58 protein-coding genes and 1 pseudogene (2 of these 59 cut by a window edge) are annotated in these 55,361 nt (G+C 58.0%); 28 read left to right on the top strand and 31 right to left on the bottom strand.

The window, feature by feature from the left end; genetic code table 11:
- Nucleotides 1-60, bottom strand: the beginning of a protein-coding gene (locus ACR0DL_RS00545) for a type III secretion system chaperone family protein (RefSeq protein ID WP_170347858.1). 441 nt of this gene lie to the left of the window's left edge; only the first 60 of its 501 coding nucleotides appear in the window; its start codon is at nucleotides 58-60; its stop codon lies beyond the left edge, outside the window.
- A 314-nt stretch (nucleotides 61-374) separates the two neighbouring features.
- The gene (locus ACR0DL_RS00540; RefSeq protein ID WP_037308471.1) at nucleotides 375-623 is read right to left on the bottom strand and encodes an accessory factor UbiK family protein; all 249 of its coding nucleotides are present in this window, start codon (nucleotides 621-623) and stop codon (nucleotides 375-377) included.
- 97 nt (nucleotides 624-720) lie between these two features.
- On the opposite strand from ACR0DL_RS00540, the gene lgt reads away from it, so the two are divergent.
- The 4 genes from lgt (at nucleotide 721) to ACR0DL_RS00520 (ending at nucleotide 4,941) form a co-directional block, all read left to right on the top strand.
- Complete coding sequence (lgt, locus tag ACR0DL_RS00535) at nucleotides 721-1,608, top strand: prolipoprotein diacylglyceryl transferase (RefSeq protein ID WP_480687096.1); 888 nt, start codon at nucleotides 721-723, stop codon at nucleotides 1,606-1,608.
- Nucleotides 1,605-2,672, top strand: a complete 1,068-nt coding sequence (locus tag ACR0DL_RS00530; protein ID WP_480687094.1) for a class I SAM-dependent methyltransferase — start codon at nucleotides 1,605-1,607, stop codon at nucleotides 2,670-2,672. The genes lgt and ACR0DL_RS00530 overlap by 4 nt, the downstream gene beginning before the upstream one ends.
- Complete coding sequence (pgeF, locus tag ACR0DL_RS00525; RefSeq protein ID WP_480687092.1) at nucleotides 2,669-3,427, top strand: peptidoglycan editing factor PgeF; 759 nt, start codon at nucleotides 2,669-2,671, stop codon at nucleotides 3,425-3,427. The genes ACR0DL_RS00530 and pgeF overlap by 4 nt, the downstream gene beginning before the upstream one ends.
- A gap of 731 nt (nucleotides 3,428-4,158) precedes the next feature.
- Nucleotides 4,159-4,941, top strand: coding sequence for a Hint domain-containing protein (locus ACR0DL_RS00520; protein WP_170374265.1), 783 nt, complete (start codon nucleotides 4,159-4,161; stop codon nucleotides 4,939-4,941).
- A gap of 116 nt (nucleotides 4,942-5,057) precedes the next feature.
- Here ACR0DL_RS00520 and ACR0DL_RS00515 read toward each other — a convergent pair whose 3' ends face one another.
- On the bottom strand, nucleotides 5,058-5,558 hold the full coding sequence (locus ACR0DL_RS00515) for an Lrp/AsnC family transcriptional regulator (protein WP_170374263.1): 501 nt from the start codon (nucleotides 5,556-5,558) through the stop codon (nucleotides 5,058-5,060).
- Nucleotides 5,559-5,784: 226 nt separating this feature from the next.
- Between ACR0DL_RS00515 and trxB the strand changes: the two genes are divergently transcribed.
- From trxB to ACR0DL_RS00490, 5 genes are all read left to right on the top strand, one after another.
- Entirely contained in the window at nucleotides 5,785-6,726 is a 942-nt protein-coding gene (gene trxB, locus ACR0DL_RS00510) for a thioredoxin-disulfide reductase (protein WP_480687090.1), read from the top strand.
- A gap of 65 nt (nucleotides 6,727-6,791) precedes the next feature.
- A complete protein-coding gene (locus ACR0DL_RS00505; RefSeq protein WP_480687088.1) occupies nucleotides 6,792-7,190 on the top strand; it encodes an RES family NAD+ phosphorylase in 399 nt (132 codons plus the stop codon).
- A gap of 69 nt (nucleotides 7,191-7,259) precedes the next feature.
- Nucleotides 7,260-8,930, top strand: a complete 1,671-nt coding sequence (locus ACR0DL_RS00500) for an adenylate/guanylate cyclase domain-containing protein (protein WP_480687086.1) — start codon at nucleotides 7,260-7,262, stop codon at nucleotides 8,928-8,930.
- Nucleotides 8,931-9,146: 216 nt separating this feature from the next.
- Nucleotides 9,147-10,865, top strand: coding sequence for a bifunctional sulfate adenylyltransferase/adenylylsulfate kinase (locus ACR0DL_RS00495; protein ID WP_480687084.1), 1,719 nt, complete (start codon nucleotides 9,147-9,149; stop codon nucleotides 10,863-10,865).
- Between the two features lie 119 nt (nucleotides 10,866-10,984).
- The gene (locus ACR0DL_RS00490) at nucleotides 10,985-11,833 is read left to right on the top strand and encodes a hypothetical protein (protein ID WP_480687082.1); all 849 of its coding nucleotides are present in this window, start codon (nucleotides 10,985-10,987) and stop codon (nucleotides 11,831-11,833) included.
- Here ACR0DL_RS00490 and ACR0DL_RS00485 read toward each other — a convergent pair.
- The 4 genes from ACR0DL_RS00485 to ACR0DL_RS00470 form a co-directional block, all read right to left on the bottom strand.
- Nucleotides 11,830-12,705, bottom strand: a complete 876-nt coding sequence (locus ACR0DL_RS00485) for a hypothetical protein (RefSeq protein WP_480687080.1) — start codon at nucleotides 12,703-12,705, stop codon at nucleotides 11,830-11,832. The genes ACR0DL_RS00490 and ACR0DL_RS00485 overlap by 4 nt on opposite strands.
- Nucleotides 12,702-13,589: a PhzF family phenazine biosynthesis protein gene (locus ACR0DL_RS00480; protein WP_170347846.1), complete on the bottom strand. Its 888-nt coding sequence runs from the start codon at nucleotides 13,587-13,589 to the stop codon at nucleotides 12,702-12,704. The genes ACR0DL_RS00485 and ACR0DL_RS00480 overlap by 4 nt, the downstream gene beginning before the upstream one ends.
- Before the next feature lie 109 nt (nucleotides 13,590-13,698).
- A complete protein-coding gene (locus tag ACR0DL_RS00475) occupies nucleotides 13,699-13,923 on the bottom strand; it encodes a DUF1150 family protein (RefSeq protein ID WP_170347845.1) in 225 nt (74 codons plus the stop codon).
- A gap of 5 nt (nucleotides 13,924-13,928) precedes the next feature.
- Nucleotides 13,929-14,342 carry an Hsp20 family protein gene (locus tag ACR0DL_RS00470; RefSeq protein ID WP_170347844.1) on the bottom strand — a complete coding sequence of 138 codons (414 nt, stop codon included), beginning with the start codon at nucleotides 14,340-14,342 and terminating at the stop codon, nucleotides 13,929-13,931.
- Between the two features lie 164 nt (nucleotides 14,343-14,506).
- On the opposite strand from ACR0DL_RS00470, the gene ACR0DL_RS00465 reads away from it, so the two are divergent.
- Nucleotides 14,507-14,731 carry a YdcH family protein gene (locus ACR0DL_RS00465; protein WP_058280035.1) on the top strand — a complete coding sequence of 75 codons (225 nt, stop codon included), beginning with the start codon at nucleotides 14,507-14,509 and terminating at the stop codon, nucleotides 14,729-14,731.
- 91 nt (nucleotides 14,732-14,822) lie between these two features.
- On the opposite strand, the gene ACR0DL_RS00460 is transcribed toward ACR0DL_RS00465, so the two are convergent.
- Nucleotides 14,823-16,208, bottom strand: a complete 1,386-nt coding sequence (locus ACR0DL_RS00460; RefSeq protein ID WP_480687078.1) for an FAD-binding oxidoreductase — start codon at nucleotides 16,206-16,208, stop codon at nucleotides 14,823-14,825.
- 161 nt (nucleotides 16,209-16,369) lie between these two features.
- Between ACR0DL_RS00460 and purE the strand changes: the two genes are divergently transcribed.
- Nucleotides 16,370-16,858 carry a 5-(carboxyamino)imidazole ribonucleotide mutase gene (gene purE, locus ACR0DL_RS00455; RefSeq protein ID WP_170347842.1) on the top strand — a complete coding sequence of 163 codons (489 nt, stop codon included), beginning with the start codon at nucleotides 16,370-16,372 and terminating at the stop codon, nucleotides 16,856-16,858.
- A complete protein-coding gene (locus tag ACR0DL_RS00450; protein WP_480687076.1) occupies nucleotides 16,851-17,918 on the top strand; it encodes a 5-(carboxyamino)imidazole ribonucleotide synthase in 1,068 nt (355 codons plus the stop codon). Before purE ends, ACR0DL_RS00450 begins: the two co-directional genes overlap by 8 nt.
- A gap of 1 nt (nucleotide 17,919) precedes the next feature.
- Here the strand turns inward: ACR0DL_RS00450 and ACR0DL_RS00445 are convergent, their stop codons facing one another.
- The 6 genes from ACR0DL_RS00445 to ACR0DL_RS00420 all read right to left on the bottom strand — a co-directional run bounded on the left by ACR0DL_RS00445 (nucleotide 17,920) and on the right by ACR0DL_RS00420 (nucleotide 23,722).
- The gene (locus tag ACR0DL_RS00445) at nucleotides 17,920-19,071 is read right to left on the bottom strand and encodes an alpha-D-ribose 1-methylphosphonate 5-triphosphate diphosphatase (protein ID WP_170408978.1); all 1,152 of its coding nucleotides are present in this window, start codon (nucleotides 19,069-19,071) and stop codon (nucleotides 17,920-17,922) included.
- On the bottom strand, nucleotides 19,068-19,841 hold the full coding sequence (locus ACR0DL_RS00440) for an alpha/beta fold hydrolase (protein ID WP_170374245.1): 774 nt from the start codon (nucleotides 19,839-19,841) through the stop codon (nucleotides 19,068-19,070). Before ACR0DL_RS00440 ends, ACR0DL_RS00445 begins: the two co-directional genes overlap by 4 nt.
- A gap of 38 nt (nucleotides 19,842-19,879) precedes the next feature.
- Nucleotides 19,880-20,722 (bottom strand): DMT family transporter, encoded by an 843-nt coding sequence (locus tag ACR0DL_RS00435; RefSeq protein WP_480687074.1) that lies wholly within the window; start codon nucleotides 20,720-20,722, stop codon nucleotides 19,880-19,882.
- A 189-nt stretch (nucleotides 20,723-20,911) separates the two neighbouring features.
- Nucleotides 20,912-22,555 (bottom strand): chaperonin GroEL, encoded by a 1,644-nt coding sequence (groL, locus tag ACR0DL_RS00430; protein ID WP_170347837.1) that lies wholly within the window; start codon nucleotides 22,553-22,555, stop codon nucleotides 20,912-20,914.
- A gap of 53 nt (nucleotides 22,556-22,608) precedes the next feature.
- Entirely contained in the window at nucleotides 22,609-22,896 is a 288-nt protein-coding gene (gene groES, locus ACR0DL_RS00425) for a co-chaperone GroES (protein WP_170347836.1), read from the bottom strand.
- 151 nt (nucleotides 22,897-23,047) lie between these two features.
- Nucleotides 23,048-23,722 (bottom strand): DUF2161 domain-containing phosphodiesterase, encoded by a 675-nt coding sequence (locus ACR0DL_RS00420; protein WP_170360541.1) that lies wholly within the window; start codon nucleotides 23,720-23,722, stop codon nucleotides 23,048-23,050.
- A 124-nt stretch (nucleotides 23,723-23,846) separates the two neighbouring features.
- On the opposite strand from ACR0DL_RS00420, the gene ACR0DL_RS00415 reads away from it, so the two are divergent.
- From ACR0DL_RS00415 to ACR0DL_RS00375, 9 genes and pseudogenes are all read left to right on the top strand, one after another.
- Nucleotides 23,847-24,827 (top strand): TraB/GumN family protein, encoded by a 981-nt coding sequence (locus ACR0DL_RS00415; RefSeq protein ID WP_480687072.1) that lies wholly within the window; start codon nucleotides 23,847-23,849, stop codon nucleotides 24,825-24,827.
- A gap of 109 nt (nucleotides 24,828-24,936) precedes the next feature.
- Nucleotides 24,937-25,857 (top strand): manganese-dependent inorganic pyrophosphatase, encoded by a 921-nt coding sequence (locus tag ACR0DL_RS00410; RefSeq protein ID WP_366551345.1) that lies wholly within the window; start codon nucleotides 24,937-24,939, stop codon nucleotides 25,855-25,857.
- Between the two features lie 127 nt (nucleotides 25,858-25,984).
- Nucleotides 25,985-27,061 (top strand): DUF389 domain-containing protein, encoded by a 1,077-nt coding sequence (locus tag ACR0DL_RS00405; RefSeq protein ID WP_170547942.1) that lies wholly within the window; start codon nucleotides 25,985-25,987, stop codon nucleotides 27,059-27,061.
- Between the two features lie 106 nt (nucleotides 27,062-27,167).
- Nucleotides 27,168-28,043, top strand: coding sequence for a TIGR01459 family HAD-type hydrolase (locus tag ACR0DL_RS00400; protein ID WP_170347831.1), 876 nt, complete (start codon nucleotides 27,168-27,170; stop codon nucleotides 28,041-28,043).
- A gap of 100 nt (nucleotides 28,044-28,143) precedes the next feature.
- Nucleotides 28,144-28,587: a MaoC family dehydratase gene (locus ACR0DL_RS00395; protein WP_058275996.1), complete on the top strand. Its 444-nt coding sequence runs from the start codon at nucleotides 28,144-28,146 to the stop codon at nucleotides 28,585-28,587.
- A gap of 128 nt (nucleotides 28,588-28,715) precedes the next feature.
- Nucleotides 28,716-29,407: pseudogene (locus tag ACR0DL_RS00390) on the top strand (Stf0 family sulfotransferase).
- 51 nt (nucleotides 29,408-29,458) lie between these two features.
- Nucleotides 29,459-30,391 (top strand): bifunctional riboflavin kinase/FAD synthetase, encoded by a 933-nt coding sequence (locus ACR0DL_RS00385; protein ID WP_480687069.1) that lies wholly within the window; start codon nucleotides 29,459-29,461, stop codon nucleotides 30,389-30,391.
- Nucleotides 30,388-30,861, top strand: coding sequence for a YcgN family cysteine cluster protein (locus ACR0DL_RS00380; RefSeq protein WP_170547940.1), 474 nt, complete (start codon nucleotides 30,388-30,390; stop codon nucleotides 30,859-30,861). Before ACR0DL_RS00385 ends, ACR0DL_RS00380 begins: the two co-directional genes overlap by 4 nt.
- Complete coding sequence (locus tag ACR0DL_RS00375) at nucleotides 30,861-31,895, top strand: threonine aldolase family protein (protein ID WP_480687067.1); 1,035 nt, start codon at nucleotides 30,861-30,863, stop codon at nucleotides 31,893-31,895. The genes ACR0DL_RS00380 and ACR0DL_RS00375 overlap by 1 nt, the downstream gene beginning before the upstream one ends.
- A 12-nt stretch (nucleotides 31,896-31,907) precedes the next feature.
- On the opposite strand, the gene ACR0DL_RS00370 is transcribed toward ACR0DL_RS00375, so the two are convergent.
- Nucleotides 31,908-32,510, bottom strand: coding sequence for a DsbA family protein (locus ACR0DL_RS00370; protein ID WP_480687065.1), 603 nt, complete (start codon nucleotides 32,508-32,510; stop codon nucleotides 31,908-31,910).
- A 108-nt stretch (nucleotides 32,511-32,618) separates the two neighbouring features.
- Here ACR0DL_RS00370 and ACR0DL_RS00365 point away from each other — a divergent pair, with 108 nt between their 5' ends.
- From ACR0DL_RS00365 to ACR0DL_RS00355, 3 genes are all read left to right on the top strand, one after another.
- On the top strand, nucleotides 32,619-33,638 hold the full coding sequence (locus tag ACR0DL_RS00365) for a ribose-phosphate pyrophosphokinase (protein ID WP_170347825.1): 1,020 nt from the start codon (nucleotides 32,619-32,621) through the stop codon (nucleotides 33,636-33,638).
- Nucleotides 33,639-33,741: 103 nt separating this feature from the next.
- The gene (rpiB, locus tag ACR0DL_RS00360; RefSeq protein ID WP_480687063.1) at nucleotides 33,742-34,191 is read left to right on the top strand and encodes a ribose 5-phosphate isomerase B; all 450 of its coding nucleotides are present in this window, start codon (nucleotides 33,742-33,744) and stop codon (nucleotides 34,189-34,191) included.
- A 301-nt stretch (nucleotides 34,192-34,492) separates the two neighbouring features.
- Nucleotides 34,493-34,885, top strand: coding sequence for a hypothetical protein (locus ACR0DL_RS00355; protein ID WP_480687061.1), 393 nt, complete (start codon nucleotides 34,493-34,495; stop codon nucleotides 34,883-34,885).
- A gap of 351 nt (nucleotides 34,886-35,236) precedes the next feature.
- Here the strand turns inward: ACR0DL_RS00355 and ACR0DL_RS00350 are convergent, their stop codons facing one another.
- From ACR0DL_RS00350 to ACR0DL_RS00320, 7 genes are all read right to left on the bottom strand, one after another.
- Nucleotides 35,237-35,587, bottom strand: coding sequence for an H-type lectin domain-containing protein (locus ACR0DL_RS00350; RefSeq protein ID WP_480687059.1), 351 nt, complete (start codon nucleotides 35,585-35,587; stop codon nucleotides 35,237-35,239).
- A 117-nt stretch (nucleotides 35,588-35,704) separates the two neighbouring features.
- A complete protein-coding gene (locus ACR0DL_RS00345; protein WP_058280015.1) occupies nucleotides 35,705-36,115 on the bottom strand; it encodes a F0F1 ATP synthase subunit epsilon in 411 nt (136 codons plus the stop codon).
- A 12-nt stretch (nucleotides 36,116-36,127) separates the two neighbouring features.
- On the bottom strand, nucleotides 36,128-37,552 hold the full coding sequence (gene atpD, locus ACR0DL_RS00340) for a F0F1 ATP synthase subunit beta (RefSeq protein ID WP_170347820.1): 1,425 nt from the start codon (nucleotides 37,550-37,552) through the stop codon (nucleotides 36,128-36,130).
- 19 nt (nucleotides 37,553-37,571) lie between these two features.
- On the bottom strand, nucleotides 37,572-38,447 hold the full coding sequence (locus ACR0DL_RS00335) for a F0F1 ATP synthase subunit gamma (RefSeq protein ID WP_058280013.1): 876 nt from the start codon (nucleotides 38,445-38,447) through the stop codon (nucleotides 37,572-37,574).
- A 15-nt stretch (nucleotides 38,448-38,462) separates the two neighbouring features.
- On the bottom strand, nucleotides 38,463-40,001 hold the full coding sequence (atpA, locus tag ACR0DL_RS00330) for a F0F1 ATP synthase subunit alpha (RefSeq protein WP_170347819.1): 1,539 nt from the start codon (nucleotides 39,999-40,001) through the stop codon (nucleotides 38,463-38,465).
- Nucleotides 40,002-40,562, bottom strand: coding sequence for a F0F1 ATP synthase subunit delta (locus ACR0DL_RS00325; protein WP_170347818.1), 561 nt, complete (start codon nucleotides 40,560-40,562; stop codon nucleotides 40,002-40,004).
- Between the two features lie 311 nt (nucleotides 40,563-40,873).
- On the bottom strand, nucleotides 40,874-41,608 hold the full coding sequence (locus tag ACR0DL_RS00320) for a class I SAM-dependent methyltransferase (protein WP_170347817.1): 735 nt from the start codon (nucleotides 41,606-41,608) through the stop codon (nucleotides 40,874-40,876).
- Nucleotides 41,609-41,669: 61 nt separating this feature from the next.
- Here ACR0DL_RS00320 and gloB point away from each other — a divergent pair, with 61 nt between their 5' ends.
- Complete coding sequence (gloB, locus tag ACR0DL_RS00315) at nucleotides 41,670-42,437, top strand: hydroxyacylglutathione hydrolase (protein WP_480687057.1); 768 nt, start codon at nucleotides 41,670-41,672, stop codon at nucleotides 42,435-42,437.
- Nucleotides 42,438-42,603: 166 nt separating this feature from the next.
- Nucleotides 42,604-44,928 carry an ATP-dependent Clp protease ATP-binding subunit ClpA gene (clpA, locus tag ACR0DL_RS00310; protein ID WP_170347815.1) on the top strand — a complete coding sequence of 775 codons (2,325 nt, stop codon included), beginning with the start codon at nucleotides 42,604-42,606 and terminating at the stop codon, nucleotides 44,926-44,928.
- A gap of 52 nt (nucleotides 44,929-44,980) precedes the next feature.
- Here clpA and ACR0DL_RS00305 read toward each other — a convergent pair whose 3' ends face one another.
- The 4 genes from ACR0DL_RS00305 to ACR0DL_RS00290 all read right to left on the bottom strand — a co-directional run bounded on the left by ACR0DL_RS00305 (nucleotide 44,981) and on the right by ACR0DL_RS00290 (nucleotide 49,161).
- Complete coding sequence (locus ACR0DL_RS00305) at nucleotides 44,981-45,511, bottom strand: phosphotransferase (protein WP_170408963.1); 531 nt, start codon at nucleotides 45,509-45,511, stop codon at nucleotides 44,981-44,983.
- A gap of 230 nt (nucleotides 45,512-45,741) precedes the next feature.
- Nucleotides 45,742-47,379 (bottom strand): peptidoglycan -binding protein, encoded by a 1,638-nt coding sequence (locus ACR0DL_RS00300; RefSeq protein WP_170395376.1) that lies wholly within the window; start codon nucleotides 47,377-47,379, stop codon nucleotides 45,742-45,744.
- Between the two features lie 3 nt (nucleotides 47,380-47,382).
- Nucleotides 47,383-48,561, bottom strand: coding sequence for a biopolymer transporter ExbB (locus ACR0DL_RS00295; RefSeq protein ID WP_170347812.1), 1,179 nt, complete (start codon nucleotides 48,559-48,561; stop codon nucleotides 47,383-47,385).
- Nucleotides 48,562-48,630: 69 nt separating this feature from the next.
- Nucleotides 48,631-49,161, bottom strand: a complete 531-nt coding sequence (locus tag ACR0DL_RS00290; RefSeq protein ID WP_170547935.1) for a gamma-glutamylcyclotransferase — start codon at nucleotides 49,159-49,161, stop codon at nucleotides 48,631-48,633.
- A gap of 67 nt (nucleotides 49,162-49,228) precedes the next feature.
- On the opposite strand from ACR0DL_RS00290, the gene ACR0DL_RS00285 reads away from it, so the two are divergent.
- Entirely contained in the window at nucleotides 49,229-50,230 is a 1,002-nt protein-coding gene (locus tag ACR0DL_RS00285) for a DUF2125 domain-containing protein (protein WP_170547934.1), read from the top strand.
- Here ACR0DL_RS00285 and ACR0DL_RS00280 read toward each other — a convergent pair.
- From ACR0DL_RS00280 to ACR0DL_RS00265, 4 genes are all read right to left on the bottom strand, one after another.
- Nucleotides 50,227-51,057, bottom strand: coding sequence for an extensin-like domain-containing protein (locus ACR0DL_RS00280; protein ID WP_170360565.1), 831 nt, complete (start codon nucleotides 51,055-51,057; stop codon nucleotides 50,227-50,229). The two genes, ACR0DL_RS00285 and ACR0DL_RS00280, sit on opposite strands and share 4 nt — an antisense overlap.
- Nucleotides 51,054-51,974, bottom strand: a complete 921-nt coding sequence (locus ACR0DL_RS00275) for a prephenate/arogenate dehydrogenase family protein (protein WP_480687053.1) — start codon at nucleotides 51,972-51,974, stop codon at nucleotides 51,054-51,056. The genes ACR0DL_RS00280 and ACR0DL_RS00275 overlap by 4 nt, the downstream gene beginning before the upstream one ends.
- On the bottom strand, nucleotides 51,971-53,056 hold the full coding sequence (gene hisC / locus ACR0DL_RS00270) for a histidinol-phosphate transaminase (protein WP_480687051.1): 1,086 nt from the start codon (nucleotides 53,054-53,056) through the stop codon (nucleotides 51,971-51,973). The genes ACR0DL_RS00275 and hisC overlap by 4 nt, the downstream gene beginning before the upstream one ends.
- A 65-nt stretch (nucleotides 53,057-53,121) precedes the next feature.
- Nucleotides 53,122-54,537 carry an aminotransferase class V-fold PLP-dependent enzyme gene (locus ACR0DL_RS00265; RefSeq protein WP_480687049.1) on the bottom strand — a complete coding sequence of 472 codons (1,416 nt, stop codon included), beginning with the start codon at nucleotides 54,535-54,537 and terminating at the stop codon, nucleotides 53,122-53,124.
- Between the two features lie 102 nt (nucleotides 54,538-54,639).
- Here ACR0DL_RS00265 and ACR0DL_RS00260 point away from each other — a divergent pair, with 102 nt between their 5' ends.
- Nucleotides 54,640-55,101, top strand: coding sequence for an Lrp/AsnC family transcriptional regulator (locus ACR0DL_RS00260; RefSeq protein ID WP_170347805.1), 462 nt, complete (start codon nucleotides 54,640-54,642; stop codon nucleotides 55,099-55,101).
- Between the two features lie 124 nt (nucleotides 55,102-55,225).
- Here the strand turns inward: ACR0DL_RS00260 and rpsD are convergent, their stop codons facing one another.
- A protein-coding gene (gene rpsD, locus ACR0DL_RS00255; RefSeq protein WP_170347804.1) for a 30S ribosomal protein S4 crosses the window boundary here: on the bottom strand, nucleotides 55,226-55,361 show its 3' portion. It continues 485 nt past the right edge of the window; only the last 136 of its 621 coding nucleotides appear in the window; the start codon falls outside the window, past its right edge — the gene reads right to left on this strand; it ends in the stop codon at nucleotides 55,226-55,228.

Below are 55,361 nucleotides of genomic sequence, written 5' to 3'. Positions count from 1 at the left end.
ATGTTCAACAATATCGATCGGATGAAGGTCTTCTTCGAGAAACTGCTCGGAAAGGGCCATAATGCCACCTCACTAATCTCTAGCCTCTTAGGGGCTGGCAGCGCCCCAATGCTAGTTGCTTACTCTACAAGCCGGGGCCAACCCCGTCTGCCTGTACTAAATATGGTGCGATGCGAGATGGGTTCTGGCAACCCTATTTATTGGGGATAACAGCAATAAGTTGTGGACAGTCGGCAACGGCGATCAAAATATTGGCACGAATTGTAGCTTTGTCTTGATTAATCTCAGCAGGGCGGCATGATGCACAACACCGCACAACCCAAGTTCGGATTGCGCGGCGGATAGCTTTAGCCAAAAATCAGATTGTTGGGGCGTTACTTGTCCAGCTTTGCCTCAAGCGCGGCTATGCGGGATTCCAGCGCTGCGTTTTCTTCACGCGCTTTTTGGGCCATCGCGCGAACGGCGTCGAATTCTTCGCGTGTGACGAAATCGCGGTCGGCCAGCCAGCGGTCGATCATCGACTTCATCGCATTCTCAGCCTCTTCCCGTGCGCCCTGGGCCACGCCCATGGCGTTGGTCATCAGTTGGGAAACATCATCGAGGATCTTGTTGCGGGTTTGCATGGCTCTACTCCGAAATCGCGGTTGGTCTCTATATGGGGAATGATTACTCCGGGCTCAAGGTTGACTTGCCCTGCAAACCCCGGGCAATGAGACGCACATGCAGGCTGTTCTGAATTTCCCCGATCTGTCGCCCGAGTTGTTCTCAATCTCATTGTTTGGGATGGAGTTCGCCCTGCGGTGGTACGCGCTGGCTTATATCGTTGGCATTCTTATTGCTTGGCGGATGGGCATTGCGGCGCTGCGGCGCCCGGCCCTGTGGCCCGGCAAGACGCCCCCGATGAAGCCCGAACAGCTTGAGGATCTTATTACCTGGATCATCCTCGGCGTGATTCTGGGTGGGCGCCTGGGATTCGTGTTGTTCTACCAGCCCGCATATTACCTTTCGAACCCGCTGGAGATTCTCAAGGTCTGGCAGGGTGGCATGGCGTTCCATGGCGGGCTGTTGGGGGTAGTGATCGCCTCTTACCTATACGCGCGACGTCACCAGATCCCGGTTCTGTCCATGGCCGACCTGATCGCACATACTGTGCCGCCAGGGCTGTTGCTCGGGCGGTTGGCGAATTTCATCAACGCCGAGTTGTGGGGACGCCCCAGCGAGTTGCCGTGGGCCGTGATCTTTCCTGGCGGTGCAGCGCAGGATTGCCCCGGTGTTGTCGCCGGGATGTGCGCGCGGCACCCTTCACAGCTGTATGAAGCCGCGTTGGAGGGTCTGCTTCTGGGTGCCTTGCTGCTGTGGCTCGCCTATCGACGTGGCGCTTTTCACAAGCCGGGCCTGATCATGGGCGTCTTTCTGGCAGGCTACGGAGCCTCGCGATTCATTGTCGAATTCTTCCGTCAGCCCGACGCGCAGTTTATTTCGGCCGGGAATCCGCTGGGTCTAGCTTGGCACGTGGGCGGCTATGGTCTGACGATGGGCCAATTGCTGTCACTGCCGATGATTGCCCTTGGCGCGTGGTTCGCCCTGCGTGCAAGATCGAAGGCATGAGCCTGCAAGATCATCTGCTGGCGCGTATTGCGCAGGACGGCCCGATGAGTGTGGCCGACTACATGACCGAATGCCTGCTGCACCCGACATACGGTTATTACACCACCCGAGACCCTCTGGGCACACAAGGCGATTTCATCACTGCCCCCGAGATTAGCCAGATGTTCGGAGAATTGATTGGCCTGTCCCTGGCCCAAAGCTGGATGGACCAGGGCCACCCCGAGCATTTTGTGCTGGCCGAGCTCGGACCAGGGCGTGGCACGTTGATGGCCGACATGCTGCGCGCCACGTCCCGCGTGCCGGGCTTCAATGAGGCCGCCGAGGTCGTGCTGCTTGAAGCCTCGCCTGCTCTACGTGACGTACAAGCGCAAACTTTGAAGGATCATAACCCGCGCTGGATCGACTCGGTCGCCGATCTGCCCGAAGCGCCGTTGTTTGTGGTCGCGAACGAATTCTTCGACGCCCTTCCCATCCGTCAGTTCCTGCGCGACCGCGATGGCTGGCGCGAGCGGTTGATTGGCCGCGATGGCACCGCGTTAACCTGGGGGTTGGGTCCACATGCAGATCAGATCGCCCTCAAGGATCGGCTGAGCGACACTACTGAAGGTGATCTGGTCGAACTGTGCGCCGCTGCCATTCCCATCATTACCGTGGTTGCTGGGCGGATTGGCACCCATGGCGGCGCAGGGTTGATTGTGGATTATGGCGACTGGCATTCGCTTGGCGACACGTTTCAGGCACTGCAGGCACATGAACGCGCTGATCCTTTGGCCCAACCCGGTCAGGCTGATCTGACGGCGCATGTGGATTTCGAACCACTGGCGTTGGCGACACGCGCCGCCGGATGCGCCCATTCGCGCCTGACACCACAGGGTGTATTTCTGGAGCGCTTGGGAATTACCACCCGCGCAAAAGCCCTTGCCGCGCCCCTCGGCGGGTCTGAGCTTGAAGCGTTAATTGCCGCACATCGCCGGTTGACGCACCCCGATGAAATGGGAAACCTGTTCAAAGTGCTGGGCCTCTACCCCACCCCTTCCGCACCACCTCCGGGATTGGAGCCATGACCTTGGAAATTCTGACCTCTGATTTATTGGCCCCTGTGCGCCACGGTTTTTTCAGCCGACGCGGCGGTGCGTCATCGGGTATTTTTTCGGGCCTCAACTGCGGCTATGGCTCATCCGATCAGACCGAAGCGGTCACGGTAAATCGCAAGCGCGTGGCGCAGGCGATGGACGTCACACCCGAAGCCCTGGTGGGCATTCATCAGGTCCACTCTCCCACCGTTCTGACTGTCGACGCCCCGATCAACGGTGACAAACCAAAAGCCGACGCGGTGGTCACGGCAACCCCTGATCTGGCCCTGACGATTCTCACCGCCGACTGCCAGCCGGTCCTATTTGCCGATTCTGACGCGAACGTGATCGGAGCGGCGCATGCCGGATGGCGCGGCGCTTTGGATGGGGTGCTTGAGGCAACGTTGGACGCAATGGAGGCACTTGGCGCCAAGCGGGAAAGCATCGTGGCGGTAATCGGCCCCTCGATCTCGCAGGCGGCATATGAGGTCGGGCCGGAATTTCTGGATGAATTCGTCGCGGATTCTCCGAAAAACCTGCAGTTTTTTGCGAATGGAACGGGCGACCGACTGCAGTTCGACTTGCCTGCTTTTGGCCTTCACAGGCTGCGTCAGGCGGGGGTCGGACAGGCCGAATGGACACGCCATTGCACCTATTCTGACCCCGACAGATTCTACTCGTACCGCCGGTCAACCCACGCGAAAGAGGCAGATTACGGTCGCCTCATTTCCGCCATAAAACTTTAAGACTGGGCCCGAATTGCGGCGAAATCGCCGCTTTTTCGCCACAATTTTCCTATCTATTCGTGTCTCGACAATTTGATAATTATTGTCCGCTCTCAGGTGTTTATCCGCCGATTCTCCAGTAGAGCGCGACGCGATCAGAAAAGAGGAAATGCAAAACTTCATTTGTCCTGAATTCAATCCGGATCAGCCTTATCGCCGCCGTAATAAGCGGGCAGACTTAGGTGTCAGAGGAAAACGGGGCGTCAGTTCCCAAGCGAGCAGGACACAAAAATGAAGACGAGATCACGCTTTCTAAGCGCCGTACTTGTGGCCACCAGAGAGCAAAAACTGGAGATGCCATGGAAACGGGTTTCCAGCAATTCGGTCAGAGTTGCGCGCCGCCTGGCGGCCCGACGCTGACGATGACTTTCCCGCGAACCAAGCTGCCGGTTCCGGGGAATAAGACGCACAACGGAGGGGTGCTCCGATCCGGTGTGCGGCCTGCCGCCAATATTTGCGCGGCTCAATACCGGGGCGTGTGTGCGCTGGCAATTTCGCCTGCGTTTGTATGAGTTTGTCTGGGGGGTCATTGTGCTGACCAAAAATGTAGGAATTTCCGTCGCGAAAAGCGATCTGCGTTTCTGTCGCCCTGCGTGTCGCCGCTTTCTTCCAAGACATGGAAATAACCGATCAGGCTGGCCTGTACGGGGGTCTTGCCTGCCTGGGCGGTTTTCAGAGGGGACGGAATTGTAATGGCTATTCCAAATTCTTTATCACGCGCCGCCAGAAATGCTGTTGAAACCTCAGCATTGCTGCGCGAGGCGCCAAGACCGACCACACAACACAAGGCGCAGCTGCGGCGCTATGAGGTCAGTACGCTGATGAAAAACGGCGATGTGGTCCAGACCCGCCATATCGCACCTGCCCTGCCGATGTTCGAGGACGCGTTCTGCGCCTTTACCCGTGGGGCGTTGGTTGAAACAGAACTTGGCCCGATGGCGATCGAAGACTTGCTGCCTGGCGATACGGTCCTGACACAAGATGGAGTGTCGGAAACGGTGCTGTGGAAAGGGTCGGTCACCCTTATTCCTGGCCGCGTGGATTCGCGGGGCCGGACGCGCCCGTTAACGCGGATCATGGCCGACACATTCGGAATGCAAAAACCGATGTCCGGTGTAATCGCTGGCCCTGCTGCGCGAATCGTGGGCACGCCCGCGCATTTGCGTCATCTGCACGGAGACGAACAGGTGCTAACGCCGGTCCACGAATTTCAGGATGGAATGGGTGTCATTGAAACCATGCCACCAACGCCGGTCGAACTGTTTCACATTTGCCTGAAACGGCACTCGGTCATTCGGGTCGATGGTCTGCAATTCGAATCTTATCACCCTGGCACCAATGCAATTCGCCGGGTCAGCCGGTCGCTAAGATCGGTCTATCTGAACCTGTTCTCGCATGTCGAATCACTCAACGATTTCGGTCCGCTGGTCATGCCGCGCGCGGGGGATGGTGAGGTGGACGCAATTTCCGCCTAGTTTAAAACGAGTTCTGCAATGTGGGGGCATTATGCAGTTATTAGTCAGTTGGATGGTCTCTATGTCGGTGGCAGCCTTCCTGCCACAGATGAAACCGCATCCGAAACATCGGGAATTCAGGCCGTTCGGTTCATGCGTTCCTCGAGAACGTCGAATGGCACGCCTGGTTCGTCTTTTGCGCCGCGAATAACAAGCGATGTCTTGACGCTGGCCACATTCGGCGTGGTCAGCAGCTTGCCGGTCAGGAACTGCTGAAAACTACTTAGGTCAGGCGCCACGCATTTCAGAATGAAATCCACTTCGCCGTTCAGCATGTGGCATTCCCGAACCAAAGGCCATTCGCGGCAGCGTTCCTCGAATGCGGTCAACTCGGCTTCGGCCTGACTTTCCAGACCGACCATGGCAAAGACTTGAACCTCAAACCCCAGCTCGCGTGAATTTACATCGGCATGGTAGCCGCGGATCAGACCTGATTCTTCAAGGGTGCGTACGCGCCGCAGGCAAGGCGGGGCAGAAATTCCCACACGTTTTGCCAATTCGACATTGGTCATGCGACCGTCTGCCTGCAATTCCGCCAGAATCTTGCGGTCAATCTCGTCCAGCCGTATCGCGACCATCAAATACTCCTGAATTTTTCGGTTGTTATATCAGCACCCGGCAGATGCGCAATAATCTTTCGTGAATGCGCAATATTGTTTATTTTCAATGTTCTTATTCAACCGTCATTTACCTAGCGTCTGACAGGCGTAAATCAGGAAGGGGCTTTAAGCGCGGCACAGGGGTCGCTATATCCATCCGCCAGGGGCCACGCGCCCAAATCAGGCAGATCGAGTTGGGGGTACCATGAGCGAGACACGTCACACCAAGGTTCTGATCATCGGATCGGGACCGGCCGGTTACACTGCGGGCGTATACGCAAGCCGCGCGATGCTTGAACCGATTCTGGTTCAGGGAATCGAGCCCGGCGGTCAGTTGACAACAACCACCGACGTCGAAAATTACCCCGGTTTCACCGAAGTTCAGGGGCCTGACTTGATGATCAAGATGCAAGAACATGCCCAAGCGATGGGTTGTGAGGTCATCGGCGATATCATCAGTGATCTGGACATTAGCAAACGTCCCTTCACAGCAAAAGGCGATAGCGGAACTATCTACACAGCAGACGCGGTCATTCTGGCCACCGGTGCGCGCGCCAAATGGCTGGGCCTGCCATCGGAAGACAAGTTCAAGGGTTTTGGTGTTTCGGCCTGTGCGACTTGCGACGGCTTTTTCTATCGCGGACAGGAAATCGTGGTCATCGGTGGTGGCAACACCGCCGTGGAAGAGGCGCTGTTCCTGACCAATTTCGCCAGCAAGGTTACTCTGATTCACCGACGCGACGAACTGCGGGCCGAGAAAATTCTGCAGGATCGTTTGCTGAAACACGAAAAGATCAAGCCGATGTGGTTCCACGAGTTGGAAGAAGTGATCGGCACCGATTCCCCACTGGGCGTTGAGGGTGTGCGCGTCAAGAACGTCAAAACCGGTGAGATCACCGAGGTTCCCTGTAAAGGCGTCTTTGTCGCCATTGGTCACGCGCCAGCAAATGAACTGGTCAAAGACTCGCTGGAAACCCATATGGGTGGGTATGTGGTGACCAAGCCGGGCTCGACCGAAACCTCGGTGCCAGGTGTGTTCGCGGCAGGCGATCTGACCGACCACATCTATCGTCAGGCCGTCACCAGCGCCGGAATGGGCTGTATGGCCGCGCTGGATGCCGAGCGGTTCCTGGCGGAACAGGAATAACCCAATGCTGGAATTCTCCGGCCCGGTCTGGAGAATTCTGTTTCTCTCCTAAGTTGGCGCCCCTTTTGGCCCCTGCCCGGGCGCCCGAGGGGCGTTTTCATCATTCAGGGCAGATTGCGCTCTATGCCTCTCTCAGCGCCGAAGGCGCAGGGGTTGCCATTCGGCGGTATGTCTCGCCCAACGATCTGCCGCGAGTTTTGCAACGAGCCCAAGTTTCTGGGGCAAGGCTGGTCGACCTGAGGGGCCAACCCGATGCGTCGATTATCTGGCAGGATATCCACGAAGAACGGGGCGTTTCACCGACATGGCGCTTCTCTGATCACGCTCGCGATATGGGTGCTGACGGGTTGATCTACAGCTCTCGGTCCCGACCGGAGCTAAGCCATATTGTGCTGTTCACTCTTTCGCCAACGATTATTTTCGCTGAAACCCAAGCAACCGCGTGGACACCGCCATTTATGTAGCCATAACTTGACCCACTCGCGTCGCCGTACCAGACTCGGGAACACGCGCGGCGAATACAGGTGGCTTGATTGAAAAGCGTTTTATGGCAAGGCGGGTGGACAACCCGGCTTAGGATCATCAGCGGTCTTACCCTGTTCGCCTTTGCCTTCTTTCATTTCATCAATATCGGGTTGGGGCTGTTCCATACCGATTACCTGCACGGCATGCAGGATGGGCGCCACGCAGTTACCCGGCACAGTCTGGGCAGCGTGATCTTGTATCTGGCACTGTTCGTCCACCTTGGCCTTGCGCTTTATTCCATTAGCCAACGCCGAACGCTACGCATGCCCTTCAGCACGGCCTTGCAGGTCATTCTGGGGCTGTTGATTCCGCTGCAACTGATCTCGCATATCGTGCAGACGCGCTATGCCCACGAAATCTATAACGTCAATGACGAGATGGGATACATCATCATTCTGATGTGGCCCAACTCGGCGATCTGGATGCAAAGCCTGCTGTTGCTGGTGGTTTGGGTCCACAGTTGCATTGGGCTGCACATGTGGCTGCGACTGACCCGCTGGTGGTCCAGATGGGTGCCTTACCTGATCGGTCTGGCGGTATTTGTGCCCAGCTTTGCGCTGGCTGGGTTGCTTACCGAAGGGCGCCGCATCTGGGCGGATTTTGCCGATCCGTTCCTGCGCGATCAATATATCGAACATTACAACTGGCCCACGCCCGAGGCCTTTCAGGTCATGTTCAGTGTCAAAGACAATGCGTTAATGGCCTTCTGGATCGCCTTGGGGGCCTCGCTGGCGGTATATGCTATCCGCAAACTGTGGCGCCGCAGGCACTCGGTCCGGGTCAAGTATGTCGATGGCCCCGAGGTCGTGGCCGAAAAGGGCATGACCCTGCTTGAGATTTCGCAGGCCAATGGCATTCCGCACACGGCCCTTTGCGGGGGCAAGGGGCGTTGCACCACCTGTCGCGTGATCATTGAGGATGGCGCGGATCAACTGCCCACCCCGGATGAGGTTGAAACCCGCAGCCTTGCCGCCGTCAGCGCCCCGATTGGCGCAAGGCTGGCCTGTCAGATACGGCCAACCGCATCCCTCACTGCGTTTCGGATGTTCCGCTCTGATGGCAAGCGCGGACGAGCCCATGCCAGCCAAGGGCAGGAACGCAAGCTGGCGGTTCTGTTTCTCGATATGCGCGGGTTCACATCGCGGACCACGGGCCAGTTGCCCTATGACATCGTATTCCTGCTGAACCGTTTCTTTGATGCCATCGTCCCGGCAATCACGGCGGATGGCGGGGTGGTCGACAAATACATGGGCGACGGCTTGCTGGCCGTGTTCGAAACCCCGAATGCCAAAGACTCGGCCCGTGCCGGACTGAAGGCCGCCGCCGATGTCAGCCGCGCGCTTGAGTATTTCAATCAACAGCTTCAAACCGAAGGCAGCCCCCGGATACGCATCGGCATGGGTCTGCATCTGGGCGATCTGGTACTAGGCGAAATCGGCGCTGCAGGCAGTTCTGCGCGCACCATCATCGGCGACGCGGTTAATGTGGCCAGTCGTCTTGAAGGCCAGACCAAGGCGCTTGGGGCGGAACTACTGGTCTCGGCCGAATTACTGCAGGCGGCTGGGTATGACGGCGATCTGTCCGGACTGCAATCATTTGAGCTGCGCGGCGTGACACAACCGGTTTCCGCGCTGCCGGTGACGCGTGCTGCGGACCTTATGACGGACAAGGCCGCCTAGGAACGGATGTACTGAATTCACACGACAGGCGCGTGTCAGCGGGATACAAGTCGGGAAAAGCTGCGTCAGGCGAAAAATCCTTCCATTCCGGACAAAAACCGCGCATATCGTCCTTAATTTCGTGAATGTATATGGACTTCGCCCAGCAGCCGGGGCACATGCCCCATAAACACCCCTGAATCACCGATAAAACCGCACTGCGACAAGAGTATTCCTATGACGATGTTAAGCAATCTGGCTCCGATCTCTGAACTGTACGTTTCGTACGAGTCGGCGCAGAAATTGAAAGTGGAAGCTGCCGACCTGACCAGCTGGGACCTGAGCCCGCGTCAGATCTGCGATCTGGAACTGCTGATGAATGGCGGGTTCAACCCTCTCAAAGGGTTCCTGAGCGAAGCTGACTACGACAACGTCGTCGAAAACATGCGTCTGGCCGACGGCACCCTGTGGCCGATGCCCATCACGCTGGACGTCAGCGAAGACTTCGCTGAGACCATTGAACTGGGTCAGGACATTGCCCTGCGCGATCAGGAAGGTGTCATTCTCGGCACCATGACCGTGACCGACAGCTGGACCCCGAACAAAGCGCGCGAGGCCGAAAAGGTCTTTGGTGCCGATGACGATGCACACCCGGCGGTGAACTACCTGCACAACGTGGCTGGCAAGGTCTATCTGGGTGGCCCCGTAGTCGGCATTCAACAGCCGGTTCACTATGATTTCCGTGGCCGCCGGGACACGCCGAACGAGTTGCGCGCCTATTTCCGCAAGCTGGGCTGGCGCCGCATCGTTGCGTTCCAAACCCGCAACCCCCTGCACCGCGCACACCAGGAACTGACCTTCCGCGCTGCGAAAGAGGCGCAGGCCAACCTGCTGATCCACCCTGTCGTTGGCATGACCAAACCGGGCGACGTCGATCACTTCACCCGCGTCCGCTGCTATGAGGCGGTTCTGGACAAGTACCCGGCATCGACTACCTCGATGTCGCTGCTGAACCTGGCGATGCGCATGGCTGGCCCGCGCGAGGCGGTCTGGCACGGCCTGATCCGCGCCAACCATGGCTGCACACATTTCATCGTTGGCCGAGACCACGCCGGTCCGGGCAAGAACTCGGCGGGTGAAGATTTCTACGGCCCCTATGATGCGCAGGACCTGTTCCGCCAGTTCCAGGATGAAATCGGCGTCGAAATGGTTGACTTCAAACACATGGTCTATGTGCAGGAACGCGCCCAGTACGAACCGAATGACGAGATCGCAGACAAGGACAACGTCACGATCCTGAACATCTCGGGCACCGAGCTACGCCGCCGTTTGCGCGAAGGGCTGGAAATCCCCGAATGGTTCAGCTTCCCTGAGGTTGTCACCGAACTGCGCCGCACGTCACCGCCCCGCTCGGAACAAGGCTTTACCGTGTTCTTCACCGGTTTCTCGGGCTCGGGCAAATCCACCATCGCCAACGCGCTTATGGTCAAACTGATGGAAATGGGTGGCCGTCCGGTCACATTGCTGGATGGTGATATCGTTCGTAAGAATCTGTCGTCTGAATTGGGTTTCTCGAAAGAGCACCGCGACCTGAACATCCGTCGTATTGGTTACGTGGCTAGTGAGATCACCAAGAATGGCGGCATCGCCATTTGTGCGCCAATCGCGCCCTATGCCACCACCCGCCGCGCGGTACGGGAAGATATCGAACAGTTCGGTGCCTTCTGTGAGGTCCACGTGGCCACCAGCATCGAAGAATGCGAACGCCGCGACCGCAAAGGCCTTTACAAGCTGGCACGGGAAGGCAAGATCAAGGAATTCACCGGTATTTCAGACCCTTACGATGTACCGGCCAACCCCGAACTGAGCGTCGAGACCGAAAATGTCGATGTCGACAACTGCGCCCATCAGGTGCTACTCAAGCTGGAAAGCATGGGTTTGATCGCCGCGTCTTAAGCGCAGGCAATTCCATTCAGGCGGCCTCCGACTTTCGGGGGCCGTTTTTTGTGGGCACGATTGACAAGGCGCTGGCCAATTGGTGCATTTGCCTGACCTGATTTGGACGCAACACGCCTATGCCCTCTGACCTGCCCACCATAGCCAGTTTCTGGTTCGGATCAGATCTAAGTTGGCTAGAGGCATTGTGCATCCAATCCTATCTGGATCGGGGTCACCGGTTTATTCTTTATACCGGGCACGAGATCGAAGGCGTTCCCGCAGGGGGCGAATTGCGGCCTGCCAGTGATATCCTCTGGCCCGCGCCGTTTGATATGCCTGCAGGTGACCGGCGACGCGTCGCGGTTTTTTCCGACATTTTTCGTCTGCGACTGATGCAGAAAACCGATTTTATCTGGGTGGATCTGGACGCCTATTGTGTCAGGCCCTTTGCCTTTCCATCAGCGTATATCTTTGGACAGTCCCATACCGGAAATTTCCTGACCGGTGTGTTGCGCCTGCCAGCAGACTCGCAAACGCTGGCGCATATGCTGGACTTTGTGATCGCAGCCAACCCGACCCAGCCCTGGCGGGGCGATCCGCTGCACCGGCGCAACCGTCAACGCATCCGGGACGGTGAGACCTGGGGGATCGAGAGCCTGCCCTGGGGCAGTTCCGGCCCCAAAGCCTTTGCACATTTCCTGCGCAAGACCGACGAGGACAGCCATGCCATGCAAGCGGAGGTGTTTTACCCTCTGTCCAAGCATGATCTGTGGAAATTGCACAACCCGTTCACCCCGACCGCACAGATTGAAGGCGACATGGTTCATTCCGTCCACGTCTATGGTCATCAGAAACGGCTGATGGCGCAGAACACGGACGGTTTGCCGGTGCGCGGATCGTATCTGCAGCGGCTATGCGATCGGCACGGGATTGACCCCGAGGCCCGTCCAATTCTGCAAGAAGGCTGGTTGGCACCCGCTGGTTAGTTCGGGCCCGCGTCTAGTTCAGCGCGCAGAAGGCGCACGGCTCTGCCCTCAAAATCCCCATATTCTGCTGCGTGTTGCTGGATCGCCTGCAGATGCGGCAGGCGCGCGGCGAAATCCTCGATTGATGCGGATTGGATCGCGCGCTGAATATCCTCTTTGGTTTCGCACAGGATCATACCAGAGGTATCGAAGAAATCGCCGATATTCGGGCATCCCCAATAGATCGGGACCGAGGAGCACAAGATCGCATCCGTCAGCTTTTCCGAAAAGTAATTCTTCTCACGCACGTTCTCGATCACCACAGAATAGCGGTACGGCGCCAACCCGTCGGATTTGAGATCAAACGGAGTGTATCCCCGGCCCATGATATCAACATCTGCACCAGTTTCACGCACCCAGTCGATCACCGAATGGCGCAACTGATGCCCTACAAGATCGCGCTTGGCCGAAGCAATTAGCGAGCAGGATTTGGTTTTCTCAACCTTCAGGTCCTGCCAGTCGGGCACCATCGTCACGCCATACGGCAGGAACACTGCATTCGGGATGTTGTGTAGCAGCACGTCATGAAAAGTCAGCACCCGGAAGAACCGCCGCCATGTATATCGCAGCATCCGATCATGTTTGGCGTGAATGGCCGAAGGCTCGCCCATCATCAATGAAATCCGCGCGCGGGTACCGCGACGCAAGCGCAGATGCACGGTCGAGTTCGGGTACATGATCAGGTGATCGGTGCGCTCCAGATCACCCACCGTCTTGCCGGTCAGGCGATCCGGGCACCCTTCGGGCCAGATCAGTTCGGACAGCGGGACCTTGGCCAGTTTTGGCCCCAGCCGATGCCCATATGGCAGGATGGCAATGGCAGGTCGTGTCATTGTGTTGTCTCGGGCAGATCAACCTGCCCCCGCATCAACACATGACCGCGCCCTGCGACTTTGATACCGGTCATCGCATCGGGTGGGCCAACGCGTGTGACAACAGCCTGACCGGGGCGGCCCATGTCATGGCCTTGTTCTGCGATGAAACTGTCTTTGGGCATTAACCCGTACTTCCACAGATAGGCCGCCATGGCACCGGTGGCCGATCCGGTGAACGGGTCTTCGGGCGGGCTGGGTGGCGCCATCAACAGGCGTGAGAACGTGTCGCCCGCATTTGTCGCGCCCTTCATCGTCACAAGGAACGGTTCCGCCATATCGGTGCCAGAAAATCCGGCCTTCGCGGCCACTTTGCGCAGTGCCTCAAGATCCAACTGTGCGGCGCGCAAGGCCTCGTGATCACGCAGAACCGTAATGCAGAACGGCAACCCGGTGGACACAAATTGCGGCGGTGAGATTATCGCATCCTCGGGCAGGCTAATGGCGGCCGCAACCAGATCGACGGGAACAGGATTGCCGAATTTCGGCGCGACCTGAGTCATTTCGATCTCGTCTCCGTTCAAACGAATCGAAACGATCCCCGCGCCTGTTTCCAACGTCAGTGCATCGCCTTCAACCAAACCACGGGACCGCATCGCCACTACAGTTGCAATTGTGGGGTGTCCGGCAAAAGGGATTTCCTTGCTGGCCAGAAAATAGCGCACCCGGATTTCGGCCACATCAGATGGTCCCGTGAACGTGCATTCAACCAGAGAGGTTTCGCGCACATAAGCAGTGCACACATCTTCGGGCAATTCAGCCCCGCCGTGAACCACGGCGCAGCCGTTGCCGCCAAAGGCGCGATCACTGAAGGCGTCTACCCAATCGAAATCGAACCAGCTCATCCGCAAAATCCCCTGATGCAGAGTAAATCAGCCGGGCATGTCATGCCGGTTCGTATGTGTCGCGCTTGTTGTTGGGATTGTCACGCCGAAAAATAACCGGCGGGGCCGTTCAGTGAACGGCCACCGGTGACAGATCGTGTTCACGGGCCAGGAAAAAGGCCATCTTACGATCTGTCACGAGCGCAAGCTGCTGGCCATCGGAATCGTGAACCGCGTACAACTGATCCAGATCGCCTGCCTTATCCCGGACATCGCGGGGCAGATCGGCAACATCGACGGTTTTCACATAAACGATGCGGTCGCCTTCGGCGTTATATTCAATCGGTGTATTCATAGCTCTTACCCCTTTTTTATGTTGATCGTTTGCACCACGGTCTCAGGCACGGCGCGGGTCAGGTCCACATGCAGCAGACCGTTCTCCATGATCGCCTCGCCCACCTCGACACCATCGGCCAGCACGAACATGCGCTGGAACTGGCGCGCGGCGATGCCGCGATGCAGAAAAATGCGCCCCTCGCTGTCGTCGCGTTGGCGCCCCCGGATCACAAGCTGGCGATCCTCGATTGTGATCGACAAATCTTGTTCCGCGAACCCAGCCACAGCCAGGGTGATGCGGTATGAAAAGTCCGAGGTCTGCTCAATATTATAAGGCGGGTAGCCTTCGTTACCGGCCTTTGCAGACCGTTCCAGAAGACGTTCCAACTGCTCGAACCCCAAAAGATGCGGGTATGAGCCAAGAGTAAGTTTTGACACGTATTTTCGTCCTTTATTGCCAAAGCGACGTGTGATGCGGCCCCGTTCCGGCAACCGCGTATAATAGAATATGGGTTTATGCCGTGATGTCCACAAGGTCTGGCCGGATAAACCCTGACACACTATCTTGTGTCACAAGCACCACAAAAGGCACTGAGTCGCTCATGAATGCGCCAACAGATCTTTCGATGAAAACAGATGAGGTTTTGCGGGTTGAACTGGAGGTTTTTCGCCGCCAACACCGTGATCTGGACGAAGCGATCGAGGCGCTGCAGTCCACCGGCACAGCCGATCAGTTGACGATTAAGCGACTGAAAAAGCAAAAACTTCGCCTGAAGGACATCATTCGTCTGATCGAGGACCGTTTGACGCCGGACATCATTGCCTGAAAACTCCACCACTCGGTTCACACGCACATTCAAGGCGCTTATGAACCGAGTTTTGCAGTGTTACGTCATATTCAAACGGATGACATCTGTTTCAAGGTGAAACATTTGCGTTTGCGCAGAAGAAATTGGTCGGATCGTATTTCCGCTTAACCTCTTTCATTTGATCAAGATTTTCACCGAATGCCGTCTCTATCGCACTGTCTTCATCGGCGCCCAGATAGTTCAGATAAGTTCCGCCCGTGGAATAGGGCGCAATTGCATCATGCATGGACCGCGCCCAGGCAATCTGATCCGCGTCATCCGCTGGATCAGTCCACAGCGGTAGTATCGCAATCAGATAGTCGTGACCGCGTTGCGCAAAGGCGTTGTCCCCATTTGATTTGGACTTTGCTGCGCCAGCGCAATGTTCGATCAGAATGCCCGAGCCGGGTATTGTCATCCCTTCAGATTGTGCAACGATCGTATCAATGGCCTCATCCGACAGCGCGTTGAGATATGCAGATTTCCAGTAGTTCCGGCTGCCTGGCCCATAGGCCCCATCCAGCATGCTTTGTTTGGCGGGGAACGGCATCTCGTGCAAGTCGACGACCAAAGGTTCTCCGATCTCCGTCAGGGGTTGGATTGCCTGACGCCCAGCTTCCTTATCGTCTCCAATCCAACACGGCATCATAGCTGTTAGCGGCGTTCCATCCGGTCCCCACAACAACCCCGCATAGACCGTCAGTTCATCAGGTGCCCGTGAAACGATATCCCGAAAACCTCGCAGCACTTCAGCGGCGTCGGCTCGGGGATATGCAATCATGCCCCCCAACACCGTAGACAGAGGATACGCCCTGTAAAGGAATGACGTCACGATGCCGAAATTTCCGCTGCCGCCGCAGATGCCCCAATAAAGGTCTGGATTCCTGTTCGCATTCGCAGTTCTGATCGAACCGTCCGCCGTTACGACTTCGGCCTCGATAACGTTGTCGCAGGTTGGCCCGTATTTTCGTGCCATCCAGCCGAATCCGCCACCCGTCGTCAATCCGCCAATACCTGTCTGCGATACGACGCCCAATGGCACAGCAAGGCCGTGAAGATGTGTTTCGCAGTCTACATCCCCCAACGTGGCCCCGCCCTGAGCGCGTACGGTTTGGGTTTCTGCATCAACATGGACCGCGCGCATGCAGGACAGGTCAATTACGAGGCCATCATCGCAGACGGCGCGCCCACCCACGTTATGACCGCCACCTCTTACCGATACCAGTATGTTGTTTTCAAACGCGAACCTGGCGGCCGCTGCGACATCGGCGGTGCCGTGGCACCGCAGTATTGCACCGGGATACTTGTCAACCAACGCGTTCCAAATACTGCGCGCACAGTCATACTCGGGGTCACCGGGCAAAATCAGTGCCCCGCGAATTTGCGATTTGAATGCCTCAATACTGTCCTGCGGCACGGCTTGGCCGTCCCGGTTTTTCAAAACTGTATCTGTCATGGGTACCTCCTCGGGAACCACTGTCCCGCGATCAAGTATACACTAATTCGAATGTATTTTCAGCAGGACGGCAGACGAGCCATACGGTCGCCAAACCACATTGCCTCTGAGACCGATTTAGCTATAGTGCGCGCTCTTTCAGACGGCAGGGAAACAAGCGGATGAGTGATGTGAAAGTGGGGATCATCATGGGCAGCCAGTCGGACTGGCCCACGATGAAGGAAGCCGCGAACATTCTTGATGAGTTAGGCATCGCGTACGAAAAGCGCATTGTCTCGGCGCATCGCACACCGGACCGCTTGTGGGACTATGGCAAGACCGCCGCATCACGCGGGCTGCATGTGATCATTGCCGGGGCCGGTGGGGCCGCGCATCTGCCTGGCATGATGGCGTCGAAAACACGGGTGCCGGTGATTGGCGTTCCGGTACAGACGCGGGCCCTGTCGGGCGTCGACTCTCTGTATTCCATCGTGCAGATGCCCAAAGGGTTCCCTGTTGCCACCATGGCTATCGGCGCGGCCGGTGGTGCCAACGCGGGCCTGATGGCGGCCGGGATTCTGGCCTTGCAGGATGACGCTTTGGCGCAACGACTGGACGCTTGGCGCGATGCACTGTCGGCGTCGATCCCCGAGGAGCCCGTCGATGAGTGACGCATTGCAAACGGGTGCCAGGATCGGAGTTCTGGGCGGCGGTCAATTGGGCCGGATGCTGTCCGTGGCAGCGTCTCGTCTGGGGTTTGTGACCCATATCTACGAACCCGGCGCCAACCCTCCTGCCGGCCAAGTGGCTGATCGCGTGACCACCGCCGCCTATGACGATATCGACGCGCTAAAGGCGTTTGCCGGGTCGGTAGATGTCATCACATATGAGTTCGAGAACATCCCGACCGAAGCGCTGGACCTGCTTGAAGCGCACTGCCCGATCCGTCCGGGGCGCGAGGCGCTGCGCGTCAGTCAGGACCGGTTGACCGAGAAGAATTTCCTACAGGGGCTTGGCCTGCAAACCGCGCCTTTCGCGGATATCACCGATCTGAACAGCCTGGATACGGCGATCGAGCAGATCGGTACGCCCGCAATCCTGAAAACGCGCCGGTTTGGCTATGACGGTAAGGGGCAGGCCCGTCTGCGCGCACCCGAGGATGCCGAAGCCGCGCTGGCCGATATGGCCGGGGCACCCGCGATCCTTGAGGGGTTTGTGGAGTTTAGCCACGAGGTATCGATCATTGCGGCCCGCGGGCTGGACGGTCAGGTTGCCTGTTTCGATCCCGGTGAGAACATACACCGCGATGGTATCCTGCACACCACAACAGTCCCTGCCCGTCTGCGCCCGGTACAACGGACAGATGCCGTTCTGTTGGCCGCCAACATCCTAAACGCGTTGGATTATGTCGGCGTCATGGGCGTCGAACTGTTCGTGACGCCCGGCGGTCTGATCGTGAATGAGATCGCGCCGCGCGTGCATAACTCGGGCCACTGGACGCAGAATGGCTGCGCCGTGGATCAGTTCGAACAGCATATTCGGGCCGTCGCAGGATGGCCTTTGGGAGATGGTCAGCGACATTCGGACGTGGTCATGGAAAACCTGATCGGAACGGACATGGACCGCGTGCCCGAACTAGCGCAGGAACGCGACGTGGCGCTGCATCTCTATGGCAAGGCCGAGGTTAAGGCAGGCCGCAAAATGGGGCATTTCAACCGCATTGCACGGTGAATCAGCCAACAAACCGCGCCGCAATATCACCTGACATATAGCTAACCCGCCCGCCAGCCAGCGTGGCGGCTACGCGGCGGGTTTCGGCATCCAGTATCACCAGATCGGCGCGCTGGCCGGGGGCCAGCTTGCCCCGATCCTGCAAACCAAGGACACGGGCGGGGCCGGATGACACCAGCGCCCAGGCCCCGGCGAAATCCACCAAGCCAGACTTCGCCACCATCAGCGCCGCGCGGCGCGGGCTGGGATAGTGATAATCCGAGGCCAACGCATCGCAATATCCCATCGTGATCAGGTCAAGCGCGCTGACATTACCCTTGTGCGAACCACCACGCACCACGTTGGGCGACCCCAAAATGATGTAATCCCCGGCCGCACGCGCGGCCTCGGCTGCTTCGAGCGTTTCCGGGAATTCCGAGATATGCGCCCCCCGCGCCCGCCAGTCGGCCCGTATTTGTGCGGTCGCGTCGTCATGGCTGCCCATGCGCACGTACTGTGAGTCCAATGCCGCACATAGCGTGTCCAGCGCCGCTGGCACTTCGTTACGACGGGCGTGCATGGACAACAGCATTTCAAAATGCGTGTCCGGGTTTCGCCCGGCTTTCAGTGCTTGGCCGGTCAGACGCGGCGGCTTGCGCCCCTCGGCCAGACGGTCATGCGGCAGGTGGTCGTTGAACACGACATAAGGCACCTGCCAGTCCGCGATACGGCCGGGCAGGTCCGCATAGTCATCCAGCATGTGTGTCTCGAACCGCAACTGAGGCATCAGGTCAGTCACGACGCGATCCTTGACCGAGGTTATGGCGCGAAACACCTGGTCCGCGAATTCCGGGCCACGAACCCCACCCTCCCAACTGTGAAACTGGGCTAGAACGGCGGTAGTGATACCATTCGCAGCCAATTCAGCCTCGACCGAGAGAATGCCTTCGTCCATCTGCTTCATCGCCCCGCGGCGTGGCGCGATATGGCGTTCGAACCCATCCCCGTGCAGGTCGATAATGCCGGGCAGAACAAGATAGCCGGACAGGTCGATCTGTCGCCCGACCCGATCCGTTTGAATAATGCCATCCGCCAGAGACAGATCGGCGGGCACGAGGCCATGCTCCGGCAACAGCACCTCTGCACCGGTCAGGGTCAGATTCAATGCGGTCATTGCGTGGGCTCCGACTCGGGTTCCGAGCAATCCTGCCCGATACAGATTTCGTTGATGATATCCATGACGCCATCCAGCCAGGTGATCTGCGGATCGAATTGCCCGAATTCGATAAAATGCAGCGCCTGCGCCATGACGCGGGGATTGTTCATCATAAAAGTGTGCGTCACCGGAAGAACGATGTGATCCGTCATGCCGTCCACTTTTGTCGTTTCAATCGAGACCTTGCCGTCATCCTTGCCGTCGATCAGCGAGGAAAACAGCGGGTTCAGCGAGTTCTCACCCGCGATCACGCCCACCTCAAACTCAACGGATGGCAGGTTGCGCGGTATGCCCTCGGGGCCCGTGCCCAAGGCCAGCCCGGCGGGGCCATGCAGCATGCCGAACACCTCATACGCGCCCAGTTCATCCACAAGCTGACTGCCCTGATTGGGCGGGCCGAGCATGACCACACGGCCCAGATTTTCCGGGTGATGGTCCTGCAACCAATAGCGTAGCAGGATGCCACCCATTGAATGCGCCACCACGTTCACGGTCTCATCACCACAGGCCGCGAAGGCGTCCGGCAATGTCTGGTTCGCCAGTTCAGGTATCGGCAAATCGGTCGAAGGATAGCCGGGTCGGACAACGGTGTACCCGTGCGCCTGAAACAGTTGTTCCATCACTGTGAAGGACGCCTCGGTCCGCGCCAGCCCGTGTAAAAGCACCACGCATTTGGCCTGGGCCACGGCGGGAACAAGGAAAAGAAACAGGGCAAGCAGATATCTCATAGCCGCCAGATAAGCGTTATCCGATTGCGTTGAAACCCCTAGCGCGGCTTCAGGCGCAGGACAGCCAGCGCGATGCCGCCCAGAACCAGCGCCGCGCCAAAGATCAGGCGCAAACTGGCGACTTCTCCCAACAACAAAACGCCAGCGAGGATGGCGATGATTGGTACGCTCAATTGCACTACCGCCGCTGTGCTTGGCGCCAGTTGCGGCAAAACCCGATACCATACGGCATAGCCCATCCCCGAGGTCACACCTCCGGAAAGGGCAGCCAGCAGGTAGCCGGCGCCACTCATCTGCCAACCCCCAACGGTCAGCATTAACGCTAGCGCAGTAACCGGCAGGGCTATAACGAAATTGGCCGCCGTTCCAGCAAGGGCGTCAGGCTCAAACCGCCCAACCAGCGAATAGACTGCCCATCCGACCCCGGCAGCTGTCATCAGAGCTGCGCCAATCGGGTCGACCTGTACTGCTCCGGACGGCCACAGGACATAGGCCAGCCCCATAAGGGCGATTGCCGCGCCCCCCATCTGTCGCGCAGTCGGAGCATTGCCGGTTAACGACGTCACTGCGAACATTGTGATCTGCACAACGCCAAACAGGATCAGCGCCCCAAGGCCCGCATCCAACGTCAGATAGGCGATGGAAAACCCAATCATATAGAGTGACAGCGATCCTGCTCCCGCCAACCTGCGCCGGTTACGCAATGGCAGACGACCTGACCTGAGCCAAACCAGACCGGTCAGCACCATTGCCCCGGACAACACGCGAATTATGGCAAACCCAGCAGGGTCGCTGGCCCCGCTGTCTATGGCCAGACGATTCAGGATCGAATTCGCCGCAAAGGCGCACATGGTCAGGGTGGTGAGCAGAAACAAACGCATATCAACCGCATAGCGGTATCGCGAGCGTTTGCACACTCACTTTCCAGCGCGGCGTAGTGGTTATAAGAAACGGGGCCGCCCAAAGGCGACCCCGTCAGTAAGTTCTATGGCGGTCCCTCTAAGCAATCTGGCCATAGGGCCAAGCGCTTGTCGGGATCGTCGGAATTCGCCGGGGCGAATTCGACGTGCTTACATCATGCCGCCCATGCCGCCCATGTCGGGCATGCCGCCTGCAGGTGCTGCGCCTTCTTTGGCAGGCTTGTCTGCAACCATTGCTTCGGTGGTGACCAGCAGGCCAGCAACCGATGCCGCATCTTCCAGAGCGGTACGGACAACCTTGGCCGGATCGATCACGCCGAACGAGAACATGTCACCATATTCTTCGGTCTGTGCGTTGAAGCCGAATGCTGCGTCAGCAGATTCACGGACTTTGCCCGCAACAACCGCACCGTCAACACCTGCGTTCTCGGCGATCTGGCGCAGCGGCGCTTCGATGGCTTTGCGAACGATGTTGATGCCAGCGTTCTGGTCAGCGTTTGCACCTTCCAGAGTTTCCAGTGCTTTACCGGCCTGAACCAGAGCAACACCACCACCGACAACAACGCCTTCCTGAACAGCAGCGCGTGTTGCGTTCAGAGCATCGTCAACGCGGTCCTTACGCTCTTTCACTTCAACTTCGGTCATGCCACCGACGCGGATAACGGCAACACCGCCTGCCAGTTTGGCAACGCGCTCTTGCAGCTTTTCACGGTCGTAGTCGCTGGTGGTTTCTTCGATCTGAGTGCGGATCTGAGCAACACGTGCTTCGATCTCGGCCTTCTCGCCAGCACCGTCGACGATGGTGGTTTCGTCTTTGGTGATCTCGATTTTCTTGGCGGTGCCCAGCATGTCCATGGTGACGGACTCGAGCTTCATACCCAGATCTTCCGAGATAACCTGACCGCCGGTCAGGATCGCGATGTCCTGCAGCATGGCTTTGCGGCGATCGCCGAAGCCCGGTGCTTTGACAGCAGCAATTTTCAGGCCGCCGCGCAGTTTGTTGACAACCAGAGTTGCCAGCGCTTCGCCTTCAACGTCCTCAGCAATGATCAGCAGCGGCTTTTGCGACTGGATCACCTGCTCGAGCAGCGGAACCATCGGCTGCAGCGAGGACAGTTTCTTTTCGTGCAGCAGGATCATGCAGTCGTCGAGTTCTGCGATCATCTTGTCTGCGTTGGTGACGAAGTAAGGCGACAGGTAGCCACGGTCGAACTGCATACCTTCGACAACATCGGTCTCGGTTTCCAGACCTTTGTTTTCTTCGACGGTGATGACACCTTCGTTGCCAACCTTCTGCATCGCGTCTGCGATCTGCTGACCGATTTCGGCTTCGCCGTTGGCCGAGATGGTACCAACCTGAGCAACTTCGGCCGAGTCTTTGACTTCGCGCGAGGCGTCTTTGATGCCTTCAACAACCTTGGCGGTTGCCAGGTCGATGCCGCGCTTCAGGTCCATCGGGTTCAGGCCCGCTGCAACCTGCTTCAGGCCTTCGCGAACGATTGCCTGCGCAAGAACGGTTGCGGTGGTGGTGCCGTCGCCGGCTTCGTCATTGGTGCGGCTGGCGACTTCTTTCACCATCTGCGCGCCCATGTTTTCGAACTTGTCTTCCAGTTCGATTTCCTTGGCAACCGATACACCGTCTTTGGTGATGCGCGGTGCGCCAAAGGATTTGTCCAGTACCACGTTGCGGCCTTTAGGGCCCAGGGTCACTTTGACAGCGTCAGCCAGGATGTTCACACCTGACAGCATGCGGTTGCGGGCATCGGTGTCGAACTTGACGTCCTTAGCAGCCATATTGTCTCTCCTTGAGAAATAAGTTGGAAATGAAGATCAGAGAAGCGCGCGGCTTACTCGATGATCCCCATGATGTCGCTTTCTTTCATCATCAGCAGCTCTTCGCCGTTGACCTGAACCTCGGTGCCCGACCATTTGCCGAACAGGATCTTGTCACCGGATTTTACAGCCATTGCGATCAGTTCGCCGCTGTCCTTGCGTGCGCCTTCGCCGGTTGCAACGACTTCGCCTTCGCTGGGCTTTTCTTTAGCGCTGTCAGGAATGATCAGACCACCAGCGGTTTTTTCTTCGCTTTCGGTACGGCGAACCAACACGCGGTCATGAAGCGGTTTCAATGCCATCTTTGCAGCTCCTTGGGCTCAAAGTTTATTTATCCTCCCCTCGCCGGATGGCGAGGCGTTAGCACTCGGGTGATGAGAGTGATAACGACGCATAGCTAGGGGGTACAAATCCCCGAGTCAACAAGCTGTGATGGATTTTTTGCAACCGGGCTCAGTCAGGCTGTTCCCAGCTGTAAGCCCAGTGTTTCAGACCGTCCTGCCCGGCGGCGGTCAGGTCGTAGACGCCCTTTTCCACCTTACCGAACCAACCGTAGTGATTGTCGCGCATCAGGCGAGTGGCCTCAGGAACGCCGGTTGCCTTGGCAACTTCGGACCCTTTGGTTGCCCCACATTCCGCCAGATGTGCCGCGCATTTCAAGGCGTCCTGACGATAGGCCGTGACGATCCCGTGTCGCGTGGCGCCGCCCGCATTGGGATCGCCCTCTAGCCGGTCGAATTCACGCAACAGTCGTGCAGTCTTAGCCTTGGACTTGCGCGGTGCGTACGGGCCGGGATCACATTGCACCTCGACCTTGCCATCTGCCCGCACGGTGATCAACCCCAACCCCAGCCGGCGACACAGCGCCAGGTTGTCCTTCAGCGCCCGACGCGCGCTGCGGCCTTTGGGCTTGCACACCCCGATGTAAACCTGATCCGTCACTTTCAGACGTGTGATCGCTTGATGGAACAATGCCAGCGAAAACCGAAGCTTAAGCTCGACGATGACCGGTTCTTCGCCATCCCGCACGGCCACGATATCAGCCGCGCCAACCTCGCCTTTGACGGAATAGCCCTGACGCTCTAACAGCGCCTTGATGGGGGGATAGAGATCCTGCTCGCGGTTCATGTTTGCATGCTATGCGATTTGCGGCGGAATGCCAGACACCAGGCGCAGCTTTCCAATCGGCCTTGCACCCATTCACCTGCCGAGGCAGTGTTTCAGCAACTCTGATTTCAAAGGAAATTTCCACATGCGCATAATTCTGCTGGTGATCTGCCTGTTGCTGCCCGTCACGGTTCACGCAGCTTGCGAGGGGCGCGATCTAACGGGCGAATTGTCACCTGCAGCCCACGCTGAGCTGAAAGAAACCCTGACCAACGTCCCATTTGCAGAAGGCAACCACTGGATCGCAACAAAGGGCACAACGGTGCTGCACCTGATAGGCACGATGCACCTGAACGATCCGCGCATGGATGCGATTGTCGCAAACCTGACGCCAACACTCAGCCAAGCCGATGCATTTTATTTCGAAGTAACCCAAGACGAGATGAAGGCCTGGGAAAAGGAACTGGCTCTGGACCCAAGCCCGATCTTGATTACGTCCGGCCCCACCTTGATTGACCTGCTACCCGAAGAGGCTTGGACAACCCTGTCTTCCGCCCTGGCCGAACGCGGCATACCCAGTTGGATGGGAGCGAAAATGCGCCCCTGGTTTCTGGGCATGACTCTGGCCATGCCTACATGCCTACTTCAGGACCCGAACGCCAATCATGGGCTGGATGCGCGTCTGACCGTTTTAGCCGAAGATCAAGGCATCCCTCAATTTTCGCTGGAGAGCATTGAGGAACTGATGACCATGTTTGAACTCCACTCGATTGAGGAACAGGCGGAATCGCTAGCGCGGTGGGTCAATTCGTACGAAACCAGCGACGATCAGCTGGCCACCATGACAAACTCATATTTCGAAGAAAATCACGCACAATCCATCGAACTAGGCCGTATTTTGGCGCGAGAGCATTCTGGCATGTCGCCGGAAGTGTTTGACGAAGAATGGCAGGCGTTCGAACAGCACTTACTGGTCGGGCGAAACAACAATTGGATGCCGAGGATTCTGGACATTCAAGATCAGACCGCAGTGATCGCAGTGGGTGCTGGACATCTAGGCGGCGCGCATGGATTGCTGAACCAATTGCAGCAGGCTGGATATATCTTGACCCGCGCGCCATTCTGATCGTGCTCGGCGAAAGACAGACCAACCGTCGCAGCGAGGATTCTGCCGGGTGACAACCCCGGCGGACCGCCCTATAAGGCGCGCAAATTATCATCCTCAGGACGCTGACATGACAACCCTTGTATTTGGCCACAAATCTCCCGACACCGACTCCACAGGCTCACCGATCCTGTGGTCGTGGTACCTGAACGAAGTCAAAGGCGAACAGGCCGAGCCCGTTCTGCTGGGCGAGCCCAACACCGAAGCCGCGTTCATGCTGCAGCGCTGGGACCTGCCCAAGCCGCGTATCATCGACGACGTCGAAGCCGACGCGCCGGTTGTCATCGTTGACACCAACAACCCGGCCGAACTGCCCGCCAGCATCAACAGTGCCGATATCCAAGCCATCATCGACCACCACAAGCTGGTCGGCGGCCTGGAAACCAAAGGCCCGATCGACATCACCGTGCGCCCGCTGGCCTGCACCGCCACCATCATGGTCGACCTGATGGGCGACGACGCAGCCAAGATGCCCGACGCCATCAAAGGCGCGGCGCTGACTTGCATCCTGTCGGACACGTTGGAGTTCCGCTCGCCCACCACCACTGCGCATGATCGCGAAGTGGCCGAGAAACTGGCTGCTGAACTGGGCCTGGACGTATCGGCTTATGCCGCCGACATGTTCGCGGCAAAATCGGATGTATCGTCCTTCTCGGACGCTGAACTGATCCGCATGGACAGCAAAGAATACGAGGTCGACGGCACCAAGTTCCGCGTCTCGGTTCTGGAAACCACCGCACCGGGCGTCGTGCTGGACCGCAAGGCCAGCCTGGCGGACTCGATGGTCAGTGTGGCCAGCGAGGACGGCGTCGATCAGGTGCTGCTGTTCGTGGTCGACATTCTGAACGAAGAGGCCACTCTGCTGGTGCCGAACGATCTAGTCAAAGGCGTGGCCGAGAAAAGCTTTGGCGCATCGGTCAACGGCGACGCCGTGGTCCTGCCGGGCATCATGAGCCGCAAAAAGCAAATCATTCCGAACCTCAAGGTCTGATCTTTAGATTTTTCCAAAGAAAAGGCGCCCAAGTGGGGCGCCTTTTTTTGTTGAGGCATAGGATTTGCGCGATCCGCTTCCATTGTTACTCTGGTCAGGAGAGCAAGCAGCAGATCAGTTCCGACATATGAGTACACGCAAGTTCAGCACCACGCGAGACATCCTGCGGTTCGAAGGCAAGGACAGAGCAGCCTATTGGCGGCGCTTTGCGATGCTGCTGACCCTATCGGTTGTGATCGCTACGATGGGCATGCTTCGCGATTCAGGCGCGGTGGTGATTGCCGCAATGCTGGTGGCGCCGCTGATGGCCCCCATATTGGGCGTGGCAGCGGCTATGGTCATGGGCTGGCTGGGGCGTGCGTTCTTTCTGGCACTGATTGTCTGCGGTGCGGCCATTCTTTGCGTATTGCTCGCGTGGCTCTTGGTCTATGTCGCAGATGTTCCGCGCGGCATCCTGATCCCCGATCAGGTCCTGGCCCGGACCGACCCAGGAACTGAGGACCTGATTGTTGCTCTGGCCGCAGGCGTCGCCGGTGCATACGTGCAAATCAACCGCTCCGAAGCCAGCTTGCTGCCCGGCGCGGCCATCGGCGTGTCACTGGTGCCGCCCCTGTCCGCCTCGGGCGTTCTGCTGTATTTCGGCGAACCGGGCGAGGCGTATGAGGCCGGGTTGTTGTTCGCCACCAACCTTGGCGCGATCATCCTGTCCGCCTGCGCGGTTTATATCGTGTACGCGGCCCGCTCGATGGTCTTCAGCAAAGGTCGCCGGAAACTGAACTTTACCGCCAGTGTGACTGTGACGTTGGCCTTTCTGGCTCTTGTCGTTTTGCAGTTGGGCAAATCCACCTATAATCGCTATCTCGAAACCCGAACCGAAGCTCAGGTCGCACAAGCCATCCGCGATTGGGCAGACCCGGTGTCGGTCGAGGTCATCCGCATTGACGTAAACGCCAAACGCAAGCAGGCAGATATCTGGCTGATCGTCGACCTGCCGATTGAAGCGGCTTACAAAGTCTCCTCGGTCGCTGGATTGCTGCCGGAAAGCCTGCGCGAGACACCTTTGGTCGAAATCCTTCAAGATCAACTGGGTCCAGGCTATCTGGTGGTGGTGCGGTTCCAAAACAGGATTGGCGCGCAAGTCATTCTGGGCACCGATGCCGTCCAGCAGGCGCCGGATGTCGACGAGATCAGCGAAGAAAACTGACCGACACAGCCATTTAACGGCGGCAATTGGCATTGCGGGATGGTCAAAGCCCGTCAGCTTTGCAATAGCTGACGCAACCTTGCATTCAACTCGCCCGAGGTCCTCAATGACTCAGATCGTCCACGCCCTGTCCGACATATCCGACCGCTACAAAGCACTGTTCGTTGACCTTTGGGGCTGTGTTCACAACGGCATCACCGCCTTCCCCGAGGCCGTCGCTGCCCTCAAAGCCTATCGTGCGAAAGGCGGGATTGTCGTGCTGGTGACGAACTCTCCAAAACCCCGCGCGGGCGTTGCCCAACAATTGGTGCAATTCAACGTCCCCGAAGATGCCTATGACACCATCGCCACCAGCGGCGATTCTGCGCGGTCGGCGATGTTCCGGGGCGCCGTCGGGGAAAAGGTCTATTTCATGGGCGAATGGCAGCGCGATGCGGGGTTCTTTGAGCCGCTGAAAATACTGCACCACCCGATCCACATCGAACGGGTCCCGCTGGATGAGGCCGAAGGGATCGTCTGTTGCGGTCCGTTTGATCCGATGGCGGACCCGTCCGTCAACCGCGCGGATTTCCTCTATGCCAAGCAAAAGGGAATGAAGCTGCTGTGCGCCAATCCCGATATTGTGGTCGACCGGGGCGAGGTGCGCGAATGGTGTGCCGGGGCGCTGGCCAAACTGTATACGGAGATGGGCGGCGAAAGCCTGTACTTCGGCAAACCCCACCCGCCGATCTATGATCTGGCCCGCCGTAGGCTGCAAGAACTGGGCCACGACATCCCCGATGGCGACATTTTGGTGATCGGTGACGGCCCCCATACCGACATTCTGGGCGGCATGGGTGAGGGGATTGATTCTCTGTTTATCTCGGGTGGATTGGCTGCTGCAGAAACAAAAACTGAGCATCATCCGCACCACGAATCGCTAACTGACTACATCGCAAGGGAAAATATAAATCCCACCTATACAATCGGTCGCCTGAGATAAGCAGAAAAGGCTTGATTTTCTGCGCTTGCGAAGTAATAAAGTTGCCGAACACGGGCAACATTGATCCTTTTGTTGCTCAACGGATTCTAGTGAGGGCGACATGTTGGACAATCTTCCGCGCGGCACGATCTGTATTGAAGACATCGAAATGGGCATGACCCGTCACCTGCGCAAAGTGGTGACTGACGAAGATATCGAGATGTTTGCGCAGGTTTCGACCGACCGGAATCCGGTGCATCTGGATGATGACTATGCCCGCGACACGATCTTTGAGGGGCGCATCGCCCATGGGATGCTGACGGCGGGCCTGATCTCGGCCGTCATCGGCGAACAACTGCCCGGCCACGGCACCGTGTATATGGGTCAGTCGCTGAAATTCCTGGCCCCCGTGCGCCCCGGTGACATGGTCTATGCCGAGGTCAAAGTGATCGACATCGACTTTGCCAAGCGTCGGGTGAAACTGGATTGCCACTGCGCCGTAGATGGCAAAAAGGTTCTGGTCGGCGAAGCAATGGTTCTGGCCCCGTCGCGCAAGTTCGACTGATCCAAAGCACAGCTTTACCAGCCTTGTTTCGTTCACCGGCCCGGTCCAGACCCGGGTCGGTGAACGATTTTGGCAGCTATTTAATTTGCACGAACTCGCACAGCGGCAGCACTTTGCTGTGCCAGCTAATGGCCGCCACGGGTTGCGCAGAAAAGCCGGATTCGTACTTTCATGCCCCGACCCTGGAAAAATGGATGGCGTATTACGATCTGGATCGCACCGCTTTTCCGGGTACAAAAAGCACCCTGCGCGCAATCTTTGCCGAGGCCATTCACCAGGGGAAAGCCGGTACAGACATCTTCGGATTGCGCCTGCAAGGCAAAACTCGGGCATTCTTTCTTCAGCAATTGCGCACTCTATACCCGACCGCCGGGGATGACCTAGCCCGGCTGAAGCCACCTTTGGTGAGGTCTGCTTCATTTACCTTAATCGCCGCAACAAGCTGGAACAGGCTATTTCGATTGTGAAAGCCGAACAGACCGGATTGTGGCACCGCAACGCAGATGGGACCGAGTTGGAGCGTCTCACCCCACCTGCCCCCCCGGTTTACGATCCGATCGACATCGCCCGATACATGGCTGAACTTGAAGAAGCGGATGCGGCCTGGCGTGACTGGTTCGCCGCGCAGCAGATCACGCCGCATATCATCCATTACGAACAACTTGAAAACGATCCAATTGGCGTTTTGACCGATGTACTACACCTGCTGGGGATCGATCCCGCGCGGGGTGCCGAGATCGCGCCCACCACCGACAAGCTGGCAGACTCGAAAAACCGGGAATGGGCCAGACGTTTTTTGGCCGATCATCCCACACACTGACAATGCAATCAGATGCTTGAACCCGAACCGCAGTCCCGTTAGGCAGATGCTATGCGCATAATCCGTGATTTTCAGTTCATCGAGCCTCAGGACCGCGGCGCCAGCGTGGCGATCGGGAATTTTGACGGCGTACACATCGGCCACCAGTCTGTGATCGAACTGGCCCGCAATGCCGCGTCGGATGCGCCTTTGGGGGTGATGACCTTTGAGCCGCACCCACGCGAGTACTTCGCACCCGCAGCCCCGCCTTTTCGCCTGATGCGCTGCAATGCCCGAGCGCACCGGCTAGAAAAGCTGGGTGTCAAGAAATTGTATGAACTGCCCTTCAATTCCGCCCTTGCCGGGCTGTCTCCGGAAGAATTCGCGTCGAACGTGATTTGCGATGGGTTGGGCCTGTCGCATGTGGTTGTCGGTGCCGATTTCTGTTTCGGCAAGGGGCGCAGCGGTACGGCGGATGATCTGGTTCGGTTCGGTCAACAAATGGGCTTTGGCGTCACCATCGCACCTTTGATGGAGCGGTCCGAGAATATCGTGTCGTCCACCGCGATCCGTACAGCGCTGACCGAAGGCCGCCCTCGCGATGCGGCAACCATGCTGGGCCATTGGCATCGGATCGAGGGTCCGGTGATCGGCGGCGAACAACGTGGCCGCGAGTTGGGCTTCCCGACCGCCAACATGTCCATCGAAGGTCTGCACCCGCCAAAATTCGGCGTCTACGCGGTGCTGGTCGATGTGTTGGACGGCCCGCATCAAGGCAGCTATCAAGGCGCAGCCTCGGTCGGGACGCGGCCAATGTTTAAGGGCGAAGTGCCGAATATCGAAACGTTCCTGTTCGACTTTTCAGGCGACCTTTATGGTGCGACCCTATCGATTGGTCTGGTTGAATATCTACGACCTGAATTGACCTTCGACGGGCTGGACGGGTTGATTGCACAAATGAACTCTGATTGTGACAAGGCCCGAACACTGCTGGCGACGCTATGACCGCCGATCCTATTGATCGCACTGGCCTGAGCCCCCGGTTCTGGGAACGCAAACCCCTAACCAAAATGAACGAGCAAGAGTGGGAGGCGCTTTGCGACGGCTGCGGCAAGTGTTGTCTGAACAAGCTTGAAGACGAAGACACAGGCGAGGTGGCCCTGACCTGCGTCGCCTGCCGTCTGCTGGATGATGAGACCTGCCGCTGCACCCAATACGATATCCGCCACCAGTTCGTGCCGGAATGTATCGTGATGAAGCCCGACAATATCGACGATCACGCCTATTGGCTGCCGCAAACGTGCGCTTACAGGCTGTTGTGGGAAGGGAAACCTCTTTACGACTGGCACCCATTGATATCAGGTACGCCGGACAGTGTTCACGCTACCGGAATCTCGGTTCAGGGGCGCACGGTGTCCGAGTTCGAAACACCCATCGAAGAATGGGAAGACTATATCATCGAGGAGCCCAGCTGATGTATTTTGCCTCTGACAATTCCGGGCCGGTTCATCCGCAGGTCATGACCGCTTTGAACGAAGCAAATCAGGGCTATCAGATGGCCTATGGGGCCGACACACTGATGAATGAGGTGCGCGATCGAATTCGCGGCATTTTTGAAGCGCCCGGTGCTGCGGTGTATCTGGTAGCCACCGGAACGGCGGCAAACTCGCTGGCATTGGCAACCCTGGCACAGCCGTGGGAGACGGTGTTCTGTTCGCCCGTCGCCCATATCCACGAGGATGAATGCAACGCGCCGGAATTCTACAGTGGCACCAAGCTGACGTTGGTACCCGGCGGCGACAAGATGGATCCCGAAGCGCTGCGCCGTTCCATTCTGGCCGAAGAAACCCGCGGTGTGCATGGTCCGCAACGCGGACCGGTTTCGATCACCCAGGTGACCGAGCGCGGCTCGGTCTATTCGCTGGAGGAGTTGCAGGCATTGTGCGGCGTAGCAAAGGAGTTTGACCTGCCCGTCCACCTGGATGGAGCTCGGTTCACAAACGCTTTGGTCGCGCTGAACTGTTCTCCGGCTGAAATGACGTGGAAAGCGGGCGTCGATGCGGTCAGCTTTGGCGGCACCAAGAACGGTTTGATGGGGGTCGAGGCAGTTGTCTTCTTTGACGAATCCAAAGCCTGGGAGTTTGAACTGCGGCGCAAGCGCGGTGCGCATCTGTTTTCAAAACATCGCTATCTGTCCGCACAGATGGCAGCCTATTTGCAGGATGACCTGTGGTTGACTATGGCACGTAAGGCCAACGCCAATTGTGCCCACCTGGCCGACGGCCTGCGCGCCAAGGGCGCGACTTTCCTGCACGAGCCGCAGGCCAACATGGTGTTCGCCCAGTTTTCCCGCGCCCGGCACAAGCAACTGCATGAGGCCGGGGCGATCTACCACCTTTGGGGGGCCGAACTTGACGGGGCAAGTGACGAAGAGACGCTCGCCTGCCGTCTGGTCTGTGACTGGTCGATCAGCAGCGACGATATCGACCGTTTCCTCGACCTGCTTTGACTGGCACGCCGGTCAACCCTTGGCCTCGGTCAGGTGCCGGTCCAGATCATCTAAACGGTCCTGCCCCCAGAACCGCTGGCCATCCTCAGTAATGTAGAACGGCGCGCCAAAGACGCCGCGTTCAACGGCCTCTTCCAGATTGGCGGCATAGGTTTCGGCGCCGACCAGCAGGCCACTGTCTGCCAGATTTGGGTCAAAGCCCGCCTGCGTCAGGCAATCGCGGATCACATCATCCTGTGCGATGTCTTTTTCCTCGGCCCAACAGGCCCGCAGCAAGGACTGGACCAACTTACCTACATCCCCTGCCCCATCCTTCATGGCTGCAATCACCGCATAGGACGACGGCGCCATATTGGTCGGCCAATACGCCGGTTGCAGATTGAATTCTATTCCCAGGTTCTTGGATTGGCGCAGCAGTTCCTGCGCCCTGTATTCATTGCGCGACGGGTGGCGATCTTTTGGCGGCGTTCCCCCCGTACGCCCGAACAGCGCCATGATATCCAGCGGTTTGTAATTGATCGTCGCGCCATGCTTGGCCGCGACCTCCTCCAGCCGCTCACCTGCCAAATAGGTGAATGGCGAAATTGTCGCAAAATAGTAGTCAATCCGGGCCATGTGCACTTTCTCCGCTGCGTTACCTTTGCTGGACGGTAAGGCCATGCTAAGCGGTGTCAACATCACGAATCTGTCACATTTGCCATTGCTGCCCGGGGACCTCAGCCGATGCCGACACTCAACGAACCCAAGCTTATCGCTGGGAACGCAAATCTTCCGCTTGCCGAATCCATAGCTCGCCGCATGAGCCTGTATCGCGGCGTCGATCAGGGTCTGGTCGATGCGAGAGTTGAACGGTTCAATGACGGCGAGATTTTCGTCGAAGTGTTCGAAAACGTGCGTGGCGAGGACATGTTCATCGTTCAGCCAACCTCGAACCCCGCCAATGACAATCTGATGGAGCTGCTGATCATTGCCGACGCGCTGCGCCGGTCATCGGCCCAAAGGATCACTGCCGTTATCCCATACTTCGGTTATGCCCGTCAGGACCGCCGTACCAAGGCCCGCACGCCGATCAGCGCCAAACTGGTGGCCAACATGCTGACCGGTGCAGGGATCGAGCGGATCCTTACCATGGACCTGCACGCAGCGCAGATTCAGGGGTTCTTCGATATGCCGGTCGACAACCTCTATGCCTCGCCAATCTTTGCACTGGATGTAAAACACCAGTTCAAGAACAACCTGGATGAACTTATGGTTGTCTCGCCCGACGTGGGCGGTGTGGCCCGTGCACGTGAACTTGCCAAACGCATCAGCGCCCCCTTGTCGATCGTTGACAAACGACGCGAAAAGGCTGGCGAAGTGGCAGAAATGACCGTGATCGGCGATGTCAAAGACAAGATTTGCCTGATCGTGGACGACATGTGCGACACTGCCGGCACGTTGTGCAAAGCGGCTCAGGTACTGATGGATAATGGTGCGAAAGAGGTGCACTCTTACATCACACACGGCGTCATGAGCGGCCCGGCAGTCGAACGCGTAACCAATTCGGTAATGAAGTCGTTGGTGCTAACCGACACGATCCAGCCAACCCCAGAGATCGCAAAAGCCAAGAACATCCGCATCGTACCAACGTCTCCGATCTTCACGCAGGCGATCCTGAATATCTGGAACGGTACCAGCGTGTCGTCGCTATTCGAAGACAAGACCTTGATCCCGATCTACGAGTCTATGTACCACATGGACTAAATTTGGATCGGGCGGTCCTTTTGGGCCGCCCTTCCCTTTGCAGTCCTCCGCGCCCGCGACCAACCTGCCACGAAAATCAGCGTGGTTATCTGTGGAAAGTCCCATGACAGTCAACAAACGCATCGTTCTCTCCAGTGACCACGCAGCCATTGATTTACGTCAGGCTGTTGCCGACCATGTTGCGGCAAATGGATGGGAAGTGGTGGACATCGGCCCTACAACTCCCGAAAGCACGCATTACCCCAAGCACGGCAAAGCCGCCGCGCAGGCCGTAGCCTCGGGCGAGTGTCAGCTGGGGATCGTTTTGTGCGGCACCGGACAGGGCATCATGATGGCCGCCAACAAGGTGCCCGGTATCCGCTGTGGTGTTTGCTCCGACGCGTTCTCGGCCCGGATGATCCGCCAGCATAACGATGCCAACATGCTGTCCATCGGTGCGCGCGTTGTCGGTGAAGGTCAGGCCTTGGATATCGTCGATGCCTTTCTGACCGCCGAGTTTGAAGGCGGCCGTCACGCGACCCGTGTGGACATGATTGAGGGAAATGAGGCCTAGAGCAGCATTTCACGCCACTTCAGACCACCGCAATCCTGGCAACGCCCGCTTGCAGAGCTTGGTTGGACCGTGTCTGGAACACGTCAATGCATGTCGGCGAAACAACTTTATGAGCGACCTGTGCCTTAGCGCTACGAATGTTGTCAAACGTAGAAAAGTTCAGACGTCTCACACCCAATTGTGTTGCGGCTCCTTTCTTGGCTTCGGCGCATCAATTGCGCTGACGTCGGACCAATTTTCAACACATTGCCCTGGCAAAAAATCTACAAGCACTAACTGATAGAGTTTCAGACCTCGACCCATGTCCAACACAAGCTTTCAAGACCGCATTCAACGCATCAACGCCAATAACCCTCAAGCAACCTCTGACCTTTCGCAAAAAGATACAAAAGCTCCATCACTCCGACCAAATCACTGGAAGGTCCTTGTCGGCATACTGTTTTTGAGTGTCGGGCAACAAGCAGTAAAACAGGCGAACGAAAGTTACGAGGTTATAAAGCAAAGCTATGGGATCGGTGCCGCAGCCGGGCTGGGTGTTGCGGGGGTGTTCGCGTTAGTGGCTGGCTGTATCCTTATGTACCGCGGCATTTTGGCTGGTGACAAACAGCGGAACAAGGCGATCTCGGACGCCTCCGAAACGGGAGGCGTCGAAAGCGTATTACGTCAAACAGGGCTCGGACCATATGTTCCATAGTAGGCTTCAGCTTTGGCGCCATTGCCACATTTTACCTTATTACAGGCAAAATCGCCCACTCGATGGATACCGAGAGTGCCCGAGAGTACGCCCTTGGGGCCAGCGTGATTATGATTGGTCTCCCTATGCTTTCTCTGCTCATAGGATTTATCGGATTTTTCGTGCGTGGTTTTGCCTTGGGTCGTGTTCCCGTCTTTTGCGTGCTTGGAGCCGTCATAACGATTTGCGCCATAATTCTGAGCGGTGCTAATCCTTACGAGTGGAACTGGTTGTTTTCCAGACTACACTGATTATCCCGAAAAGCGCGCAGCATGTTTTTCAAACCACTTCCTGGCTCAGGCGTTGAATCAATCACGAGATATCCCAGTCATCCTCATGTGCGACCTCACCAATGGCCGTCCATGTCACCCGTATCCGGGCAATTCGCGTATCCGACCAGGTTCGGAATACGGCAAAAAAGCCCTCAGGTGTAATGTCCGCAGTCGTCACCTCGGCACGTAGCGCCGAGGACGTGTCCACATCCCATAAAGACACGCCAATCTGAACCACCGGTGCGGTTCGAAATGGCTGACTGAAGAGGATCGCAGACCGCCGTTCGCGTGGCCCCTCGCCCGTCCACATATCTCCGCCATCAGCGAAATCGGAAAACAGCACTGACTCGCCTTGGTCGATACCAATAGGGTGGGTTCGAAAAGTCTTCATTGTTGATGTCTTTGTCTTTGTATTCCTTACACCTATCCTGCTGCCTCGGCAAAATCACGACAAAAAAACGGCCCCGCGCAGGCGGAGCCGTTATAAATCACAAGAATTGCCAGAGCCTTACAGGCTCATATGCGTTCCAAGGGCTTCCATGTCGGCCAGCAACTTGGCAGCGTCGTCAACGATGGACTGATCATCGCCTTCCTTCGCTGCCTCGTGCGACGCGCGTGCCTCGGCGATCAGATCGTCCAGGTGTGAGCGTGTCACTTCGGCAACCGGGATCGCCTTTTCGGCCAGAACCGACAGGCCATCGCCATTGATCTGAGCAAACCCACCGGTGACCAGGTATTCGCTGGACCCTTCAGGTGCTTCGACCTTCAGGATGCCCGGGCGCAGCGTGGTGATGGTGGGGGCATGATCGGGCATCGCCGTCATGTCCCCGTCCGCGCCGGGAATCTGGACCGCCGTCGCGCTGAGCGAAGCAAGGCTCCGCTCGGGGCTGACGAGGTCGAATTGCATCGTGTTTGCCATCAGGGATACTCCTTAGGCGGCTTCTGCGGCCATCTTTTCCGCTTTGGCGATCACTTCGTCGATGCCGCCAACCATCAGGAAGGCCGCTTCGGGCAGGTGATCGTATTCGCCAGCCACAACGGCCTTGAACGACGCGATGGTGACATCCAGAGGAACCTGAACGCCCGGCGAGCCGGTGAAGACCTGCGCCACGTCGAACGGCTGCGACATGAAGCGTTCGATCTTACGGGCACGGGCCACGGTCAGTTTGTCCTCTTCCGACAGCTCGTCCATGCCAAGGATGGCGATGATGTCCTGTAGCGACTTGTAGCGCTGAAGGATCTGCTGAACATCGGTCGCAACCTGATAATGCTCTTCGCCAACGATGGCCGGGTCGAGCAGACGCGAAGTCGAGTCGAGCGGGTCAACCGCAGGGTAGATACCCTTTTCCGAGATCGCTCGGTTAAGAACGGTAGTCGCATCCAAGTGAGCGAACGAGGTTGCCGGCGCAGGGTCGGTAAGGTCGTCCGCAGGCACGTAGATCGCCTGCACCGAGGTGATCGAGCCCGACTTGGTCGAGGTGATGCGTTCCTGCAGGGCACCCATGTCAGTGGCCAGTGTCGGCTGGTAGCCCACCGCCGAAGGAATACGACCCAGCAGAGCCGAAACCTCGGAACCCGCCTGCGTAAAGCGGAAGATGTTGTCGACGAAGAACAGAACGTCGGTACCGGACTGGTCGCGGAACTGCTCGGCCAGGGTCAGGCCGGTCAGAGCAACACGCGCACGCGCTCCGGGAGGTTCGTTCATCTGACCGTAAACCAGGGCCACCTGCGATTCCGACAGGTTGTCCGGCTTGATAACATTCGATTCGATCATCTCGTGGTACAGGTCGTTCCCTTCACGGGTCCGTTCACCAACACCCGCGAACACCGAGAAGCCCGAGTGCACTTTTGCGATGTTGTTGATCAGTTCCATGATCAGAACGGTTTTACCAACGCCGGCGCCGCCGAACAGGCCGATCTTACCGCCTTTGGCGTAAGGGGCCAGCAGGTCCACAACCTTGATGCCGGTGACCAGAACTTCCGACTCGGTCGACTGTTCTGCGAAGGTCGGTGCAGGCTGGTGGATGGCGCGGGATTCGGTTGCCTCAACCGGGCCCTTTTCGTCGATGGGATCGCCAACAACGTTCAGGATGCGGCCCAGGGTGGCGTTACCAACCGGAACCGAGATCGGTGCGCCCATGTCGGTGACTTCCGCGCCACGAACCAGACCTTCGGTCGCGTCCATCGCGATGGTGCGGACAGTGTTTTCACCCAGGTGCTGGGCAACTTCCAGTACCAGACGCTTGCCGTTGTTTTCGGTTTCCAGCGCGTTCAGAATTTCAGGCAGCTGATCTTCGAAGTGCACGTCAACGACGGCCCCGATGATCTGTGTGACTTTGCCTTTTGCATTCGCCATATTGTTGTCTCCGGTTTTCTTACAGCGCTTCGGCGCCGGAAATAATTTCAATCAGCTCGTTGGTGATCACGGCCTGACGCGAGCGGTTGAACTGGATCGTCAGCTTGTCGATCATTTCACCCGCGTTGCGTGTCGCGTTGTCCATTGCGGACATCCGTGCACCCTGTTCAGACGCTCCGTTTTCGAGCAGGGCCGAGAAGATCGCGGTTGCAACCCCCTTGGGCAGCAGGTCGGCCAAGATGGCCTCTTCGCTGGGCTCGTAGTCGAAAACAGCACCGCTATCGTCACCCTCGGTTTCCTCGAACGAGGCGGGGATGACCTGCTGTGCCGTCGGGATTTGGGTCACAACGTTGACGAACTTCGAATAGAAGATCGTGGCAACGTCGAACTCACCCCCGTCAAAGCGCGACAGGACGTCCTTCGCGATGTCTTGCGCATTGGTGTAACCCAGACGCTTGACCTCGCTCAGGTCGATATGTCCAACGAACAGATCGCCAAAATCACGCTTCAGCGCGTCGCGGCCTTTTTTGCCGACGGTCAGAACTTTGATCGTCTTGCCTTTGGCGCGCAGCTCGTCCGCTTTTTGACGGGCCAGCTTGGCGATGTTCGAGTTGAAGCCGCCGCACAGGCCGCGTTCAGCTGTCATGACAACCAGCAGATGGACATCATCACTGCCCGTACCACGGAGCAGCTTGGGGGCGCTGTCGCTGCCCCCGACCGACGCCGCCAGCCCCGCCATCACGGCATTGAACCGTTCGGCATAGGGGCGCGAGGCTTCGGCAGATTCCTGGGCGCGGCGCAGTTTTGCAGCCGCGACCATCTGCATGGCCTTGGTGATCTTGCGGGTCGATTTGACCGACTCGATCCTATTTTTAAGGTCCTTAAGATTTGGCATATGCCCGCCTCTCCCTTAAGCGAAGGTTGCGGCGTATTCGTCCAGCGCAGCCTTGATCTTATCGGAAGCGTCACCCTTGATCTTGGGATCTTCGTCCGTGATCCACTGAAGCAGATCCGCGTGCTTGCCACGCAGGTGCGCCAGCAGGCCAGCTTCGTAACGGCCAACATCGGACACGTCGATCTTGTCGAGGTAACCGTTGGTACCGGCGAAGATGACGCAGACGATTTCAGCATTGGTCAGCGGCGAGTACTGCGGCTGTTTCATAAGCTCGGTCAGACGCGCACCACGGTTCAGCAGCTGCTGGGTCGCGGCGTCCAGGTCGGAACCGAACTGAGCAAACGCAGCCATTTCACGGTACTGAGCCAGTTCCAGTTTAACCGGACCGGCAACCGACTTCATCGAGTTGGTCTGAGCCGAAGAGCCCACACGCGAAACCGACAGACCGGTGTTCACAGCAGGACGGATACCCTGGTAGAACAGTTCGGTTTCCAGGAAGATCTGGCCGTCGGTGATCGAAATCACGTTGGTCGGAATAAACGCCGAAACGTCACCACCCTGAGTTTCGATAACCGGCAGAGCAGTCAGCGAGCCCGCACCGAAATCCTCGTTCAGCTTCGCCGAACGCTCCAGCAGGCGCGAGTGGAGGTAGAAAACGTCGCCAGGATAGGCTTCACGTCCGGGCGGGCGGCGCAGCAGCAGCGACATCTGACGATAGGACACAGCCTGCTTAGACAAGTCATCATAGATGATCAGCGCGTGACGGCCATTGTCTCGGAAGTATTCGGCCATCGCGGTTGCAGCGTAGGGTGCCAGGAACTGCATCGGTGCCGGGTCGGACGCGGTTGCGGCCACAACGATCGAGTATTCAATCGCACCGGATTCTTCCAGCTTCTTCACCAGCTGCGCAACGGTCGAACGCTTTTGACCGATGGCAACGTAAACGCAGTACAGTTTCTTCGACTCGTCGTCGCCTGCTGCGTCATTGTACACTTTCTGGTTCAGGATCGCGTCCAGAGCAACGGCAGTTTTACCGGTCTGACGGTCACCAATGATCAGCTCACGCTGGCCACGGCCAATCGGGATCATCGCGTCAACCGATTTCAGGCCGGTTGCCATCGGCTCGTGAACCGACTTACGCGGGATGATGCCTGGTGCCTTAACGTCTGCAACGCCACGCTTGGTTGCGTTGATCGGGCCTTTGCCGTCCAGCGGGTTGCCCAGACCGTCAACAACACGGCCCAGCAGCTCGTCACCGATCGGAACGTCCACGATCGAGTTGGTGCGCTTGACGGTGTCACCTTCTTTAATGTCACGGTCGGAACCGAAGATAACGACACCGACGTTGTCGCTTTCCAGGTTCAGCGCCATGCCCATGATGCCACCGGGGAATTCGACCATCTCACCGGCTTGTACGTTGTCCAGGCCGTATACACGGGCAATCCCGTCACCGACGCTCAGCACGCGGCCAATCTCGGCCACTTCGGCTTCCTGACCAAAATTCTTGATCTGGTCCTTCAGGATTGCAGAAATCTCTGCAGCTTGGATTCCCATTTATCCGACCTCTTTCATTGCATTCTGTAGGGAGTTCAGCTTCGAACGGATCGAGCTATCGATCATTTTCGAGCCCACTTTAACGACAAGACCGCCGATGAGGCTTTCATCAACGGTCGCATTGATTGTCACGGTCTTGCCCACACGCTCGGACAGCGTCTTGGACAGTTTATCCAGTTGCGTCTTGGTCAACGCCTTGGCCGAGGCGACATCGGCGGTCACTTCGCCGCGCTCGTCTGCCAGCATGTCGCGCAGTACCTGCACCAGTTGCGGAATAACAAACAGGCGGCGCTTTTCGGCCATCAGACCCAGCGTGTTGCGCAGGATGGTATGCAGACCCATCTTGTCGGCAATCGCGGTAATCGCTGCTTCCTGTTCGGCGCGGGATACCAGCGGCGATGCAATCAGGTCGCGCAAGTCGGCGCTTTCGCCCAAAGCTGCTGCCAAATCGTTGATGCCGGTTTCCAGACCTGCAAGGTCATTATTCTCTTTGGCGATCTCAAAGATCGCGGTGGCATAGCGTTCAGCAATGCCAGTGGAAATCGAAGCTGGTTCGGACACGTCCACCCTTCCGATATTTGAGGCCCCGATTTTGAGTAGCGGCCGCTACCACGGGGGCGTGAGGAAACCCCGCCCAGACGGCCGGGGATCAAAATCACCGGGGATGTAGCAGAGCCGAACCAAGCTAGCAATATATTATCACGGCAAGCACTTTATCCACAAAATGTTTTGTTTCAATTACTTACGGAGGGTGCGACCCTTTTATCCGGCTGGAAGGCAGGAAAAATGTTACGAAAGTGTAGGTTTTTGCGATTCCTGTGACCTATTTCCCGCAAATTCGGGCTTTGAAACGTCCCAAATCGACACAAGAATTATGCTGGCTTCAACAGTCCATCTAGCGCCTTGATCGGGCGACGTTCGGTATCTTTTGTGACGGTGCCGCTGGGGGGGCGGATGTGCTTGGTGACCTCTACCATCAGCACGCCCCCGGCCATCACCGTTGGCATGCGTTGACCAGTTTTTTCGATCAGACTGCCCGATTTCAACCAGAACCGGCGAAACGAAGGCGGCATATACAGGGCCGAGCAGTGGCCTTCGGGAATGAAGTGATGCGCCTTGAGCTGGCTTTCCAACTGCGACGCCGAATACGGGCGCCCGAATCCAAAGGGCGTTCGATCTGATCGCGACCACAGCCCGGCCCGGTTCGGCACAATGAAAATCGCGCGCCCTCCTGGTCCGAGAACCCGCCAGCATTCGTTCAGCAATTCGCTGGGCTGGCCTGAGGTCTCCAACCCGTGCATCACGACCAATTTGTCCACGTGCCCGGTTTCAATGGGCCAGAGTGTTTCTTCGGTCAGCACAGAGACATTGGGCATCCCGGCAGGCCAGGGCATGACCCCCTGCGGCCCTGGCATCAAGCCGATGACACGACGCGCTTCTGCCAGATATGGCCGCAAAAGTGGCACCGCGAAGCCAAAGCCTACTACGGTCTGACCTTTGGCCTCGGGCCACAACTGCGTCAACCGTCCACGAATAGCGGCCTGCGCCGCACGGCCCAATGTGCTGCGGTAGTAGAAATTCCTCAGATCCTGCACATCGAGATGCATTGCGGACACCTGGTCAATCGGCTTAGCTGGGCGCAGTCTAGCAACGAAAGGGCAAAAGGCCATGCCTCTTGAGATCGTAACCATCCCATGTCTCAGCGATAATTATGCTTTTCTGGCGCATGACGCCACCAGTGGCCAGACCGCCCTGATTGACGCCCCCGAAGCTGGGCCGATTCTGGCAGAACTGGACGCCCGCGGCTGGACCCTAAGTCACGTGTTGCTGACCCATCATCACTGGGATCATGTCGACGGATTAGCCGGTGTTCTGGAAAGACACCCCGCCAAGGTCATTGGTGCTGCCGCCGACGCTCACCGCCTGCCCCCGTTGGATCAGCAAGTGGCCGAGGGCGACTCGTTCGAGGTCGGCGGCGAACCGGTGCAAGTTTTGGATGTGTCGGGCCACACAGTCGGCCATGTTGCAATTTACATGCCGCAAAGTGCTGCCGTTTTCACCGCAGACAGCCTGATGGCCCTGGGCTGCGGTCGCCTTTTCGAGGGCACCGCCCCGCAGATGTGGCAATCTCTTTCCAAACTGGCCGCGCTGCCCGACGAAACAATCGTGTATTCGGGTCACGAATATACGCAATCCAACGCCAAATTCGCCATTACGGTCGATCCGGACAACGCCGCATTGCAGCAACGCATGGCAGATATCGACGCCGCCCGCGCCGCCGGAAAACCTACAGTTCCCTCGAGTCTCGCGCTGGAAAAGGCCACAAACCCCTTCCTGCGTGCCACAGATCCGGCGATTCAGAACCATTTGGGCATGGAAAACGTCGAACCGGCTGCCGTTTTTGCCGAAATCAGGGCTAGAAAAGACCGCTTCTAGTGCTTATTTCGCGCTCTTCACGGCCACGGTCACAGGAAATGTGACTGTCAAGTGAAAGAAAACCCTTGAAGCCGGGCCACGATCAACCAAACTCTATTAGTATGAGGACATGGTTGAACCGGGGCCACATCTTGCCCCTTTCGACCCAAGATAGAGGAGCACCCGCGTGCCTTCATTCTCGAGCACTTTAGAACAAGCCATCCACGCGGCCCTTGCGGCTGCGAATGAACGGCGACATGAATTTGCAACGCTGGAACATCTGCTGCTGGCGCTGCTGGAAGAACCCGATGCCATCCGCGTCATGAAAGCCTGCAGCGTCGATCTGGAAGAATTGCGCAGCACTTTGGTCGAATTCATCGACGAAGACCTGTCCAATCTGGTCACCGACATTGATGGGTCCGAGGCCGTACCAACCGCCGCTTTCCAGCGCGTGATTCAGCGCGCCGCGATCCACGTGCAAAGTTCGGGCCGCACCGAAGTGACCGGAGCCAACGTACTGGTCGCTATCTTTGCTGAACGCGAAAGCAACGCGGCCTATTTCCTGCAAGAACAGGACATGACGCGCTATGACGCGGTGAATTTCATCGCACACGGTGTGGCCAAAGATCCGGCATATGGCGAAAACCGCTCGGTTTCCGGCGCGGATCAGGTCGAGGAAGAGGCTCAATCCAGCACCACTGATGGTGATCAGAAAGAAAGCGCGCTGGGGAAATATTGCATAGATCTGAACGCCAAGTCGCGTGCAGGCGATGTCGACCCCCTGATCGGTCGCGCCGATGAGGTGGAACGCTGCATTCAGGTGCTATGCCGTCGCCGCAAGAACAACCCGCTGCTGGTGGGTGACCCGGGCGTGGGCAAAACCGCCATTGCCGAGGGTTTGGCCCACAAGATCGTGGGCGGCGAAGCCCCTGATGTGCTGTCGAACACCACCATTTATTCGCTGGATATGGGCGCACTGCTTGCGGGCACCCGCTATCGCGGTGATTTCGAGGAACGGCTGAAAGCAGTCGTGACGGAATTGGAAGATCACCCCGACGCTGTGCTGTTTATTGACGAGATTCACACCGTGATCGGTGCCGGTGCGACTTCGGGTGGCGCGATGGATGCGTCGAACCTGCTGAAACCTGCCCTGCAGGGCGGCAAGCTGCGCACCATGGGCTCGACCACTTATAAAGAGTTCCGTCAACATTTCGAAAAAGACCGCGCGCTCAGCCGCCGGTTCCAGAAGATCGACGTGAATGAACCTTCGGTTGAAGATAGCGTAAAAATCCTGCGCGGTCTGAAACCCTATTTCGAGAAACATCACGAGATCAAGTACACTGCGGATGCGATCAAAACCGCCGTAGAACTGTCGGCGCGCTATATCAACGACCGCAAACTGCCAGATAAGGCCATCGACGTGATCGATGAGGCCGGTGCCGCACAGCATCTGGTCGCAGAAAGCAAACGCCGCAAGACCATCGGTGTGAAAGAGATCGAGGCCGTCGTTGCTAAAATCGCGCGCATTCCGCCCAAAAACGTCACCAAGGACGATGCGGAGGTTCTGAAAGATCTGGAAACTTCGTTGAAACGGGTGGTGTTTGGTCAGGACGAGGCTATTGAGGCGCTTGCCAGCGCAATCAAGCTGGCCCGCGCCGGTCTGCGTGAACCAGAAAAGCCCATCGGCAACTATCTGTTCGCTGGTCCAACCGGTGTGGGTAAAACCGAGGTCGCGAAACAGCTCGCAGATACGCTGGGTGTGGAACTGCTGCGCTTTGACATGTCGGAATATATGGAAAAGCACGCGGTTTCCCGTTTGATCGGTGCCCCTCCGGGCTATGTCGGGTTCGATCAGGGTGGTCTGCTGACTGACGGCGTCGACCAGCATCCGCATTGCGTGCTGCTGCTGGATGAGATCGAAAAGGCCCACCCGGACGTGTTCAACATCCTGCTGCAAGTGATGGACCACGGTGAGCTGACCGATCACAACGGCCGCACGGTGAATTTCCGCAACGTGGTTCTGATCATGACGTCGAACGCGGGTGCGCAGGAACAGGCCAAGGCCGCCATTGGCTTTGCCCGTGACCGCCGCGAGGGCGAGGATACCGCTGCGATCGAACGCATGTTCACGCCGGAATTCCGCAACCGCCTGGACGCCGTGATCTCGTTCGCACCTCTGCCGAAAGAGGTCATCCTGCAAGTGGTCGAGAAATTCGTCCTGCAGCTTGAGGCGCAATTGCTGGATCGAAACGTGACCATCGACCTGACGCCCAAAGCCGCCGAATGGCTGGCCGACAAGGGCTATGACGACAAGATGGGCGCGCGTCCTCTGGGCCGGGTGATCCAGGAACACATCAAGAAACCTCTGGCAGAGGAGTTGCTGTTCGGCAAGCTGGCGAAGGGTGGTGTGGTCCGTGTCTCGGTCAAGAAGGGCGAGTTGAACCTGGAAATCTTCGGCCCCGATCAGCCGCGCATTCCGGGGGACAAGCCCCCGCTGCTAACCGCAGATTGATTGCATCGTGCTACAGAAAGAAACCCGCCTTCAATGGCGGGTTTTTTTATATTTATTTGGTGCGCTGTGGATGCGGGCTGTGAAAATACTCTGATCGACGGCGCCGTGAAGCCCGATAGGCCGACAGAAAGACTTGAGCATAACGCAGCCCGTCGAAACTCTGAGACAAAGCGGACACCAACGCGATTCCAACGTCCCTGGCTTTGCGAATGCGCCCGGCCCTGGTTTGCACAAAGTATTCGAGATCAATGAAACGAATTTGCTGCCCGTCCCAGCACATATCCCGAAAAGCCGGGCGCCCGTGGGCTAGGTCGATTGAATGCAAGCGTGCCAACGCTTGCCCCGCCGCATGACATGCCTTTTCTTTTTCCTCAGCGGTCAAAGAGTTAGACTTGCAGATGTCAGTCAGACTGGCGCCAGCATCTTCAAGCACAAAGTAGTCCGTACCTTCGGTCACAATTGCCGGGACTGGCACACCGCTGTGCCACAGGAAATGATGTGAACACCGGTCCCGGTCGAACGCCATATTCGGAGTTCCCTTTACCAGCCAAAGCAGAGGCGCAGACCGCTCAATGCGCTTCATCCAAAACGGGGTTCCTTTTAAGGTCTCAAACCGGGCCACACGCCGATAAGGTGCTTGCAGGGCTTCATCAACCGCGCTTTGCAATTCAACTGCCAATTTGTTCAAATCCGTACCTGCTCAACCTATGGTGCAGATATAGGGGCATCACACTCGCCTTTCACCCAGCGCGAGCTAAAATTGCGGCGGATCGAAGCCACTTTCGTCTGCCTGAAAAAGCCCATTGTAGCGATTTAACGCTCAGTCAATTTCAACTCGATCCTGCGGTTCTGGGCGCGGGCTTCGGGGGTATCGGCGGGATTGACAGGCTGGAACTCACCAAACCCGTTGGCGGCCAGCCGGTTCGGCGGGATACCCAGCGCTTCGACCATGTATCGCACCACCGAAAGCGCCCGGCCCTGGCTGAGTTCCCAATTGTCGCGATACCGGCCCGTCCCGGCCAGAGGTACATTGTCCGTGTGGCCATCGACACGGATGACCCAGTTCAGACCCTCGGGAATTTCTGCCGCTACACTGCGCAGGATATTGGCCACCTTGGCGACCTCTTGCCGCCCGACCGGCGACAGCGTAGCTGATCCTGTGTCGAACAGCACCTCGGATGAGAAAACAAACCTGTCTCCTTCGATCCGCACGCCTTCTTCATCGCCCAGGACATCGCGCAAACGACCGAAGAACTCAGAACGGTAACGCTGCAGGTCCTCGGCCTGTGCTGCCAGTTCTTCGGCCTCGGCCTCCAGGCGAACGCGCTCGGCCTCTTCCAGCAGTCGGCGGCGACGTTCTTCCGAGGCGGCCCGCGCCAACGCTGCATTCAGGTCCTGACCCAGCGTCTGGATACGAATATCGGCAGCAGCATTGCGCTCCTGATAATCGTCCAGCAACGCCTGCAACCCACCCAATTGTTCGCGCAGTGCAGCCATTTGCTGATTGAGCAATGCCGTTTCGCGCTGCGCTTTTTCCGAAATCGCCTGCTCATTCGACAGCGTATCACGCGCAACGGTCAGCAAGGCCGCGCGTTCTTCGGCCAATGAGCGTTGTTCCTGCGCTTCAGCCTGAGCCTCGGTTCGAGCTGCCAAAGCCGCCTCAAGCTGGGCTCGCAATTCTTCTGCGTTCAAGGCCCCAAACTGCCGTTCCAATTCGGCTTTTGCAGCCTGTGCAGCGGCCAACAGTGTCAAGGTCTCTTCAGCCTCTTTACGCTGCGCTTCCAGCGCCAAGGTCATGGCCGTCAGTTCAGCATCCGCGTTCAGCAATCGGTTGCGCAGATTTTCGGCGGCGGCGGCCTCAGCCAGCTTGGCAGCCTCTTCGGTGCTCAGTTGTTCTTCTAGCTCAGAAATCCGCGTGGACTGCGCCGCATCGCTTTGTTCCAGATCAGCAACCAAGGCTTCCAGCGCCTCGCGTTGCGCTGCAGCCAGACGCGCGGCTTCGGTCTGTTCATCGATCTCAGCGCGGCTTTGCGCCAAGGCCAGATTCAACGCGCCCTGCTCATCAACCAACTCGGCGATTTGACCCTGTGCGCGCTCTTGCTCTACCAGCAGCGCCGCGACCTGAGCCTCAAAATCGGTCAGTTGGATCTGCGCTTGCACCAGTTCGTTCTCTACCTGCGACAGAGTCGAGTTCAACACACCCAACCGCGCTTGCAACCGGCTGTTTTCCCGTTCTTCCAGCCCCAACGCTCCGGCCAGCGCCGCAACCTCATCCGACAAGGCTGTCAGTTCGTCCTCTTGCCCGGAAATAGTCTCACGCAGCACAAACTGCACGACCATGAAGATCGTCAGCACAAATGTCAGCACCATCAGGAGCCCGGTGATCGCATCCACGAAACCGGGCCAGACCGAACCTTGAAACCGTTGACCGGTGCGTCGGGACAGAGCCATGGATTACTCTCCTTCCGGAGCAGTACGCACGGCGCCTCGGGGTAAGGTAAGGGCTTTGACCAGCAATTCGATATCCTTGCGCAACTCGCTCATGCTTTCCTGACGGCCAGCCGAGATTTCTTCGAGAATACGAAGCAACTGCACATCCATCGAGCGCAGGCGCATACGGCTTTCGGCGTCTATCCCGTCACCAGCGCCCTGTTCGCGCATGTGATCCAGCAGGGCGTCCTGCCCAAGCGCAACCCGTTCCAAGGCAGCTGTCACGCCCTCGGTATCGGACTGTCGCACGTTCATTTCGCCGATCGAATCCGCCAATTGGCCCAGTTTGGACGACACCGCAGCGCGATCAGCCTCTTGCGCTGAAAACAGATCCTGCAGTGCGTTCATCTGTTCGGACATGGCATCCAATACTGGCGTCAGAACCGCCAGTTCAGCGCCACCTTCATCGCTGGCCCCGAAGCCAACGCGGGTGATCGAGGATAACCATTCCTCAAGCTCGCGGTAGAACCGGTTCTGTCCATGGCCCGCAAACAATTCCAACAGACCAACGATCAGCGATCCAGCCAGACCCAACAACGAAGACCCGAAAGCCACGCCCATGCCCTGCAGCTGCGATTCCAGCCCGACCATAAGGCGGTTGAATACGGCCAGCCCCTCTTCACCTTCCTGCGGGTTAAGGCTGCGGATTGTGTCCACGATGGCGGGAACCGTGGTGGCCAGCCCGAAGAACGTGCCCAAAAGACCCAGATAGATCAGGACGTTGGTGATATAACGGGTGATCTCACGTTCTTCCTCGACCCGTTCTGCGACTGAATCCAGAATGGACCGTGTCGAGGTTGAGCTGATCTGAGACCGCGCGCCCCGTTCGCGCAGCAGGGATGCCAACGGTGCCAGCAATTGCGGTGTGCGGGCATCTTCGCGCACAACACCGCCCACAAACGCCTCGATCCATCGGACAGAGCCGATCAGTTGAGTCACCTGAAAGAAACAGGCGAAAACACCGATGATGAACACCAGGATGATAAAGCCGTTCAGGTATGGGTTGGCCTCAATCACCGGCATCACATAGGGCAAAGCCATAAAGACGCCCAACCCGGCCAGACCTATTGCGACCAACATCATAACAATCTGTCGAATGGGATGCGAGAAATGAGGTCTCGCGCCCTGATGTGCCTGCGCCATGCGCGTGGTTCCCGGTTTTTGCCTGCTCTGCGCTGAATCTAGCGAACTTATACCGGTGACGCCAAGGGTTTATGCGGTGATATCACGCACACGTTGCGCCAACCACTCAAGATCGGGGTCGCGCAGGTCGATCTCGGCCAAATGTTCGGCGGTGTTATAGAGGTATTCGGTGTTTGGCCCCCGCCCGCCGACCGCATGGGCGATTATCTGGGCCTGCTCTTCCAGAGGGATACCGCCGCAATACTGCACATGATCGGCGTCGATCACGTAAGTCACGGCATTCACAACTTCGCCGCTGTCCAGGTGCAGGTCCAGCATCTTCTCAACATAGGCCGACGAGATCAGCTCGCGCTCGCGCAATTCATGCAGGGTGCGGTCTTCGTGTCCTGCCTCAACCGCCAGAGCCAGCCCCTTGCAATCGGCGTCGGCCTGTTCGTCCAGCGCCAGAACCAGACCAGGATGGTCTTCAGTACCGCGATGGTGGATCGAGCTCATGCAAAAGGACCGCGCATAACCGTTCAGTGTGGCGCGTTCGCTGCGGGCCACCGGAAAGCCCGGATTCCACAGCAGCGATCCATATCCGAAAACCCACATCGTCATAGCACTGGTCCTTGCCCGTTTGCGTCTATAAACATCAATTCCGAGGTGGGAAAAAGGGCGAACTGCCATGCGCGGTCTGATACGGGTAATCATTTTCATCGCTGTAATCTGGAGCGTCTATTGGTTCGTCGCCGGCTTCGGCCTGCGCAACGCGATCACCACATGGTTTGACAAACAGCAGGAACAGGGCTGGCAGGCTGATTTTTCAGACGTTGAATCTGCCGGGTATCCACTGAACCACATGACGCGCCTGAATAACCCGGCGCTGGCCGATCCGGTCAATGGCACCGCCTGGAGCGCGGACTGGATCGAATTCCAAAGCCCGGCAATCTGGCCTGGTCGACAAGTGCTGCGTTTTGCCGGCACGCCGCAGCGCCTGTCTTATTTCGATCAAACCGCGACCATTCAGGCCGCCGACCTGCAAGCTGAGTTGCAACTGCAACCCGGCGTGGCGCTTATGTTGGAAAAGATGGCTCTGACTGCCGGGCCGTGGTCGATCACTGATGAGTCTGAGGCTTTGGCCGGGGGCAACACATTGGCCCTTGTGATGGAACAGACCGCCACCCCCGAGGCATATGTGATCAGCGCGCAGGCCGACGGCTTCACCCCCGGCGATGACCTGCGCGAACTGATGCGTTCGGCCACTACCCTGCCGCAAGCGTTTGAAACGCTAGAGCTGGACCTGACGGCCACTTTCGACAAGGCATGGGATCGATCCGCGCTGGAACAAAGCAGACCGCAACCGGTTAAGCTGGACTTGCGCCTGGCTGAAATGAAATGGGGCGCGCTGCGCCTGTTCGCAACCGGAGAGCTGGACGTAGACCCGCAGGGCATTCCCATCGGAGAAATCGCGATCCGGGCCGAAAACTGGCGCGACATGATCGCCATGGCCAACGCGGCAGGCGCCCTGCCCGATCAGGCGGTGGACCCTGTGACCACGACACTGAATTTTCTGGCAGGGCTTGGTGGCAACCCCAATGCGTTGGACGTGCAACTGAATTTCCGTGATGGGTTTGTCGCCTTGGGCCCTATCCCTTTAGGCCCCGCGCCGCGTCTGATCCTGCGTTAACGGCAATACGGCCCACGACGGTGACGTGCCGTATCCAGGTGGAAATGATCGCGGTGGTACCGGTCCGCATTCGGCCCCAGAACCGTGCCAAACGGACCGCACGCCCCGCGCCAGACTTTGGTCAGCTGACGTTTTGACGGGTTCTTGCGCCAGCCGTTCAGAACGGTCACGACCTCTCCGTCTGCCATCTTAAAACCCGAAATGTCGATTGCCCGGCCTTTGCCATGCTCCGAAATTCTGGCCCCTTTTTGATTGTTTCGGGTCCGACAGGCGTAATGGGCAGCAATCTGAAGCTCGGCCACCGGACCGCGCCGTTTGAAGGTGGGTTTGACCGTTTTGTCGACCCATTTGTTCAACGCTATCGCCGTCCCACAATCCATCGTCGACGGGCGGCTGAGCACCACACCTGAAACCGAGGTGATTTGCACAGCATCCTTGATGCCGCAGGCCTTGATACGACCGGGCACATTTCCGACAGGCTTGCCCTGAATAGCGATATCTCCACAGACCGAAGTTTTGCGCAGTTTGCGTTTCTTGAACAACGCCTCCTGTTCCAATTCCTTGGGCCGCAGATACGGCATCAACGAGGTATCCGGCCCCAGCAACGGCAATTCCGAGGGGCGCGCTGCCACGGCTAAGACCTGCGGCGACTCAGGGCGCAATACAGGCCGTGTCTTCACATTGGGCAACGGGCTGGCAAAAGCCAGAACAGCGGTCGTTGCGGGCCGCGCCATAGGAACGAGCGACTGTTCAGGAGGCGCCGCGTTGGACACTGTGGCGCAGACCGCCAAATATCCAATCGCGAGGAACCTCCAGCCGCGTTTCATGGGTTCGCCTTTCCCCGTCCGAAATCAGGCGCATCCGTATCCTGCCCCGCATCGATAATCCCACGCCGGATCGCGCGGGTACGAGTGAAATAGTCAAACAGATGTTCGCCATCGCCGGTGCGAATAGCACGTTGCAGCGCAAAAAGCTCCTCGGTAAAGCGCCCGAGGATTTCCAGGGTCGCGTCTTTGTTGGTCAGGAACACATCGCGCCACATGGTCGGGTCCGACGCCGCGATGCGGGTGAAGTCCCGAAAACCAGCGGCCGAATACTTGATGACCTCGCTATCGGTGACGCGGCGCAGATCGTCTGCAACCCCCACCATCGTATAGGCAATCAGGTGCGGCGCATGTGAGGTCACGGCCAGAACCAGATCGTGGTGGTCCGCGTCCATCTCATCCACATTCGCGCCCATTCCTTCCCAAAGCGCACGCAAACGGGCGATGGCGTCCGGGTCCGAACCTTCAACCGGCACCAGCAGGCTCCAGCGATTATCGAACAGTTCGGCAAACCCGGATTCGGGGCCGGAATGCTCGGTCCCTGCCAGCGGGTGCGCCGGTATGAAATGCACTCCTTCGGGAATATGGGGCGAGACCGCCTCTATCACGTGCCGCTTGACCGAGCCCACATCGGTCACTGTCGCGCCCGGTTTCAGGACTGGTGCGATTTCTTGCGCGACCGTCCCCATTGCGCCGACGGGTACGCAAAGCACTACCAAATCCGCACCCTCAACCGCCTCTTGCACCGTGTCACAGACGCGGTCGCACAGGCTTATCCGACGGGCAGTATCGCGTGTGGCCTCGGACCGGGCATAGCCGGTGACCTCACCCGCAAGACCCGCGCGTTTGATGGCCCAGAACATGGACGACGCAATCAGGCCCAGCCCGATCAGTGCGACGCGGTCGTATACCTGGCTCATGCGGCGCCCCCTTTGAATGCGGTGATGGCCGCAACGACACGGCGGCATGCCTCTTCATCGCCCACGGTAACCCGCAAGGCGTTGGGCAGGTTGTAACCCGCCACACGGCGCACGATCAAACCCTGCGTCTTGAGGTAATCGTCACAGGCCTCGGCCTCTGCCTGATCGGTGAAACGGGCCAGTATGAAATTGGTGCAAGACGGGTCTGTAGGCACGCCAATCTTGGCAAGTTCTTCCGAAAGCCAAACGCGCAGCCGGGCGTTTTCGCCGTGACAGAAGGTCAGGTAGTCGTCGTCTTTCACCGCCGCTTCGGCCGCAGCCAACGCGGTCAGAGACAGGTTGAACGGCTGGCGCACACGATTCAGCACGTCGATGATCGATTGCTCGGCATAGCCCCAACCGACCCGCATTCCGCCCAGCCCATAGATCTTGGAAAACGTACGGGTCATGATCACGTTCTCGAACCGATCCACTAAAGACGCACCACCATCGAACCCGTCGACGAATTCTGCATAGGCTCCGTCAATGACCACCAGACAGCTTTGCGGCAAAGCTTCGGCCAACCGCACAAGGTCCGCCTCGCCGATCATAGTCGAGGTCGGATTGCCCGGATTGGTGACGAACACGATGCGCGTTTGCTCGGTAACCGCGGCAAGGATGTTGTCTACGTCCACATGACGATCCCGTTCCGGCACCATGACCGGCGTTGCCCCGGCCATGCGGGCGATAATCGGGTACATGGAAAACCCGTGCTCGGTGTAAATGACCTCATCCCCCGGCCCGGCATAGGCTTGCGCCACGAATTGCAGCACCTCGTCACTGCCCACACCGCAGATAATCCGCGCGGGGTCCAGCGCGTGACGTTCCCCGATCGCGGCACGCAGGCTAGCGTGGTCGGTGCTGGGATAACGATGCAAGGTCACTGCACTGTCGCGCACCGCCTCAATCGCCTTGGGGCTGGGCCCGAACGGGTTTTCGTTAGAGCTGAGCTTGATCACACGCTCGACCCCGGCCACATGCGACTGGCCGCCCTGATACAGCGCGATGTCCATAATGCCGGGTTGAGGGGTGATCTTGGTCATAAGAGGCTCCGTTAATTGGAGCCTCTCATACCCGTCTCAACGCGTTGAGAAAAGCGGCAATTCCGTCACGCCGCTTTGAAGCGGGCCGTTGCCGGGTCAGCGTTGTAGAATGGTACGAACTCTTCGGTCCGGTGGGACAGGTCATTAACACTGTCGATGATGAACTGAACGGTCTCTTCGCTCATCAAATACGAGAAGTTCAGCCGCACCCAGCCGGGTTTCTTCATCTCTTCCCCTGCGGACAGAGCCGCGTGCAATTCATCCGAGGTTGCGCGGTCGATCCCCAGAAGACGGTGCGCATATGGCCCCGCACAGGCACAGCCGCCGCGCGCCTGAATGCCATAAATATCGCTAAGCATCCGGGTGAACAGTTGCTGATGAACCGGCTGGCCAGAGTTATCCCGCACAAGGAAGGAATAGATCGGCAGACGATGCGGGTTATCAACGCCCAGCAAGGTCAGGTTCGGGTTATCACCCCACCCGTCCAGCGCCATACGGTTAAACTGCGCCTCTTTTTCGGCGATCTCATCAGTGCCGACAACATCCTTGACGATAAAGGCCAGCGCCGCGCGGATGTCTCCGACCACGTTGGGTGTTCCGGCCTCTTCGCGCGTGGCCAGGTCCTCGCTGTAGTCGTGCCGCCAGGGCGAAACAAAACTGACCGTGCCACCACCGGGCCAACTGGGGCATGTGCGGCGCACGACGGTCTGATTGACGATCAGAACACCCGACGCCCCCGGCCCGCCCGGAAACTTATGCGGAGACACAACGATAGCATCCTTGCGCGCATCCTCTGGCCCCATGTCCATCGGCAGATAAGGACCACCGCCTGCGTAATCCCAGACCGAAACGGCGCCATGCGCCTTGAGCAGTCGGGTGATCGGATCCGGGTCGGTAATGATTCCGGTTACATTCGACGCAGCCGAAAACGACCCGATGATCAGATCCGATGCAGCATTGTCGATCAGAACCTGCTCCAGCGCCGCCAGATCAACCCCACCTCCAATAGCTTCAGGAATCTCGATCACCTGTGCCTTGCTTTCACGCCACGGCAAAATGTTCGAATGATGCTCGTACGGCCCAATCAAAACGACCGGCCGGTCAGCCGCATCCACACCCAACAAGCTGACCAGCCGGTTCAGACCCGCAGTAGCGCCGGACCCGGTAAATATCACCGCGTCTTCTCCCCTCGCGCCAACGATGCGGGCAATCTCTGCACGCGCCTCGCGGCGCAACCGAGTCATGTATGAACCGCAATAGGAGGCCTCGGTGTGGCTGTTGGCATAAAAAGGCAGCACCTGTTCGGTGACAAAATCCTCAACCTGCCGCAGCGCACGGCCCGAAGCGACGTAATCCGCATAAACCAGCGGCACATCCCCATGCAGACCCGGGATCAGAACGTTCTCTCCGATCAGCCCGTCGCGCAGGCTTGAATTGCGAGTGGTGGACAGGATGTCTGCGCGAAATTTGGACAGGGTCATGGCATAGTCTCCGTATTGCCCTACCAATGTGATTGCTTTTGCCTGAGTAAACTTCACCGTTCTTTTGATAGATTTTTAAAAATTTGTGTCATATGATCAAGAATGGCGGAAAAAATAGATCAAATTGATAAACGCATCCTGCGTGAGCTGCAAACAGACGCGACCTTGTCCCAACGCGAACTGGCCGATCGGGTCGGGCTGTCGCAGAACGCCTGTTGGCGGCGGTTGAAGGCACTGAATGAGGATGGCGTGATTACCGGCTCAACCGCACGAATTGCCCGCGAGAAGTTGGGGCTAAGCCTTGTGGTTTTTGTTATGCTGCGCACCCGGCATCACTCGGCCGACTGGTTGCAAGCATTTCGCAGCCACGTACTGACCATCCCCGAAGTGGTGGATTTCCACCGGATTGGTGGCGACTATGACTATCAATTGAAGGTCGTGACCGAGGACATGGCGTCATATGACAAGGTCTATCAACGCCTGATCGAAAAAGTCGAACTGGACAGCGTGACCTCGTATTTCGCGATGGAAGCAATCGCCGAAGGTCGCCCCTTGCCTATCTGATCCGCTTTTTCATATGGCCAAAAATACCTCGGGGGAGTCGCGCATCGACTGGGGCAGAGCCCCTACAAACAAAAAAAGACCGCGCTGAAAGCGCGGCCCTTTAAATTTTGCGTCTCGGCGAAGATTAGTTCTTCGCGTAGAATTCGACGACCAGGTTCGGCTCCATCATGACCGGGTACGGCACATCGCCCAGACCCGGTGCGCGCACGAAAGTCGCGGTCATTTTCGAGTGGTCCGCGTCGATGTAGTCAGGCACATCA

The organism is Ruegeria sp. BB5 (assembly GCF_056539405.1).
Note: the sequence above shows the minus strand (reverse complement) of the source record. Positions and strands in the feature narration are given on the sequence as shown.

Excerpts from the sequence above, each read along its gene's own strand:
- ACR0DL_RS00265 (WP_480687049.1), bottom strand. The coding sequence starts at position 54,537 with ATGACCCTGTCCAAATTTCGCGCAGACATCCTGTCCACCACTCGCAAT.
- ACR0DL_RS00445 (WP_170408978.1), bottom strand. The coding sequence starts at position 19,071 with ATGACCGCATTGAATCTGACCCTGACCGGTGCAGAGGTGCTGTTGCCG.
- atpD (WP_170347820.1), bottom strand. The coding sequence starts at position 37,552 with ATGGCGAATGCAAAAGGCAAAGTCACACAGATCATCGGGGCCGTCGTT.
- ACR0DL_RS00540 (WP_037308471.1), bottom strand. The coding sequence starts at position 623 with ATGCAAACCCGCAACAAGATCCTCGATGATGTTTCCCAACTGATGACC.
- ACR0DL_RS00435 (WP_480687074.1), bottom strand. The coding sequence starts at position 20,722 with ATGCGTTTGTTTCTGCTCACCACCCTGACCATGTGCGCCTTTGCGGCG.
- ACR0DL_RS00335 (WP_058280013.1), bottom strand. The coding sequence starts at position 38,447 with ATGCCAAATCTTAAGGACCTTAAAAATAGGATCGAGTCGGTCAAATCG.
- ACR0DL_RS00345 (WP_058280015.1), bottom strand. The coding sequence starts at position 36,115 with ATGGCAAACACGATGCAATTCGACCTCGTCAGCCCCGAGCGGAGCCTT.
- groL (WP_170347837.1), bottom strand. The coding sequence starts at position 22,555 with ATGGCTGCTAAGGACGTCAAGTTCGACACCGATGCCCGCAACCGCATG.
- ACR0DL_RS00450 (WP_480687076.1), top strand. The coding sequence starts at position 16,851 with ATGAGTGACGCATTGCAAACGGGTGCCAGGATCGGAGTTCTGGGCGGC.
- atpA (WP_170347819.1), bottom strand. The coding sequence starts at position 40,001 with ATGGGAATCCAAGCTGCAGAGATTTCTGCAATCCTGAAGGACCAGATC.
- pgeF (WP_480687092.1), top strand. The coding sequence starts at position 2,669 with ATGACCTTGGAAATTCTGACCTCTGATTTATTGGCCCCTGTGCGCCAC.
- gloB (WP_480687057.1), top strand. The coding sequence starts at position 41,670 with ATGCCTCTTGAGATCGTAACCATCCCATGTCTCAGCGATAATTATGCT.
- ACR0DL_RS00260 (WP_170347805.1), top strand. The coding sequence starts at position 54,640 with ATGGCGGAAAAAATAGATCAAATTGATAAACGCATCCTGCGTGAGCTG.
- ACR0DL_RS00465 (WP_058280035.1), top strand. The coding sequence starts at position 14,507 with ATGAATGCGCCAACAGATCTTTCGATGAAAACAGATGAGGTTTTGCGG.
- ACR0DL_RS00385 (WP_480687069.1), top strand. The coding sequence starts at position 29,459 with ATGCGCATAATCCGTGATTTTCAGTTCATCGAGCCTCAGGACCGCGGC.
- ACR0DL_RS00495 (WP_480687084.1), top strand. The coding sequence starts at position 9,147 with ATGACGATGTTAAGCAATCTGGCTCCGATCTCTGAACTGTACGTTTCG.
- ACR0DL_RS00305 (WP_170408963.1), bottom strand. The coding sequence starts at position 45,511 with ATGAAGCGCATTGAGCGGTCTGCGCCTCTGCTTTGGCTGGTAAAGGGA.
- ACR0DL_RS00405 (WP_170547942.1), top strand. The coding sequence starts at position 25,985 with ATGAGTACACGCAAGTTCAGCACCACGCGAGACATCCTGCGGTTCGAA.
- ACR0DL_RS00295 (WP_170347812.1), bottom strand. The coding sequence starts at position 48,561 with ATGGCGCAGGCACATCAGGGCGCGAGACCTCATTTCTCGCATCCCATT.
- ACR0DL_RS00280 (WP_170360565.1), bottom strand. The coding sequence starts at position 51,057 with ATGAAACGCGGCTGGAGGTTCCTCGCGATTGGATATTTGGCGGTCTGC.
- ACR0DL_RS00410 (WP_366551345.1), top strand. The coding sequence starts at position 24,937 with ATGACAACCCTTGTATTTGGCCACAAATCTCCCGACACCGACTCCACA.
- trxB (WP_480687090.1), top strand. The coding sequence starts at position 5,785 with ATGAGCGAGACACGTCACACCAAGGTTCTGATCATCGGATCGGGACCG.
- ACR0DL_RS00300 (WP_170395376.1), bottom strand. The coding sequence starts at position 47,379 with ATGGCTCTGTCCCGACGCACCGGTCAACGGTTTCAAGGTTCGGTCTGG.
- lgt (WP_480687096.1), top strand. The coding sequence starts at position 721 with ATGCAGGCTGTTCTGAATTTCCCCGATCTGTCGCCCGAGTTGTTCTCA.
- hisC (WP_480687051.1), bottom strand. The coding sequence starts at position 53,056 with ATGACCAAGATCACCCCTCAACCCGGCATTATGGACATCGCGCTGTAT.
- ACR0DL_RS00415 (WP_480687072.1), top strand. The coding sequence starts at position 23,847 with ATGCGCATAATTCTGCTGGTGATCTGCCTGTTGCTGCCCGTCACGGTT.
- ACR0DL_RS00490 (WP_480687082.1), top strand. The coding sequence starts at position 10,985 with ATGCCCTCTGACCTGCCCACCATAGCCAGTTTCTGGTTCGGATCAGAT.
- ACR0DL_RS00355 (WP_480687061.1), top strand. The coding sequence starts at position 34,493 with ATGTCCAACACAAGCTTTCAAGACCGCATTCAACGCATCAACGCCAAT.
- ACR0DL_RS00395 (WP_058275996.1), top strand. The coding sequence starts at position 28,144 with ATGTTGGACAATCTTCCGCGCGGCACGATCTGTATTGAAGACATCGAA.
- ACR0DL_RS00350 (WP_480687059.1), bottom strand. The coding sequence starts at position 35,587 with ATGAAGACTTTTCGAACCCACCCTATTGGTATCGACCAAGGCGAGTCA.
- purE (WP_170347842.1), top strand. The coding sequence starts at position 16,370 with ATGAGTGATGTGAAAGTGGGGATCATCATGGGCAGCCAGTCGGACTGG.
- ACR0DL_RS00460 (WP_480687078.1), bottom strand. The coding sequence starts at position 16,208 with ATGACAGATACAGTTTTGAAAAACCGGGACGGCCAAGCCGTGCCGCAG.
- ACR0DL_RS00400 (WP_170347831.1), top strand. The coding sequence starts at position 27,168 with ATGACTCAGATCGTCCACGCCCTGTCCGACATATCCGACCGCTACAAA.
- ACR0DL_RS00440 (WP_170374245.1), bottom strand. The coding sequence starts at position 19,841 with ATGAGATATCTGCTTGCCCTGTTTCTTTTCCTTGTTCCCGCCGTGGCC.
- ACR0DL_RS00370 (WP_480687065.1), bottom strand. The coding sequence starts at position 32,510 with ATGGCCCGGATTGACTACTATTTTGCGACAATTTCGCCATTCACCTAT.
- ACR0DL_RS00275 (WP_480687053.1), bottom strand. The coding sequence starts at position 51,974 with ATGAGCCAGGTATACGACCGCGTCGCACTGATCGGGCTGGGCCTGATT.
- ACR0DL_RS00320 (WP_170347817.1), bottom strand. The coding sequence starts at position 41,608 with ATGCATCTCGATGTGCAGGATCTGAGGAATTTCTACTACCGCAGCACA.
- rpiB (WP_480687063.1), top strand. The coding sequence starts at position 33,742 with ATGACAGTCAACAAACGCATCGTTCTCTCCAGTGACCACGCAGCCATT.
- ACR0DL_RS00420 (WP_170360541.1), bottom strand. The coding sequence starts at position 23,722 with ATGAACCGCGAGCAGGATCTCTATCCCCCCATCAAGGCGCTGTTAGAG.
- ACR0DL_RS00290 (WP_170547935.1), bottom strand. The coding sequence starts at position 49,161 with ATGACGATGTGGGTTTTCGGATATGGATCGCTGCTGTGGAATCCGGGC.
- ACR0DL_RS00530 (WP_480687094.1), top strand. The coding sequence starts at position 1,605 with ATGAGCCTGCAAGATCATCTGCTGGCGCGTATTGCGCAGGACGGCCCG.
- ACR0DL_RS00285 (WP_170547934.1), top strand. The coding sequence starts at position 49,229 with ATGCGCGGTCTGATACGGGTAATCATTTTCATCGCTGTAATCTGGAGC.
- ACR0DL_RS00480 (WP_170347846.1), bottom strand. The coding sequence starts at position 13,589 with ATGAGCTGGTTCGATTTCGATTGGGTAGACGCCTTCAGTGATCGCGCC.
- ACR0DL_RS00520 (WP_170374265.1), top strand. The coding sequence starts at position 4,159 with ATGGCTATTCCAAATTCTTTATCACGCGCCGCCAGAAATGCTGTTGAA.
- ACR0DL_RS00380 (WP_170547940.1), top strand. The coding sequence starts at position 30,388 with ATGACCGCCGATCCTATTGATCGCACTGGCCTGAGCCCCCGGTTCTGG.
- ACR0DL_RS00515 (WP_170374263.1), bottom strand. The coding sequence starts at position 5,558 with ATGGTCGCGATACGGCTGGACGAGATTGACCGCAAGATTCTGGCGGAA.
- groES (WP_170347836.1), bottom strand. The coding sequence starts at position 22,896 with ATGGCATTGAAACCGCTTCATGACCGCGTGTTGGTTCGCCGTACCGAA.
- ACR0DL_RS00365 (WP_170347825.1), top strand. The coding sequence starts at position 32,619 with ATGCCGACACTCAACGAACCCAAGCTTATCGCTGGGAACGCAAATCTT.
- ACR0DL_RS00475 (WP_170347845.1), bottom strand. The coding sequence starts at position 13,923 with ATGAATACACCGATTGAATATAACGCCGAAGGCGACCGCATCGTTTAT.
- ACR0DL_RS00485 (WP_480687080.1), bottom strand. The coding sequence starts at position 12,705 with ATGACACGACCTGCCATTGCCATCCTGCCATATGGGCATCGGCTGGGG.
- ACR0DL_RS00375 (WP_480687067.1), top strand. The coding sequence starts at position 30,861 with ATGTATTTTGCCTCTGACAATTCCGGGCCGGTTCATCCGCAGGTCATG.